At 70.6% G+C, this 55300-nt stretch carries 58 protein-coding genes; 40 read left to right on the top strand and 18 right to left on the bottom strand.

Annotation, left to right across the window (positions count from 1 at the left end):
- The first annotated feature begins 1124 nt into the window (after window positions 1–1124).
- From ACFVFR_RS27755 to ACFVFR_RS27740, 4 genes are all read left to right on the top strand, one after another.
- Window positions 1125–1340, top strand: coding sequence for a hypothetical protein (locus tag ACFVFR_RS27755; protein ID WP_383706560.1), 216 nt, complete (start codon window positions 1125–1127; stop codon window positions 1338–1340).
- A 40-nt stretch (window positions 1341–1380) separates the two neighbouring features.
- Window positions 1381–1923 (top strand): RNA polymerase sigma factor, encoded by a 543-nt coding sequence (locus ACFVFR_RS27750; RefSeq protein WP_383706558.1) that lies wholly within the window; start codon window positions 1381–1383, stop codon window positions 1921–1923.
- The gene (locus tag ACFVFR_RS27745; RefSeq protein ID WP_383706556.1) at window positions 1920–2528 is read left to right on the top strand and encodes a hypothetical protein; all 609 of its coding nucleotides are present in this window, start codon (window positions 1920–1922) and stop codon (window positions 2526–2528) included. The genes ACFVFR_RS27750 and ACFVFR_RS27745 overlap by 4 nt, the downstream gene beginning before the upstream one ends.
- A gap of 407 nt (window positions 2529–2935) precedes the next feature.
- Window positions 2936–3580, top strand: a complete 645-nt coding sequence (locus tag ACFVFR_RS27740) for an HNH endonuclease family protein (RefSeq protein WP_383706554.1) — start codon at window positions 2936–2938, stop codon at window positions 3578–3580.
- 141 nt (window positions 3581–3721) lie between these two features.
- Here the strand turns inward: ACFVFR_RS27740 and ACFVFR_RS27735 are convergent, their stop codons facing one another.
- Window positions 3722–4081 carry a hypothetical protein gene (locus tag ACFVFR_RS27735; protein WP_383706552.1) on the bottom strand — a complete coding sequence of 120 codons (360 nt, stop codon included), beginning with the start codon at window positions 4079–4081 and terminating at the stop codon, window positions 3722–3724.
- Between the two features lie 299 nt (window positions 4082–4380).
- On the opposite strand from ACFVFR_RS27735, the gene ACFVFR_RS27730 reads away from it, so the two are divergent.
- The 3 genes from ACFVFR_RS27730 (at window position 4381) to ACFVFR_RS27720 (ending at window position 5286) form a co-directional block, all read left to right on the top strand.
- Window positions 4381–4773 carry a hypothetical protein gene (locus tag ACFVFR_RS27730; protein ID WP_383706550.1) on the top strand — a complete coding sequence of 131 codons (393 nt, stop codon included), beginning with the start codon at window positions 4381–4383 and terminating at the stop codon, window positions 4771–4773.
- Between the two features lie 79 nt (window positions 4774–4852).
- Window positions 4853–5062 carry a hypothetical protein gene (locus ACFVFR_RS27725; protein WP_383706548.1) on the top strand — a complete coding sequence of 70 codons (210 nt, stop codon included), beginning with the start codon at window positions 4853–4855 and terminating at the stop codon, window positions 5060–5062.
- Window positions 5059–5286 carry a hypothetical protein gene (locus ACFVFR_RS27720; RefSeq protein ID WP_383706546.1) on the top strand — a complete coding sequence of 76 codons (228 nt, stop codon included), beginning with the start codon at window positions 5059–5061 and terminating at the stop codon, window positions 5284–5286. Before ACFVFR_RS27725 ends, ACFVFR_RS27720 begins: the two co-directional genes overlap by 4 nt.
- A gap of 47 nt (window positions 5287–5333) precedes the next feature.
- On the opposite strand, the gene ACFVFR_RS27715 is transcribed toward ACFVFR_RS27720, so the two are convergent.
- Complete coding sequence (locus tag ACFVFR_RS27715) at window positions 5334–5789, bottom strand: hypothetical protein (protein WP_383706544.1); 456 nt, start codon at window positions 5787–5789, stop codon at window positions 5334–5336.
- Between the two features lie 1330 nt (window positions 5790–7119).
- Between ACFVFR_RS27715 and ACFVFR_RS27710 the strand changes: the two genes are divergently transcribed.
- Window positions 7120–8211 (top strand): hypothetical protein, encoded by a 1092-nt coding sequence (locus ACFVFR_RS27710; RefSeq protein WP_383706542.1) that lies wholly within the window; start codon window positions 7120–7122, stop codon window positions 8209–8211.
- Between the two features lie 230 nt (window positions 8212–8441).
- On the opposite strand, the gene ACFVFR_RS27705 is transcribed toward ACFVFR_RS27710, so the two are convergent.
- From ACFVFR_RS27705 to ACFVFR_RS27680, 6 genes are all read right to left on the bottom strand, one after another.
- Window positions 8442–8684 (bottom strand): hypothetical protein, encoded by a 243-nt coding sequence (locus ACFVFR_RS27705; protein ID WP_383706540.1) that lies wholly within the window; start codon window positions 8682–8684, stop codon window positions 8442–8444.
- On the bottom strand, window positions 8681–9064 hold the full coding sequence (locus ACFVFR_RS27700; protein WP_383706538.1) for a hypothetical protein: 384 nt from the start codon (window positions 9062–9064) through the stop codon (window positions 8681–8683). Before ACFVFR_RS27700 ends, ACFVFR_RS27705 begins: the two co-directional genes overlap by 4 nt.
- A 189-nt stretch (window positions 9065–9253) precedes the next feature.
- Window positions 9254–9514 (bottom strand): hypothetical protein, encoded by a 261-nt coding sequence (locus tag ACFVFR_RS27695; RefSeq protein WP_383706536.1) that lies wholly within the window; start codon window positions 9512–9514, stop codon window positions 9254–9256.
- 273 nt (window positions 9515–9787) lie between these two features.
- The gene (dnaB, locus tag ACFVFR_RS27690) at window positions 9788–11182 is read right to left on the bottom strand and encodes a replicative DNA helicase (protein WP_383706534.1); all 1395 of its coding nucleotides are present in this window, start codon (window positions 11180–11182) and stop codon (window positions 9788–9790) included.
- Between the two features lie 5 nt (window positions 11183–11187).
- Window positions 11188–12300, bottom strand: coding sequence for a helix-turn-helix domain-containing protein (locus tag ACFVFR_RS27685; protein ID WP_383706532.1), 1113 nt, complete (start codon window positions 12298–12300; stop codon window positions 11188–11190).
- A 497-nt stretch (window positions 12301–12797) separates the two neighbouring features.
- On the bottom strand, window positions 12798–13541 hold the full coding sequence (locus ACFVFR_RS27680; protein ID WP_383706530.1) for a GntR family transcriptional regulator: 744 nt from the start codon (window positions 13539–13541) through the stop codon (window positions 12798–12800).
- A gap of 622 nt (window positions 13542–14163) precedes the next feature.
- Between ACFVFR_RS27680 and ACFVFR_RS27675 the strand changes: the two genes are divergently transcribed.
- From ACFVFR_RS27675 to ACFVFR_RS27575, 21 genes are all read left to right on the top strand, one after another.
- Entirely contained in the window at window positions 14164–14790 is a 627-nt protein-coding gene (locus tag ACFVFR_RS27675; RefSeq protein ID WP_383706528.1) for a hypothetical protein, read from the top strand.
- 29 nt (window positions 14791–14819) lie between these two features.
- Entirely contained in the window at window positions 14820–15149 is a 330-nt protein-coding gene (locus ACFVFR_RS27670; RefSeq protein ID WP_383706526.1) for a hypothetical protein, read from the top strand.
- A 161-nt stretch (window positions 15150–15310) separates the two neighbouring features.
- On the top strand, window positions 15311–15829 hold the full coding sequence (locus ACFVFR_RS27665; RefSeq protein WP_383706524.1) for a hypothetical protein: 519 nt from the start codon (window positions 15311–15313) through the stop codon (window positions 15827–15829).
- A 468-nt stretch (window positions 15830–16297) separates the two neighbouring features.
- Window positions 16298–16513, top strand: coding sequence for a hypothetical protein (locus tag ACFVFR_RS27660; RefSeq protein ID WP_383706522.1), 216 nt, complete (start codon window positions 16298–16300; stop codon window positions 16511–16513).
- 114 nt (window positions 16514–16627) lie between these two features.
- On the top strand, window positions 16628–16825 hold the full coding sequence (locus ACFVFR_RS27655) for a hypothetical protein (protein ID WP_383706520.1): 198 nt from the start codon (window positions 16628–16630) through the stop codon (window positions 16823–16825).
- Window positions 16826–16911: 86 nt separating this feature from the next.
- Window positions 16912–17118, top strand: a complete 207-nt coding sequence (locus tag ACFVFR_RS27650; RefSeq protein WP_383706518.1) for a hypothetical protein — start codon at window positions 16912–16914, stop codon at window positions 17116–17118.
- 109 nt (window positions 17119–17227) lie between these two features.
- Entirely contained in the window at window positions 17228–19132 is a 1905-nt protein-coding gene (locus ACFVFR_RS27645) for a hypothetical protein (RefSeq protein WP_383706516.1), read from the top strand.
- A 263-nt stretch (window positions 19133–19395) separates the two neighbouring features.
- Window positions 19396–19731: a hypothetical protein gene (locus tag ACFVFR_RS27640; RefSeq protein ID WP_383706514.1), complete on the top strand. Its 336-nt coding sequence runs from the start codon at window positions 19396–19398 to the stop codon at window positions 19729–19731.
- Between the two features lie 244 nt (window positions 19732–19975).
- Entirely contained in the window at window positions 19976–20434 is a 459-nt protein-coding gene (locus tag ACFVFR_RS27635) for a hypothetical protein (RefSeq protein WP_383706512.1), read from the top strand.
- A gap of 2 nt (window positions 20435–20436) precedes the next feature.
- Window positions 20437–21015: a hypothetical protein gene (locus ACFVFR_RS27630; protein WP_383706510.1), complete on the top strand. Its 579-nt coding sequence runs from the start codon at window positions 20437–20439 to the stop codon at window positions 21013–21015.
- 1247 nt (window positions 21016–22262) lie between these two features.
- Window positions 22263–22952 carry a hypothetical protein gene (locus tag ACFVFR_RS27625; protein WP_383706508.1) on the top strand — a complete coding sequence of 230 codons (690 nt, stop codon included), beginning with the start codon at window positions 22263–22265 and terminating at the stop codon, window positions 22950–22952.
- On the top strand, window positions 22945–23325 hold the full coding sequence (locus ACFVFR_RS27620) for a hypothetical protein (protein ID WP_383706506.1): 381 nt from the start codon (window positions 22945–22947) through the stop codon (window positions 23323–23325). The genes ACFVFR_RS27625 and ACFVFR_RS27620 overlap by 8 nt, the downstream gene beginning before the upstream one ends.
- Window positions 23326–23423: 98 nt before the next feature.
- Window positions 23424–25733 carry a type IV secretory system conjugative DNA transfer family protein gene (locus tag ACFVFR_RS27615; protein ID WP_383706504.1) on the top strand — a complete coding sequence of 770 codons (2310 nt, stop codon included), beginning with the start codon at window positions 23424–23426 and terminating at the stop codon, window positions 25731–25733.
- Between the two features lie 597 nt (window positions 25734–26330).
- On the top strand, window positions 26331–26816 hold the full coding sequence (locus ACFVFR_RS27610; protein ID WP_383706502.1) for an RRQRL motif-containing zinc-binding protein: 486 nt from the start codon (window positions 26331–26333) through the stop codon (window positions 26814–26816).
- Window positions 26803–26925 (top strand): hypothetical protein, encoded by a 123-nt coding sequence (locus tag ACFVFR_RS27605; RefSeq protein WP_383706500.1) that lies wholly within the window; start codon window positions 26803–26805, stop codon window positions 26923–26925. Before ACFVFR_RS27610 ends, ACFVFR_RS27605 begins: the two co-directional genes overlap by 14 nt.
- Before the next feature lie 110 nt (window positions 26926–27035).
- Window positions 27036–27542 (top strand): hypothetical protein, encoded by a 507-nt coding sequence (locus tag ACFVFR_RS27600; protein ID WP_383706498.1) that lies wholly within the window; start codon window positions 27036–27038, stop codon window positions 27540–27542.
- A complete protein-coding gene (locus tag ACFVFR_RS27595; protein WP_383706496.1) occupies window positions 27539–27889 on the top strand; it encodes a hypothetical protein in 351 nt (116 codons plus the stop codon). Before ACFVFR_RS27600 ends, ACFVFR_RS27595 begins: the two co-directional genes overlap by 4 nt.
- A complete protein-coding gene (locus ACFVFR_RS27590; RefSeq protein WP_383706494.1) occupies window positions 27886–28869 on the top strand; it encodes an AAA family ATPase in 984 nt (327 codons plus the stop codon). Before ACFVFR_RS27595 ends, ACFVFR_RS27590 begins: the two co-directional genes overlap by 4 nt.
- Window positions 28866–29075, top strand: a complete 210-nt coding sequence (locus tag ACFVFR_RS27585; RefSeq protein ID WP_383706492.1) for a hypothetical protein — start codon at window positions 28866–28868, stop codon at window positions 29073–29075. The genes ACFVFR_RS27590 and ACFVFR_RS27585 overlap by 4 nt, the downstream gene beginning before the upstream one ends.
- A gap of 30 nt (window positions 29076–29105) precedes the next feature.
- Complete coding sequence (locus ACFVFR_RS27580) at window positions 29106–29483, top strand: hypothetical protein (RefSeq protein WP_383706490.1); 378 nt, start codon at window positions 29106–29108, stop codon at window positions 29481–29483.
- A gap of 15 nt (window positions 29484–29498) precedes the next feature.
- On the top strand, window positions 29499–30041 hold the full coding sequence (locus ACFVFR_RS27575) for a hypothetical protein (RefSeq protein ID WP_383706488.1): 543 nt from the start codon (window positions 29499–29501) through the stop codon (window positions 30039–30041).
- 288 nt (window positions 30042–30329) lie between these two features.
- Here ACFVFR_RS27575 and ACFVFR_RS27570 read toward each other — a convergent pair whose 3' ends face one another.
- Both ACFVFR_RS27570 and ACFVFR_RS27565 read right to left on the bottom strand, forming a co-directional pair.
- Window positions 30330–31301, bottom strand: a complete 972-nt coding sequence (locus ACFVFR_RS27570) for a ParB/RepB/Spo0J family partition protein (protein WP_383706486.1) — start codon at window positions 31299–31301, stop codon at window positions 30330–30332.
- Window positions 31298–32347: a ParA family protein gene (locus ACFVFR_RS27565; RefSeq protein WP_383706484.1), complete on the bottom strand. Its 1050-nt coding sequence runs from the start codon at window positions 32345–32347 to the stop codon at window positions 31298–31300. The genes ACFVFR_RS27570 and ACFVFR_RS27565 overlap by 4 nt, the downstream gene beginning before the upstream one ends.
- A gap of 979 nt (window positions 32348–33326) precedes the next feature.
- Here ACFVFR_RS27565 and ACFVFR_RS27560 point away from each other — a divergent pair.
- The 5 genes from ACFVFR_RS27560 to ACFVFR_RS27540 all read left to right on the top strand — a co-directional run bounded on the left by ACFVFR_RS27560 (window position 33327) and on the right by ACFVFR_RS27540 (window position 37360).
- Window positions 33327–33557 (top strand): hypothetical protein, encoded by a 231-nt coding sequence (locus tag ACFVFR_RS27560; RefSeq protein ID WP_383706482.1) that lies wholly within the window; start codon window positions 33327–33329, stop codon window positions 33555–33557.
- The gene (locus ACFVFR_RS27555; protein ID WP_383706480.1) at window positions 33554–34471 is read left to right on the top strand and encodes a sigma-70 family RNA polymerase sigma factor; all 918 of its coding nucleotides are present in this window, start codon (window positions 33554–33556) and stop codon (window positions 34469–34471) included. Before ACFVFR_RS27560 ends, ACFVFR_RS27555 begins: the two co-directional genes overlap by 4 nt.
- The gene (locus ACFVFR_RS27550; RefSeq protein ID WP_383706478.1) at window positions 34458–35243 is read left to right on the top strand and encodes a hypothetical protein; all 786 of its coding nucleotides are present in this window, start codon (window positions 34458–34460) and stop codon (window positions 35241–35243) included. Before ACFVFR_RS27555 ends, ACFVFR_RS27550 begins: the two co-directional genes overlap by 14 nt.
- A gap of 659 nt (window positions 35244–35902) precedes the next feature.
- Window positions 35903–36616, top strand: coding sequence for a NucA/NucB deoxyribonuclease domain-containing protein (locus ACFVFR_RS27545; protein ID WP_383706476.1), 714 nt, complete (start codon window positions 35903–35905; stop codon window positions 36614–36616).
- A gap of 87 nt (window positions 36617–36703) precedes the next feature.
- A complete protein-coding gene (locus ACFVFR_RS27540) occupies window positions 36704–37360 on the top strand; it encodes a hypothetical protein (RefSeq protein ID WP_383706474.1) in 657 nt (218 codons plus the stop codon).
- A 45-nt stretch (window positions 37361–37405) separates the two neighbouring features.
- Here the strand turns inward: ACFVFR_RS27540 and ACFVFR_RS27535 are convergent, their stop codons facing one another.
- Window positions 37406–38077 (bottom strand): HNH endonuclease family protein, encoded by a 672-nt coding sequence (locus ACFVFR_RS27535; RefSeq protein ID WP_383706472.1) that lies wholly within the window; start codon window positions 38075–38077, stop codon window positions 37406–37408.
- Window positions 38078–38372: 295 nt separating this feature from the next.
- On the opposite strand from ACFVFR_RS27535, the gene ACFVFR_RS27530 reads away from it, so the two are divergent.
- The 5 genes from ACFVFR_RS27530 (at window position 38373) to ACFVFR_RS27510 (ending at window position 44031) form a co-directional block, all read left to right on the top strand.
- Entirely contained in the window at window positions 38373–39482 is a 1110-nt protein-coding gene (locus ACFVFR_RS27530) for an ATP-dependent DNA ligase (protein ID WP_383706470.1), read from the top strand.
- A 434-nt stretch (window positions 39483–39916) separates the two neighbouring features.
- Entirely contained in the window at window positions 39917–41629 is a 1713-nt protein-coding gene (gene mobF / locus ACFVFR_RS27525) for a MobF family relaxase (protein WP_383706468.1), read from the top strand.
- Window positions 41626–41874, top strand: a complete 249-nt coding sequence (locus ACFVFR_RS27520) for a hypothetical protein (RefSeq protein ID WP_383706466.1) — start codon at window positions 41626–41628, stop codon at window positions 41872–41874. The genes mobF and ACFVFR_RS27520 overlap by 4 nt, the downstream gene beginning before the upstream one ends.
- A gap of 281 nt (window positions 41875–42155) precedes the next feature.
- Window positions 42156–43181, top strand: a complete 1026-nt coding sequence (locus ACFVFR_RS27515) for a hypothetical protein (RefSeq protein ID WP_383706464.1) — start codon at window positions 42156–42158, stop codon at window positions 43179–43181.
- Window positions 43182–43218: 37 nt separating this feature from the next.
- Entirely contained in the window at window positions 43219–44031 is an 813-nt protein-coding gene (locus ACFVFR_RS27510; protein WP_383706462.1) for a hypothetical protein, read from the top strand.
- A 330-nt stretch (window positions 44032–44361) separates the two neighbouring features.
- Here ACFVFR_RS27510 and ACFVFR_RS27505 read toward each other — a convergent pair whose 3' ends face one another.
- The 3 genes from ACFVFR_RS27505 to ACFVFR_RS27495 are packed head-to-tail and all read right to left on the bottom strand — an operon-like array spanning window position 44362 to window position 49176.
- Window positions 44362–46434: a hypothetical protein gene (locus tag ACFVFR_RS27505; protein WP_383706460.1), complete on the bottom strand. Its 2073-nt coding sequence runs from the start codon at window positions 46432–46434 to the stop codon at window positions 44362–44364.
- Between the two features lie 40 nt (window positions 46435–46474).
- A complete protein-coding gene (locus ACFVFR_RS27500) occupies window positions 46475–48481 on the bottom strand; it encodes a hypothetical protein (RefSeq protein WP_383706458.1) in 2007 nt (668 codons plus the stop codon).
- On the bottom strand, window positions 48478–49176 hold the full coding sequence (locus ACFVFR_RS27495) for a hypothetical protein (RefSeq protein ID WP_383706456.1): 699 nt from the start codon (window positions 49174–49176) through the stop codon (window positions 48478–48480). Before ACFVFR_RS27495 ends, ACFVFR_RS27500 begins: the two co-directional genes overlap by 4 nt.
- A 341-nt stretch (window positions 49177–49517) precedes the next feature.
- On the opposite strand from ACFVFR_RS27495, the gene ACFVFR_RS27490 reads away from it, so the two are divergent.
- On the top strand, window positions 49518–49736 hold the full coding sequence (locus ACFVFR_RS27490) for a hypothetical protein (protein ID WP_383706454.1): 219 nt from the start codon (window positions 49518–49520) through the stop codon (window positions 49734–49736).
- A 62-nt stretch (window positions 49737–49798) separates the two neighbouring features.
- Here ACFVFR_RS27490 and ACFVFR_RS27485 read toward each other — a convergent pair whose 3' ends face one another.
- The 4 genes from ACFVFR_RS27485 to ACFVFR_RS27470 all read right to left on the bottom strand — a co-directional run bounded on the left by ACFVFR_RS27485 (window position 49799) and on the right by ACFVFR_RS27470 (window position 54950).
- Window positions 49799–50446: a hypothetical protein gene (locus ACFVFR_RS27485; protein WP_383706452.1), complete on the bottom strand. Its 648-nt coding sequence runs from the start codon at window positions 50444–50446 to the stop codon at window positions 49799–49801.
- A gap of 17 nt (window positions 50447–50463) precedes the next feature.
- Window positions 50464–50949 carry a GNAT family N-acetyltransferase gene (locus tag ACFVFR_RS27480; RefSeq protein ID WP_383706450.1) on the bottom strand — a complete coding sequence of 162 codons (486 nt, stop codon included), beginning with the start codon at window positions 50947–50949 and terminating at the stop codon, window positions 50464–50466.
- Between the two features lie 1194 nt (window positions 50950–52143).
- Entirely contained in the window at window positions 52144–52542 is a 399-nt protein-coding gene (locus ACFVFR_RS27475; RefSeq protein ID WP_383706448.1) for a hypothetical protein, read from the bottom strand.
- The gene (locus ACFVFR_RS27470) at window positions 52542–54950 is read right to left on the bottom strand and encodes a Helicase associated domain protein (protein ID WP_383706446.1); all 2409 of its coding nucleotides are present in this window, start codon (window positions 54948–54950) and stop codon (window positions 52542–52544) included. The genes ACFVFR_RS27475 and ACFVFR_RS27470 overlap by 1 nt, the downstream gene beginning before the upstream one ends.
- Between the last annotated feature and the right edge of the window lie 350 nt (window positions 54951–55300).

The following is a 55300-nucleotide window of genomic DNA, read 5'->3' as shown; positions in this document are numbered from 1 at the left end:
CAACTCTAGCATTCTTTATCCTTCTTCTTAACCTTTCTATTAACCCACTCCTTTAGCCTGCCGTGATGGATGTCAATCCCTGGCGGAACAGCGCGACTGATCCGGGCTCCGGTAGCGGAAGAGGCGTCCCGGGCCAGGCGGCCTACGGCGGGGGCACCAGCCGCAATCCGCAGGTCGATCGCGCTACTCCCCGCGCACGCGGGGATGGACCCTGCCCCGACCGCCTCGCCCTTCCGCCTCCGCGATGCCCGGGTCCACGCGGGGCGGCCGGGCCACCTTCTGGTGGGCGGCGCCGTACATGGCGGTCTTTCGGACGCGCACCGGCCCGGAAGGCGTGACCGCGGCGGTCGGCTCGACGCCTCAGCCTGCCCGTGGTCGACCTCATGCTGCTCGCGCTGCCCGAGTTCCTCGGAAGCCTCACTTCCGGCCTCGCGCTCCTGGCGGCCCCGCGCGCCGCCCGCCGCTTACGCGTGGCCCGCCGGCGCCGTCCCGACCCGGCCGCCGGCGCGGTCGGGCGGAGTTCGCCGCCGCGCTCGACGCGGCCGGGGCGCCGGAGGAGCTGCGGACGACGCGGCTGGTGTGGTGTGCGCTTCAGACCGTGCCCGGCGCGGTCGAGGAGGCCGACGCGGAGACCGCCCGGCTGCGGGCCGGCGACTACAGCGGCGTCGTCACCCTGAGGGAGACACACACCGCCGCGCTGGGCGAGGGAGTCGCGCCGGGGCCGCTCATGATGCCCCTGGTGCGCAGCGAGCTGGTTGGGCTGATCTGGGTCTGCCCGCTCAGGGGCGGCCAGGACGCGCTCGCCGGGATCGCGGGGCTCGCGAACATCGCCGCGGCGGCCGGCGCGGATCGAGGGGGACAGCCGGACGGCCAGGCGCTGCGGTGCGCCAACCCCCTCGGGCGCGCCACCAACTCCTGCGATGGGCGCGACACGGCGCCGCGCTCAGCCAGGACGACCCCGGTTCGCCGCCTCCCAGGGCCTGGCGGCTGCTGCGTTCACGACGCGGGCAGCGCGGCGGTCTACCCCCCGGCCACTCGTATGGGTGATCGGGCGTCACGATCAGCCGCCCCCACGCACTCTTCCTGCAGCGAGGAGTTCTCGTGGCGACTGAGAAGGGGCGTGGATGGTGCTGGAGAAGGCCACGGCTGCGGCGGGGGTAGCGGCGCTAGTGGTGGCGAGACTGGGCGCCCAGTGGCTACGGGCCCGAGCACGGGTACACCTTGCCCGGGTACATCAGCAAGGCGCGACCGACCAGCTCCGCGAACTGTCGCCCGGCAGCACCCTCACCCACCTGCAGCTGCTGCGCGTGGAGATCGGACGGCAACGCCGTGGTCGATGACGCTCAAGACGTTGGCGCCAGGGCCGAGCCGGCCTCCGCAGTGTCAGGTGACGACGCACCTGCCCTCACTCCTGGCCCGGCCCCGGGCGCTGATAGCCCTGGGGCCGACTTCGCGCAGTACTACGGGCAGCACATGGCCCGCCTGGTGCGACACCTGATGCGCCAGGGTGCCGCTGCCCCCGAGGCAGCCGACGCGGTCCAGGCCGCCTTCGAGGCGGCCCTGCCCCAGTGGCACCAGATCCAACATCCGGGCGCGTGGCTGCGCCTGGTCGCCACCCGCGCCCTTTTACGCCGCCCCGCCAGAGAGATCCTCACCGACCAGACCCCCGACCAGCCCGACCAGAACGGCAGCCCCCTGGGCGAGGTAGTGCTGGAGGAACAGGAACGACGCGTACTAGCCGCGCTGGACACCCTGCCGCCCCGACAACGCGTGGTCATGGCCTGGCACCGAGACGGCTTCTCTCACGCTGAGATCGCTGCCGCTCTTGATATGACACCCGAAACCGTACGCAAGAACGTCAGCCGCGCGCGAGCCCGCCTTAAGCCCCTACTGCTGGACACCGACGATGGAGGTGGACGATGACACCGACCCCACAACCCGACCCTCTCGACGCCCTACTCGAGCGCGCCGACACCGCGATCCTCACCGCTCTCGATACTGCCCTGGACCTCGACGCCGGCCGCGCACAGCTCTTTGCCTCCACCGTGCACTGCGACCCCATCAGCACGCCCCCCGGACCAGGACCAGGCCAGCCCTATGACCGAAGCACAGCCCCCGCCGGCATCCTGCACTGGGCCGAGCTCATCGACACCAGCACCCAAGTCACCGAACTCCTGGGCGCGCTGGCCACGATCATGGACCGCTTGGAGCGACTGCGAGAGTGGCTGGCAAGCCCCACTCTCCAACCGCTGGCCCCCGGTCGCACCGAAACCGCCGCCGTCTTCCTGGCCGCCCTCACCCTGGGCGTTAAAGAACGCGGCTTGCCACACCAGCGCGCGCACCAGCTCCTCCTGGCCGCCGCGACAGAAGTCGTGACCCTGCACGGCGAGCTCGGCACCGACCACACCACCCCAGGCTGGGCCTGGGCCGACAGCGAATGCCGTCACCTGCAGGACGCCCTGACGGACGCTCAACGGTTGACCCAGGCCCTCTTCGCTGGCGACCCCCCCCCTCTCGCCACCCGATAGTCCCCAGGCCCGACCCGATAGACGAGCAGGTCAAATGCTCTGCTCCCCGCGCACGCGGGGATGGACCCTCGGCGGCAGTTGAGTACGACGTCAGCGTCAACTGTTCCCCGCGCATGCGGGGGTGGCCCCCCGAGCCGGTGTTCACGGAACCCGACCTGGTGCTGTTCCCCGCACACGCGGGGAGGGACACGCCGGCACCGCGACTCAGGCAGTCACCGCGCCGGCCCGGTGCACGAGTACGCCGACCGACCTTGCCCTCCTGTCACGAACGACCGCCTCGAACTACGGGCCCGCGGCACGCGGTGGCCCGTCCTCGCACCAGCCGCCGGTACGACTTATGCACTCACACGAGTGAGCTACCGTCCGGCCCATCGCGCCATCCGGGCGGCGACCGGTAGGTAGGCCGCATGATCACCTTCGTGCGCGGCCTCCTGGCCGCCGCCCTCACCGCCCTTCCGCTCCTGACCGCCACACCCACCCACGCCGCCGAGGTCACCCTCCGCGACGCCATCGACGCCCTGCCCGTCGCCGACGAAAGCCGCACCGGGTACGAGCGGTCGGCCTTCCGCCACTGGGTCGACGCAGACGGCGACGGCTGCACGACCAGGTCTGAGGTGCTGCTCGCTGAGTCCGTCGGCCCCCTCACGACCACCGGTAGGTGCAAGATCACCGGCGGCCGGTGGGTCTCCTACTACGACCGCGTCGAAGTCACCGACCCGCGCAAGCTCGACATCGACCACCTAGTCCCCCTGGCCGAGGCATGGGACTCCGGCGCCTCACGCTGGAGCGCCGCGCGCCGCCAGGCCTACGCCAACGACCTCACCGCCGACCGCAGTCTCGTCGCCGTCACCGCCCGCACCAACAGGTCGAAGGCCGACCAGGACCCGACCACCTGGATGCCACCCGCCGCACAGGCCCGCTGCACCTACATCGAAGACTGGACAGCAACCAAGACCCGCTGGGACCTGAAGGTCGACGCCGACGAGAAGAACAAGCTGGTGAAGGAGGCTGCCACCTGCCCCGACTCGCCGCTCGACATCCCGCGGGCATAGGCCCTACGCGCTGCCTGGCCTCGACTACGCGAGGCCAGGCAGTTGTTGCACCAACCCGCCTGCCGACCGCTCGCGCCCTACCCGTGCGGCACGCGCCCGTCGCGCCGCACGACCGCGCCGGCTGGCACCCCAGACGCCCCTCTACAAGTAGGGCTCCCAGTCGCTGGTGACCGTGATGCGCAGCCGGACGGTGATCCCCTGCCCGGTGCCCGGCGCTTGTGTGGTGTGGGCGGTCTTGACGACCTCGGAGGTGGACATCGAGATCTGGTCGGCTTCACGGACCAGCCCCTCGCCGAGGAACGCGACCCAGTGCTCGAAGAGCCGCTCTAGGTCGGCGCGGCTCTGGGCGCCAGAGGCCTGGCCGATCAGGACGCCCTGAGGGCTAACGATCCAGGACAGCGGGCGCAGCCCCGCCTTGACGGCTCGTGAGAGGAGCCGGCCGAGGGCCAACTGCCCGGCACGCTGCCGCTCGTACTCGTAGGCGTACGGGCTCTCGGTCATGGCGGCAGCGTACTCAACGCCCTGGGGGCCACCTGAGGCCGGGGATACACCGTCATCGAACGGGTTCGTAGCGCCCATCGGACCGCGTGGAAGGCGACTGCCTGGAGGTGCGTGGCCAGCTTCGGTGAGAACGCGGCCCGCGATGTCGCAGCGCGACCCGGGCCGAGAGCGTCGTCCGACGATGGGGGATCCCCGCTTCTGCGGCGAAGCGGGTGCGCCCGCCGCCTCGGCGACCGAACAGAGCACGAATAGCACGTAACCCCTTGCAGTCAATACCTTAAGCCCCTTAAGGTTTTTCTATGGAGAACGCCATCGGTATCGAGGCCGCCCGTGCACGGCTCGGTGACATCGCCGACCACGCCCGGACCACCGGCCGTGTCACCGCACTTACTCGACACGGGCGCACCGTTGCGGTTATCGGCCCCGCCCATGCCGTACAGCCAGCCGGGGACATCAAGGTCACCCTGTGGCTCGGCGACGAGGATGAGGTGCACGTCCTTCCGGCTCTCCCGCGTATCGGCGAGACGTTCCTCGTTGAGACGGGTGACGGAAACGAGGATCGCTGGCTCGTCACGGAAGTCCAGTGGGACCTTCGCCCCGACGAGGAACCACGCGTCAACGTCCTATGCGATGCGGCGGACGAGTACAGCACATGGCTGGGCACCAACCGGCCGACACCCAACGACAGATAGGAGGGTGCTCCTACGTCGGGGCCCACGCCAGCATCCACAAGCACGAGAAGACGTCCCACACAGACAGGAAGAGCTGACCATGCCAGCAAAGCCCCGCGAGCCGTGGCGCGTGATCCTGACCCAGAGGGGTGTGCAACTGGCCGAAGTCGCACACCCCAGTGAGACGAAGGCGTTCGCGCACGTCCGAGCGGCGCTGAAGACTGGCGCGGACACCGCGAAGGTCATGCACTGGGAGGACGGCCAGTGGCGGCACCGCGAGACGCTGCACGCCCGCGACGTGCAGCCATGATCATGATCGAGATCAACGGCCGGGCCTTCCGTGGAGGCGACGTCGTCCACTTCGAGTACGCCACCCTGCCGGAGAACCGATGGCGCGACTATGAGGTCAGGGCGATTAGCCCTGGCGGACTCGAGGTCGCCGCAGACGGATTCAGCTACAGCCTCACTACTGCCGACGCCGACCGGCTCGGCATGACCCTCATCCGCAAGCACCACACGACCGAGGCGAGCTGACCGTCGATGGGGCCGGACGGGGCCGCCGGCCACCAGCGCCAGCCCAACTACGCGGCGCCCGGGCGCCGGTGAACTGGCGGCCCGCACACCGGGCACACCGCCACCGTTCCTCGCACACTATCCAGCAAGGCCGCGGCCTCCTGACGGCTCATCTGCGGCTCACGTGCGGAGACCCAGCACCCGACCGTGTGCAGCTCGCCCCGGCGCGGGCGACCAGGCGCAGCGCGAGCCCACACCACCCACCACCCCGGGCTCGGCGACTGTTCGACGCCCGACCCCTGAGCCGAGACCGAGGAGGGGGCGCCGAGCGCCGCCAGATGCTCGTGCACCACAACGAGCTGGAGCCCCAGCCACCACTCCAGGACCCGTAGCCGCTCCGCGTCCGATGGCAGCCGCACCCCGAGCACGTTGCCCCTCTTCTCTTCGTGCGGGAGGTCGCGCAGGCGCGTGCGCTCGGTCTCGGCGGCACGCCGCAAATCGATCAAACTTTCGGGGAGGTCCACGAGTGCGAGTCTATGCGGAACCGGTACCTGGTCCACCTGGCCCGCTCCCCGTGCGTGCGGGGATGGTCCCTGCATGGGGAGACACGGTGGGAGGCCCTCGCGGCCGTCATGGCCTTCGTGGGGCCAGCAGCCACCGCGCGAGGAAGCACCGGGCCCGCCGGCGGGCGGCCGAGCCGGCTGCGCCGAGCGCGCTTGCGTCACGGCCCGAGGCCAGGGCGAGCAGCTACGGCGCGGGACGGCCGGGGCGAGTGCGGCACGGCGGCGTGTGGGCGCAGGGCGCGGGCCGGCGGTAGGCGGCGGCGCTGAGTTCGGCGGCGGCGCGGGCGCGGGTACGACCCGGTGCGCGGGCGGGTGCCGTGCCCGAGCCGCGGGGGCTCGGCGGCGCTCAGGCCGCGAGAGACTGGACGGCCAAGCGACAGGTGGGCTTCGAAGGTGCACGGGGCGAGCGGCTGGACGGCGCGGGCTCTGGGGCAACACGGCGCCGGGGGTCCGCAGCGGCGCGCGGTGCGGACGCGGGCTGCCAGGCCGACGCGTACGACCGGGGCGCGGTGGGTGGGAGCAGCGGCGGCGGTGAACGGGCTGCCGGGCGGCCGGCGGACGAGGGGCGCAGGACGGCAAGCGTCGCTGCGCGGTCGCGCCCTCACCGCCCGCTCCGGGTGCCGGTCCTCGTGCTGGATTACCTCTGGTGCCGCTGCGCCGCCGCCGTGCTGTCCCGGCCGGGCTCGGCCGGCCGCCACAGGTATCGGTCGCCCTGTCCCTACCCCCTCGCGGCACCCTCAGCTCCTGATCCGCGCCCCCACCCGACTGGCCCACAGCCCGATGTCTGTCACGACCCACAGGGGCGCACAGCACCCGCAGGTGACCACCAGGCGCACCTCCCCAGCATCCGGTCGTCGCACCCAGCGCGCCGCACTGCTGACGCTGGGCCAGGCCCCGGGCCCGCACTGAGAGCTGACGATCCAGGACCGCGCGCGCAGCCCCGCCTTCGCGACTCGTGAGAGGAGCTGACCGAGGCCGGGGCCGGGAGTAGACCATCGCCGAGCGGGCGCGACCGGCGGCGAGCGGGTGGTAGCGCCTGTCGGACCGGGACGGCGACCGTCCAGCCACACTCGTGCGAGGGCGAGCTCACGGCGAGGGACCGGCCTCAGGGAGAGAGCGAGAGGGGCTCGCTGCCCGTACCTCGCACGGCTGCGGGCGACGCGCGCGCCCCATTCCGCTACGCGGGTACGCCCCCTGGTCTTCGGCTGGAAATCACCACGCTCGCCGCGCGTCTCCCCGGTCACGCGTGGGGAGGTACCAGCGATCACACACCGAGTAGCCAGGGGGTCACGTGCAGTGGAAACGAAAAGAGCCCGAAAGCACACCTAGCGCGCCCATCGGCGAGCCAGCGGCAGGGGCGCTTGAGGACCTGGACACGACAGTGGCGGCGCTACGCGACCAGCTCGACCACCCGACCGCGGGATTGACAGCGATCCGCCAGCGGCTCGATCACCCCACCGACGGGATGGCCGCCCTGTATGGGCAGGTGACACAGAGCCGCCTCAAGGTGCTGGAGGTCGTGCAGGCCGGGGTGTCTGGGCTGCGCGAGGAAAACCGCGAGCTCCGGCGGCGCCAAGACAAGATGATCGGCGATCTCGCCGAGACCCGAGCCGAGGCCCGGCAAGTCACCGCGGCACTCGGGCAGATCCTGGACAGGAACGACGGCCTGCGCCCCACCCGCGACGACGGCGATAGCGACGCGGCCGCGCCCCCCGAAGAGCTCGCGGAGGAGCACGACTTTTGGACGCCAGCACCAGCGAGAGAGCTCTCTACGGACGCTGCGCCGCATCACGAGCACGCCAATATCGACACCGCCGGACCTCAGGGGGAAACCTTGACTGACCCGCAGCCCACAGCCGCCCAGCCTGCCACCGCCTCCCGCGCCGATGATTCGGCCCTCAAAGAGGCGGTTGAGGCCGCCTACCGCGGCATGACGCTTCCCACCCAGGCCCCGCACACCACGCCGGCCGCCCCGGCCCGCCGCGACCCCGGTATCCAGCACGGCGTGCTCCTGCTGACCGCCGCAGGCGTGGCCTCCGCTGAGCTGGTCACCCACCGCGACACGTGGGAGTGGATCGCCGCTCTCGCCAGTGGGCACGCGCACTTCCGCGCGCCAGCCGCCATCGAGGAAGTCGACGATGGCCGCGAAGAGGGCCGCGAAGGACGCGTCAAGACCACCCTGTCGGGCCGATCGCTGATCGCGCTGCTGATCGAGCTGTGGAAGACCCGACACTCCAGTGCGCTCGCCGAAGCCGACTGGGCCCTGGCAGTGACCACCTACGACCGCATCGCGGCCAGACTGGCCGACGTCACCGAGCACAGCCAGCACGGCGCGCTCATCCGCATCGTCCTGGACGACGGCCTCCCCAAAGCCACCGACTAACGCCCCCACCGATCAGTCCGCCCCGGGCCGGCGCCCCGGGGCGGACTGATCACTCGTCCGGTGCGCGCGCACTGTCCAGTCAGCGGGGGGATGCGCCCCGCGTCAGACCTGGAGGAGCGCGCATAGTGCTGGAGTTGGAAACCGCGACCACGATCCACTGATGACGGCGAGGGCGAGGCCCCGCCACGCCCACCACCTGTCAGCAGGCCCAGACCTCACCTAACGGGCGCTCAGGGCTCAGGAATGAGGCGGACCACGGTGACGGTGAGGATGCCGGCCGAGATGACATAGCGCAGGATCACGCGCTCCACCACGGCCTCGCGCCGGTCGCGATCCCCACCGACCGACGCGGAGTCGTGGGCATAAGGGTCAGCGCCGATCGTGCGTGCGACCGCGGCACGGAAGCGATCGGGGTCAGGAAGCTTACCGAGCGCCTGCTCGGCCGCCGGGGCATAGGCGACACGAAACCTCACGCCGCCGCCCCTGAGTCAGCGGCGGCCTTACGCTCCGCGGCGATCAAAACGTCCACGTGATCCAGCGGATCACCATCGCCAGACAGCGTCTCCAGCGCCCACCGACGCAGGAGCGGTCCCACCGCGTGCGGCGGCGCGCCAGCCAGCTCCTGATCGAACTCGGCCACAGCCGGCTCGGGCAGGACCGCGCGGATATCGCGAGCCGTGAGCGGGACAGTGAAGCGCTCGCCGTGGACGGTGACCATCACCGGGCCCGCGAGGGGCGCCGCCGGGGCGCCGCGCTGATCGAGCAGGTCAGCGAGCGCGGCCTCTTGTGCCTTGAGGCGCCGCACCACAGCCTCTTCATCCGGGTCGTACGGCACTGCCGGGATGTCACTCACAGCGGCCACTCCTCGCACGCGGGCTTCTGCCTCAGGCCAGCGTAGAGGCCCCGGCGCGACGGCGGGGCCCATTCATCCAGACGGCCACGCCGCGAGATCCCCTTCGTCGTGGCCAGGGCCTCCTGCGCGGTGGCCGCGCCGCTTGGTGGCTGAGGCAGGCCCTCGCCGTGGACGTCGGCGAGGGGCGTGTCATCCCTCGCCGAGCTCCAGGAGGCCGGCGTCAGCGAGGCGTTGAAGACCGGCTCGAAGCTCGACCTCGCTGTTTTGCTCGCCGAACGCCCCGTAGCGCATGTGGGCGATGCAGTCGTGGACGCTGACGTCTTCAACCAGGAGCGGGAGCCACTGGCTCACTTTTACGTAGAGGCCCAGGTCGTGGAGGGAGAGGTGGGCGTCCAGCACCTCGGGCTCCACCACGACGGGCTGCGGGCGTGGGTTACGCAATGGCGACACGGGTCATCCTGTCGGGCACGACGGTTGTGGTGGCCCAACGGGGCTTTCGAGCAGAACGTCACGCCTGGGGCAGATAGGCGACAGACGGGGCGCTGTCGTGGGGCGCTCCTGATGCGAAGTCACCGCCGGTCGCCCCAAAGGCTCGTACGGGCGCCTAAGGGACGCCACGCGGCCCTGCCCCGGAAAGACGACTTGATCACCTTGAGGCCCGCAGCGGGCCACCTGAGGCCCTGCGCGAGGCCGCAGAGCCCCGGGGGGATGTTCCTGCGGCGGTCATTCTGGGCTCATGTCCACGAATCGCGAGTAGTGCCCCTGGAAGCCGACGGTGATCGTCGCTGTGGGCCCGTTGCGGTGCTTGCCCACGATCAGGTCCGCTTCACCAGCGCGGGCCGATTCCTTGTCGTAGGCGTCCTCGCGGTGCAGCAGGATCACCATGTCCGCGTCCTGTTCGATCGATCCCGACTCGCGTAGGTCCGAGACCTGGGGGCGCTTGTCGGTGCGCATCTCGGAGCCGCGGTTGAGCTGGGACAGCGCGACCACTGGCACGCCGAGCTCCTTGCCGAGCTTTTTCAGCCCTCGGGAGATCTGGCCGACCTCCACCACGCGGCTCTCGGCACGCTTGCCGGACTCCATGAGCTGTAGGTAGTCCACGATGACCATGCTCAGTCCGTGCTTTTGCTGCAAGCGCCGGCACTTCGAGCGGATCTGGAGCATCGTCAGGTCGGCGGAGTCGTCGAGAAAGAGCGGGGCTGCCTCGATAGCGGGGGTCTTGCGGCTGATGGCTCGCCAGTCGTCCTCGGTGAGGTTGCCCGAGCGCATCTTGTGCAGGCCCACGCGGGCTTCGGCCGAGAGCATGCGCATGTTGATCTCGGAGGCGCCCATCTCCAGCGAGAAGAAGACGCTGGGCTGGCCGTCACGGATCGAGCAGGCCCGGGCGAAGTCGAGCGCGAGGGTCGACTTCCCCACGGCCGGACGTGCGGCGATGACGACGAGCTGGCCGGGCTGCAGGCCCTGTGTCAAGGCGTCCAGGTCTCTGAAACCGGTGCTCACGCCGGTGAGCTTGCCACCGCGGTTCTGGATCGCCTGCAGTTCGTCGATCGTGGTGGCCATGCTTCCCTCGCCGGGGCGTTGGGGGTCGGAGGCCGTAGCGATCTCGGTGGCGGCGTGGATCTCGGCCTGGGCCGCGTCAGAGATCTCAGAGACCTCGCCCTCACCGGACCAGGCCATGGTCTGAATGCGAGTGCCGGCCTCGATCAGGCGCCGGCGTACGGCCAGGTCGTGGACGATCTGAGCGTAGTACTCAACGTTCGCGACGGTGGGGACCGCCTCGACCAGGGCGTGCAGATACGGCGCGCCCCCGACACGGGTGATGTCGCCGGACTTGGTCAGCTCGGCGGCGACCGTGATCGGATCGACGGGCTCACCGTCACCGTAGATCTTGGTGATCGCCTGCTGGATCGTCTCGTGCGCGGGCCGGTAGTAGTCCGCGGGCTTCATGGGCGAGCTGAGGAAGTCGGCGATGGCATCGCGGCTGAGGAGCTGGCCGCCCAGCACCGACTGCTCGGCGTCGAGATCTTGCGGAGGGACCGAGCGCAAGACCTCGCCGGATGCCTGGTCGTCGTGATGGCCGGTACGGGCGGTGATCACCGTGGGGTCTCCCGAGTTCATCGAGCTCAAACCGTCGCGGTCAGGGTCGTGGTCGTAACCAGTGCGGGGTTGCACTGCGGGCACCGGCGCGGGCTGCCCTCGCGAGGCGCGATCCAGCGGTATTCCGGGGAGTCGCACTGGCCACACCAGGCCACCGCCGCCCCCGACCCGGCGGTCTTTGGAGCCGGCGGGGGATTGTGGTCGGCGTGCCGGGTCAAGTCCACGTAGCCCCGCCCCGGCATCTGCGCGGCGAGCTTGACCACGTGGTCAAGCGGCCAGCCACGCGCCAACAGCTCACGCGCCTGGGTACGCAGTCGCTGGGTGGTCGCCTGAGTGGGATAGACGCCTCCAAGGGCTAGGACGTACGCCTCCACGACCTTGCCGACCCTTAGCTCCAGGTCCTCGCCCCCCTCGCCCTGCTGCCGCTGGCCCGGCATCGCAGCCTCCACGGCACAGGCCGCCGAAGGCACCTCCTGCGCGGAAGCACAGGGGGGGCCCGAAGGGTCTGCCTTGGGTGAACTCGCTTCTCTCTCTCGCTCGGGCGAGGGCCGGGGGGGCCGGGCGGTGAACGCGCCAGCGGGGATGAAGAGAGAGTTCAATTCCTTACAACTATTGGTGCTCGATTTGAACACCCGTGAGAGATCGATTTGAACACCCGTGGCGGGTGTTTCCTTCGACGGGTGCTCAGATCGACCACCCGCTGACCTGCGCTTTTTCTGCGAGTGTTCAGATCGAGCACCCGTGGCGCGGGCGGGCTTACGCGGGTGCTCGATCTGAACACCCGTGGCTTCGACGGCTTCGACGCGGCAGATGTCGCCCACGTTGTGCTTCCCCGGGCAGCCCGCCTCGTGCCCGCCCGCCAGGTCGTAGACCGGCGGGCGCCGGTCCGCTCGCAGATGGCTCACCAACTCTGGGTCGCCCGGCACCAGCACCCCGCCGGCCTTGAGACGACGCAGGTGCTTGAGCACGGTGGACTCGCCCATCAGGCACTCGCCAGCCAGCGTCTCGGCCGAGGCGTAGCAGCCGCGCATCTCACCGTTCGTGTGGTTCGCCACCCGGATCAGCACCAGCAGCTCACCACCGTTCTTGCAGTGCTTGATCCCGACCGCATCCACCCACGTCTGGGCCTGGTAGCTCATCGAGCCACCCCCGGCCCACCGGCACCGCGGCAGTAGCGCGGGCAGCAAGCGGGCCGGCTCCCCCCGGCGCCGTCCCGACCTGAACCACTGGAAGGTGGCCGAAGGGCGGGATGGCGCGGCGGCCGGAGCTCCTCATCACCCCCCGGCCGCCCGTACGACCGCGCGGAGCGCGCGGCGGTGAGAAGTGCGAGGACCGCGGCCGAGTGGCGGCGGTGGTGCTGGCGGGTCACGGGTGGTCCCTGGGGGTAGGGGAGCCGCGCGCAGGAGGGGTGACCACCAGATAGCGGACAAAGCGCTGGGAGCGCTACCGGCGCTCGGGCTGGGCCCGTATCCTGGGCAGAGGTGACCACGCGGACCCCTGAGGGCCGCGGCACCACCGCCCGCGAGGTCACCTCGCGTGCAGCACGACTCGGGATTGCGAGGTCCGGCGAGTCGAACCGAAGTAGCCGCTCCTGCGCCAACAGGGGCGGCTTTCGGCGTTAAGCAGCGCTACTGGTTCACTGCTCTGGCGGGCTTGTGTTGCTCAGGAGCGTGCTCCACCGCAGGATGGTCGCTCCTCCGGTGATCTTTACGGCCACTTCCACGATGCGATCGTCCGATAGAGTAACCGTGCGTACGACTTGGCTCACCACAATGTCACCGGCGGACAGGCCGAGGTGCTGCTTCTCGGAGTTCGTAGCCAGGCGTGAGGTCACTTCCTCCAGAACGCGATCTTGTGCCGCCCCCAGTCGGGCTGCGGCTAGCTCGCGCGATCCGCCAGTGGAGACCGGCTCGGTCAGCTCTGGCGTTGCAGCAATCACGTACGCCGGGTAGTAGGAGTTGCTGAGGTGCACTGGTATTCCGTGGCGACTAACGAGACGGCGACGCACGTGCACTGGAGTGCCTGGAGCAACGTCAAGGCGCGGTGCTACAAGCTCATCTGCACCGACGGTGCCCACCTCCAAGATGCGTGAGGTTTCCCCGCCGCTCAATGCCTTTTGCGTTTCCGCGTACATCTGAACGCGTGTGCTGATGTTGTCGCTGACTGGCCCGGCAACGATCGTTCCCACGCCAGGCTTTGCGATGGTCAGGCCTTCCATCTTGAGAGCTTGGTAGGCCCGGTTAGCGGTCGTCTGCGCCACGCCGTAGAGCTCACACACTTCTCGCAGTGACGGCATGGTGGCGCCAGGTGCCAGAAGGCCGTCCTGGATCTGCTTGCGATAGATCCCGGCGATCTCCGCGTAACCACCTGTGGCGGGCATCGGCTCCTCCCTCGAATTTACGCACCGCCCTCTCTGGTGCAGCGCTACGTGTAGAAGACTACGCCACGCAAACTTCTAGCGCTACCACTAGCGCATAGAGTCGCTAGTGGTCTACATTGAGTGCGCGGCGCAAGAAGCCCCCGAGGTCACGTGCTTCGAGGTCTCTCTCGCGCCACCGCACCACTCGCATCACCGCAGTAGTCGTTCGCCCTTCGGGGTGGCCGGAGTAGTCCTCAGCGAGCTGTAGGACGCGAGAGCACCATCGAACTCCTCCGGAGCCTGACGGCCGACGACTGCGTGCACGTCGCAGCGCTGTGCGCTGACCGTCCTCCGGGACGCCGACTTCGTGTCGTGCGGCCCGCAGGGCGGAGAGGGCATCGCGATCCGCACCCCGCCACTCCGTTCTTGAGGAGCCCAGATGTCTACTTCGCCTGATGAGCACACCGCTCGCCCTCGTAAGAGCCGGACCCGCTCCCGCACTGTCAACGCAGCCCCGCCACTGGCCCTTTCCTCCCTCCGGTCCCACCAGTACGACCTGCGTCCGGCCTGCGCGTCGGTGGTCTGCGCCGATTGCGGGACCTGGGTGCCGATCACCGGGCTCCAGACCAAAAAGCCCAAGCTCGTGCCGCATGACACTGGCCGTACGTGGAAGGACGCTGCCGTCCGCTGCCGCCTGGGCAGCAACCGCCGGCTCACCCTCGACGTCACGATCACGGAGTGGCAGAAACGTCTGGAGGAGGGCGGGGCGGAGACCGGCCACCGCCGCCCGACGACCGTGCTGCGTAAGCCGAGGGTTGAGGCGGCGCCGGCTCTCTCCCAAATGGTCACCGCGCCGCGCCGAACCTCGATGCTGCCGAAGATGCTGGAGGCGGCCCGCAGCGCCCTGGTGGCACACCGGAAGGTATGCAAGTCCTGCCCGAGTGCCCGGTGCAGCGAGGGCCGGGAGATGGAGGTCTGGCTCGCGGAGGCGAGGGCGACGGAACGCCTGATGCGGGAGACGACCGAGCGTTTGACACAGGAGCGGGAGCGTACGGCTGCCCGTCAGGCCTCTCGCGATCGCCGCGCGCAGTGGCGCCGGGCTGCCCGGCCTGTGCGCGACGCCGACCTGCTACGCGCGGATCGGCCGGCTGGAGACGCGCCGCTGGAGGGGCGCCCGGTCCCGCTGGCCCCGCAGGACATGGAGGCGCACACCCGCCGTCAGGTCGAACTCGGCCAGCAGTACACGCAGCGGCGACCGCTCCCGGCCTGAGCGCCGCGACACCGTTCCTGGAGGACGACATGACGCACGCCCCGCAGCACCTCGCGCAGCGCACCCGCACCGCCCTGGGCCTGCCCGCCGCCCCGCTTCCGCGTGTGGAGTTCGGCGAGAGCGCCACCTGCCTGATGACCTGGTCGGTCCGCGAGCTGGATCACCTGTACGGCCAGACCGGGGGGACCGTGACGGTCGTCGAGACGGAGATCGCCGGCACCCTCCACCTTGTGGTGGAGACCATGCTGAGCGAAGTCCCGGGGCCCGTCCGGCTCTTCATCGACTGGACGCCCGCCGAGGAGGTCTACGGCTTCGCGCTGCCAGTGGTGCGGGATGCCACCACCACCGCGGCCGCCTGACCCGCACCGCGACGAACAACCACGGCCCGGCCACCGCGCTCTCGCGGTGGCCGGGCCGTGGCTGCTCGTGCAACGAGGAGCCGAGAAGAAAAGGGGGACAGCCCCCGGGGTGCGACCCGGGGGCTGTCTGTGCAGGTCGTCCCAACAGGAAGGACACGACCATGGCCATGACGGTACAAGAGGCGCGCGCCGCGCGGCGCCCGAAGCTGGAGGCCGAGCTCGAAGCGGCGGTCTGCGCGCAGCAGACGAACCCGGCTCCGGGGGATTGGTTTCGCCGCGATGGTGAGGGCGGGGCTGAGTGGCGCAAGCGCCGCGCCCAACTGCTGGTGATCTGCCAGGGGTGCCCGGCGCGCATCGCCTGCCACGAGCTGGCGCTGCGTGAGGGAGATGGCGACCGCCGGCGGGATGACCGCGTGCGCGGCGGCGCCCACGGCACCCAGCTCTACCGCGCCCGGCTGGCCCAGGAGGACCGCCTGGAGCAGGCCCGCCGCGAGGACGAGGAGCTGACGCTTCGCCAGGACACGCGTGCGCGGGGCATGCGCCGGCTGCTGGAGGAGGCGTGCCGGGCGACGACGCGTCCTGCGGTGGTCAGCTCGCGAGTGGCGCACCAGGCCAGCGCGGAGCTAGCGGAGCGGGCTCGCGCGCGCCGTGTCGAGACCGGGTGGGGGGCGGTCGCATGAGTACCACTGCTCGCGTGGTTCGTCCGCCGTTGCCGGAGCGGCCGGTGTGGCCGCCTCGCCCGACCCGGCACGAGAAGGACGGGCGCCAACCTCAGCCGGCGCCGGCCCGGCCGCACCCGCGCGGCAGTGCGGAAGAACTCCACGCGCTCGTGCGGCACCTGGTGCGGCACGGCGACCAAGTGGCCGCTCGCAGTGGTCAGCGAGTCCGGCGCACGCTGGGCGAGATGGTGCCGGGCGCCGCGAGCGCACCGCTTCTCACGCTCACTTCGCCGGTGATCGGGGCGGAGGATGCGTGCGGGCTGTGCGGGTACTGGCGGTGCCGGTGCGGTCAGAGCTCCCGAGCGAGGGCGGCGGGAGGTGCGCGATGAGCGGCGGCCGCATGACCGATGCGGAGCGCGAGGACCTGCGGCGGAAGTTGGCCGAGGTCAACAAGAGGTCGGAGGGCCGGCCCCGGTGAGCGCGCGCAAGATGAGCTACACCGCAGCCGAGGCCGCCGCCCTAGCCGCTGACCTCGCCGACCAGGCGCACGCGCACCAGGCGCTGGGCGACCGCTTGTCGGCTCGGGGTGACAGCGGCGGCGCGGCACGGTGGCACGTCAGCGCGGCCGAGGCACGGCGGTACGCGGACGCCGCCACGCTCGGCGGTGCGCACTTCACTGCCGTGGTCCACGGCCGCGCTAGGTGAACAGCGGGCCCCGCGCCTTGCGGGTGCGGGGCCCGCCCACCACAAGGGCCCACAGACACCCCACGGTGCCTGTGGGCCCTTGTGGTCGGAGCGGCCGACCAGGGAGGGCTACCCATGATCGAGTACCACTACATCATCTCTGTGCGCACCAGCCAGGGCGCTGGTCACACGCTGGCCGGCACCGTCAGCGTCCGCGAGGGGTCCACGCGGCAGGAGGCTTTCCACGGGGTCCTCGCCATCACGCAGGAAGAGATCGACACGCGAGGGTCCTTCGAGGTGACCTTCTTCGCCTTCGAGCCCAACCGGCTGTGACCGGCGCGGGCCCACGGGCCCGCCCGACCACCAGGGCCCACGGACCGCTCGTCCGTGGACCCTGGTGGTCGGAGAGACCGGCCGCCGTGAGTCAGGAGCAGGAGATGGTCATGCCGATGACCCCGATCCAGCCCGGTACCGAAGCCCAAGCCGCCGCCGCCGCTTTCTCGATCTTCGGGAGTGACATCCCCCCGGTCGATCCTGCGACCCACCAGGGATGGCGCACCGCCCTGGGTGCTGTCGCGGAGGGGTGGGCCCGCGAAGGGGAAGCCGCTGCGCGCCCGAAGAACTGATGGTGCGGGCCCCGCCGGAGCGGGGCCCGCGTTCGCCTGGGGCCACGGACCGAGTCGGTCCGTGGCCCCAGGCGTTCGGAGACGCCGATCAGATAGTGAAAGGACCGTCATGATCTCTCTTGACACCCCGATCGGGTGGGTGACCGCCGATCCTGTACGCGCCGGCACGATCGCGGCCAGCGCGCTGCTGATGGTGACGGTGGTGCTGGTCACCGCCCGCAAGATGCCCCGCCCGCTCGCCGGCATCGGCCCCCAGGCCGTGGTCGCCCTCGGCGGTGTGGCGGTCAGCGTTCACGGTTTGTGGGCGTTCGCGGTCGAGGTCGCCGCCCTCCCCCGGCTCCTGGCCGTCGGGTTCATCAGCGTCTTCGACCTGGCGGAGATGACGCTGCTGGCCATGATGTACCGCCAGGCCGACCCGGCGACCGGCTGGACTCCCGAGTTGCGGCTGATGCACCGCACCGCCTGGCTCCTGGTGGCTTTCTCCTGCGCCATGAACGCGATCCACGCGCCGAGCTGGTGGGCGCGGCCGGTGCTCGGAGCGATCCCGGCCCTGGCCGCCTGGCTGATCGAGCTAAAGCTGCGGGCGAAGCTCCACGACCCGCAGGCCGAGGCAGACCAGGACGCGCGGCCGGGCCCGCTGCGCCTGGTGGTCTTGGGCTGGCAGCACCTGTGGGCCGGCATCTTCGCGGTGCTGGGGCTGGACGCCGCCGGTCGCGGGTCGAGCATCGCGCGGGCCGCGCTGGCCCAGCGTGCCGCGCACGCCTCCTACCGGCTGCGCCTGGCGCTGGAGACCCGCGCGGCACTCGGCCTGCTCAGTCCCCGCGCGAAGAAGCGCGCAGACGCGCAGGTGGAACGGCGGCGCCGAGCTGCTCAGCGCGCGCTCGATCGGGCCGACATCGCCACGGACTCCGCGCAGGCCCTGTCCATGGCCCGCCGCATGGCCGCCCTGACCGGAGTCGATGGCGTCGCGCAGCTCGCCTACGACGACGCCGAGCGCGTGATGAGCATGCTGGAAGGGCTGGCCGTGGTCCCCGCCGCGGAGCACATCACCGCATCAACGCGCGCCCTCGAAGCCGAGGACGCGCGGCAGCGCGCGGAGAGCGCTCGGCAGGAAGCCGAGACCGCGCGGCATCGCGCGGCAGAGGAGACCGAGGCCGCGCAGCAGCGGCTGGAGGAGATCACCAAGGCGGTCGCCGAGGCCGCCCAGGGGGCCGAGGACGCGCGCGAGGAAGCCGAGCGCGTGGAGGCTGCGCGGCAGCGCGCGGAAGCTGCGCGGCAGGAGGCCGAGGCCGCGCGGCAGCGCGCGATCGACGCGCGGGAGGAGGCTGAGCGGCGTACCGCGCTGCTGCGAACCGAGGCCCAGACGCTCCAGGAGCGCCTGGAGCGCCTGGACGGCGAGCGCGGCAGCGCGGAGCAGCGCGCGGATGGCGCGCGGCACGAGCGCGCCGAGATGCAGGAGGCACTCGGCCTCCTGCGCGGCGAGCTCGCTGACCTGTCGGCAGCCCGCGAGCGGGCCACCGAGGATCTCGCGCGGGCCACCGCGACCACCGAGCGGGCCCGTGAGCAGGCCGCCACGCTGGTCGCCCAATCTCGGGACCTGGCGCACCGCGCTGACCAGCACCGCAAGAGCGTGACCGAGGCCGAGGCCGCGCGGGGTGAGGCGCAGCGCGCGGCGCAGGCCGCCGCCCAGGAGGCCGAGCGGTGCCGTGCCGAGCTGGCCGCCGCGCAGACCGCGCTGGAGCGCGTACGCGGCGAGTTGGCCGCGCACACCACGCCCGGCCCCGTCCCGGACGGGAGCGGCCGAGTTTTCGAGTCCGATGCCAAGCAGCGTGGCTACGAGCACTACCGCGCGCTGTCGCGCGCCGGCCGCGCGGAGCCGCGCGCGGTCGACCTCGCCGCGCGCTTTGGCGTCTCCGAGGGCAACGCGAGGAACTGGGTGAGGGACTTCCGCGCCACCCACGCGCGCGAGTTGGTCACCGACTCGGTCCTCGCTTCGGATGCGGTATCGGCCTGACCCAGCGGCGCCGCGCGCTCGCCGCGCGGGATCGAGCACTCGCCGCGCGTTCGCCGCGCGCAGCCGCACGGCCGGGCCCGAGGCATTCGCAGTGCCCCGGGACCGGCCGCGCCCCGCAGGCTACCGGCCCTGGCATTCGCCGCCGTCCCCGACCGCCCCGCGCGCCGCGCCGGGGCGGGTGCGGGGGCGGCCACGGCCGCCAGGCCCCGGCCCCGGGCCCGCGCCCGGGGCGCCCCACCACCACGAAGGAGGCCCACAGGGCCATGCGTCCCCGCTTACGTCACCTAAGCCATCACCTCACCGCCCACGCCCTGCTCACCACCGCCCTCGCCGTCTCGGGCGCCGCCCATGTCGCCGTGCTCCTAGACCCGTACGGCCTGCCGCCCCTGCTGAACGCCCTGCTGGTGGTCGCGGTCTTCGCGAGTACGGCCTCAGGCATTGAAGCCATCCTCAGGACGGTCGCCACTCGGACCTACCGCTGCCCGGACTGCCTGGTCAGCGCGACGGTCGTCTACGGCACACCGGTCGATCACCAGGTCTACCAAGCGATGGTCGCCGACCACCCCCACCACCGCACTCACCACGCCGACCTGCACTGACCGAACCTCACCTCCTGGCGCTCGTCGTCGCTCCCGACCGCCCCGACCTCGCGTGATGCGACCGGGGCGGGTGCGGGGGCGGCCACGGCCACCAGGCCGACCACAGTTCGCCCGGAGCCCGCACGGGCCCCGGGCGGGCCCGCACAGAAAGGACCCCATGCCACCGCCACTGTCGATGCCGCCCGCGGCTTCCGCTCGCGGGGCCACCGTCCCCTCGCGGCCCCAGGTCCCGAGGCCGACACCGATGCCGACCACCGTGCCCACGCGCGAGCTGGTCGCGCGCGCACTGCGGGACGTGCAGGCACCGCCTGTCGTGCCGCCGTGGCGCCACAGGGTGCTGCCACCCTCGGCCCGCCAGGCGTTGGCGGCCCTGGGTTGGTGGCAGGACCCCACCCCCCAGCCCCCCTCCCGTCACCTCGCGCACGTCCTGGCGGTGCTTCGCCACTACGGCTGGACCCAGAGCCAGGACGTGACGCTGACCGGGCGGATGTGCGTACGTGGTGCGCAGGCCATGCTCCAGCGCGCCGGGCACGTCACCCCCACCGCCCGCGCCCGCGCGGTCGAGTACATGGAAAGCGTTCTGCGCGCGGCCGGAGTTCACATGGCTTTTTTCGCGTGGAACGACCTACCCGGCCAGGATTTCCCCACGGTGGAGAAGCTGCTCACCGCTGCCGCCTATCAAGCCCGAAAGGAAGGTGAATGAAAATGCGTGACGAAGAATTCGATCGGATCGTGCAGGGGTTGCGAGCCGACGCGCAGCCGATCGACCCGACCCCCTACGGCGGCCCGCAAAAGACCAAGCCCGGCCTTACCAAGCGCGGAAAAATCGCGCTGGGAGTCGGCGCCGCCGTTTTGGCCGGCGGGTCCCTGATCGGATGGCAAATGCACTCCGCGCAGGTCGCCGAAAGCGAAGCAAAAGCCGAGGAGATCGCGCTCAAGGTTGAGGCGCTGGAACTGGAGAAGCTGCGCGAGATGAATCGCGCGGCCGAGCAGAGCCGCAAAAGCGACCTCAGCCAGGCCCGGGTGCGCCAGGCCGCCATCGACGCCTGCATGAAGGGCTCGATCGGCCTGACCAAGGAGGAGGGCGGGCCCTCGCGACGCGATGTCGAGCGCGACTGCCAGGCGCGCTACCCCGAGCAGTCCGACACCAGCGACATGGAGGCGGTCAGCACCGTCAAGGACAACGGTGGGGGCGACGTCAACGGGGGCTTGTTGCTGGGAGGCGGCGCGCTTGCGCTGGTCTTGGTGGCCGCCGCGAAGAAGGCCAAGCGTCACGAAGCGTGACGGCCGGACTTACTTCCCACTTCCCACTTCCCGAGAGAAAGCGCCGATCGGACCCCCAAGCGACGCCGGTCGGCGCTCTTGGGATCGGGAAGTGGGAAGTAAGTAATACACAGAGTGAGGAGCAAGGGATGGTTGACGCGACGCCGGCGCCGATGCCGGCGCCGGTACCCGACCCCGCGGCCGTGCCTCCCGAGGCCACCGCGCGGCCCGAGATCACCGACCCCGCCCCCGCCCAGCCCCAAGGGCTGGCGGCCGGGCTGGCCGGACTGCTGGCCCCGATCGAGCCGGCCCGGCCCCTGCCCGCCACGGCAGACCAGAGCGCGGCCGCGGGTACCTCCAGCGCCGACTACCACGACAGCGAAAGCAACGACACAAAGCCCGGAAAAGGCAGTGTCGGAGCGGAGAATTCGCGGAGTATTTGGCGTGCCTGGCTCTTGGCGGGCGCTACGCGGTGGGCCAAGGGCGGAGGTGCGGAGAACAAGCGCCTCGACCTGGCGAAAGCGAAAGCACAAGCGATCCAGGAAAAGCGGCAGGTGACGGTCAATCGCACCAGCTCCGGCTCTGGCGGACCCTCAAGTGGGAAGTCCGAGGGAAAGGGCCCCGGAAAAGGTCTTGGAAAGGGCAGCGGGGGCGGGAGTGGAGGGAATGGCCCCGCACACGGTGGGAGCGGCGGACGGGGCTCTGATGCCGGCTCGCGCGGTGGCGGCAGTTTAGGAAACAGCTCGGGCAGTCGGGGGAATTCCAGTGGATCGCGTGGCCACGGGAATTCTGGCGGTGGCTCGGATTCCAGTGGTCGCGGACGCTCGGATGCTGGCGGCAGCGGTCGTGGCAGCCCGGGTGGCAGCTCCGGCGGTGGTGCTGGTCGCGATCGCGGAGCTGGCTCACAGGGGGCCGGCGGCAGCGGTTCGGGCGCTGGGCGCGGCAACTCCGGCGGCGGTTCGGGAAGTGGCTCGGGGGGCTCTGGTCGGCGTGGAGACGACAGCACACGCTCTGCGCGAGGGCCCGGCGCGAGTGACAGCGGCTCCGGCAACGCCGGCAAGGGCGGCGGCGGAAGCAAGGGTGGCGGTGGGAGCGGCAGCGGGACCCGCGGCGGCGGTTCCGCCAGCGGTCACCAGGCCAAGGGCGCCGGGGACTCGAAGGACTCGAAGGGGGCGAAGAACTCGGCGGACTCCAAGGGGGCGAAGGGCTCCGGGGACTCCAAGGGGCCCGGCGGCTCGAGGTCGGGCGGTGGTGGTGATGTCGCGCCGATGACCCGCGAGAGTCGTGAGGCGGGCTACCGCGACGGCGCTCGTGTGGCTGGTGTGGTCTCGCACGTCGCGGCCTGGGGCGCCGGTGCCAAGGACGGCTGGAAGGACACACGCACCACGGCACAGAAGGAGAAGGAAGCGCTGACCCGCGCGCACGCGCGGCGCAAGGCCGAGAAAGAGGCCGCGGCAGCGGCCGCCGAACGGAAGAAGGAGGGGCAGATGGCCGATCCCATCGGAGTCACGGGCGTGACAGCGGGGGATGTCCTGTTGGGCGAGGGTGCCGACCAGACAAGCGTGAGCCGGGGCGAGCTGCGCACGCTCAAGAGCTACGAGCGTGCTCTGGAGGTCAAGGCGAAGACCATGGGCCACCTGACTGAAGTGGGCCGCCACCTCAAGGGGCACGCTCAAATGCAGGACTTCCGGGCGCAGAAGCTGCTGGAGAGCGCGAAGGGCGTCAAGGGTGGAGAGAAAGTGGTCGCCGCCCTGACGCGCCTGAAGGAACGGACGGCGGATCAGATCGAGAAGGCGGAGGCGCTTCGCGCTCGCGCTCTGCGCGGCGAGGAGGGCTGCCGCGTGGTCCTCGCGAACGTCGATACGCGCTACGGCGCCATCTACCAGGCCGTGGTCGACTCCGACGAGACGGTCCCGGCCGAGCTATCCTTCTACAAGGAGGCGGCCACCAGTGGCTGAGATGACCTACGACCAGCTCCGCAAGTCGGTCGCCGCGCTGGAGCGCGAGGTAGCCCGGGCCGCAGAGGCCATCCGTACGCGGGCCCAGATGGTGGACGGCGAGGCGCGGGATACCGCGCGGATCGCCGACCAGATCGGCGCGATGAGTGTGGACCCCGAGACGGTGGCTGAGACGCGTGACCTGGCGCGGATCATGGCCGGGATCTCGCGGGCCGCGATCGCCTACGCGGCGGCCGGTGACACCACCGCCAAGGCCGCCAGCGCCGCCTACGCCCAGGCCCACAAGACCCACGGCGGCATCCACGAGACCGTCAACCGCAGCTCCGCGCAGCGCATCCACGACGTCAACCGCGAATGGCTGCGCCAGGACTAGACGGCGCGCGAGCACGTCAGCAGAGGGGAGAGCGGCCCGCCGCTCTCCCCTCTGGCGTACCACCACCTCCCGGCGCATCACCACGAAAGGGACTGACCGTGTCCGAGCTCGACCCCCAACACCCCGCCCCCGCCCCCGCCCCCGGTTCGGCTTCGGGTGTGGCGGCCGGCTCGGCCGCCACGGAGCGCGCGGTGGCCATCGCCACGAGCGCGGCCCCCCTCGCCACGGCCCTGGTCACGCCCTTCCTCGATGGGGGTGCGGCCTTCACCGCCACCCTGGCCTACGGCGCCACCGCCGGCGTCCTGGCCGCCAACTACATGCACCGCCTGCCCACCGCCCTGACCGCCGTGCTGCCCGGGTCCGACATCCTCTCCGCCCACCGCAGCACGCTCTTCACCTCGACCATCACCAGCGGCATGGCCCTGGGGATGGGCGCCCTGGCCGGGCCCGCCGGCGCCGACGCGCTGATGGCCGGCGTCCTGACCCTGCCCTCGGTGTCGGGTGTGATCAGCGCGGGCTGGTGGGGCGCGGTCGCGCTGGTACCCCTGCGGCTGCGCCGCATCCTGCAAGGACGCGGTCGACCCGCCGCCCCCGGCCCCGGCCCGGAGGGCGGTTCGGCACCGGCGCCGCCGCCCACCGCCGTCGAGCAGATCCTGGCCCGGTGGAGCCGGTACATCTCCCACCCCACCAGCGGGACCCACCGACGCCAGGAGCTCACGGTCACCTCCGTCACCGGCACGCGCTGGCAGGGCCTGATCACCGCCCCGGCCGGCGCCGCCGTCACCGTCAGCGCAGAGGCCGTCTCCTCCGTCTACCAAGTGCCCACCGCCTGGGTCACCATCGCCCGCGGCGACCACGCCGGCGCCCGCCGCCTGACCGTGAACCTCACCCCGCCGCCCGAACTCAACGCATCCACGCTGGCGGGGGCCTGGCTCAAGCACGTGGCCACCACCGTCATGAAGGGCTCCCACCTGGAGGCGGTACAGGAAGACCCGGTCACCGGCGGCGAAGTGGCCTGGGTGGTCGCCGACGACGACCAGCCCCGGCTGAGCCACCCCACGCAAGAAGACCTCGCCGGCGCGCTGCGCACCACCACGCTCCTGTGCTCCTACACCGCCACCCCCGGCGACCCGCGCCGCGGCCAGATCCGCCTGATGAAACACAACCCCCTGCAAAAGGGCGTTGAGTTCCCTGGCCGGCACGTCCTGGAGATCAGCGAGGGCGGCTACGTCCAGATCGGCACGCACGTCAGCGGCTGGCCCGCCCGCCTCCAAGTCACCGACCCCCACCTCGGCGCCCGGCACGTCTTCGTGGCCGGTGTCACCGGCTCCGGCAAGGGCGGCATCGTCCAACTCGTCGCCCTGGCCGACCACGTCAACGCAATCTCGATCATCTACGCCGACCCCAAGGGCTCCAGCAACCCCGACATCCCCTCGATGGCGGCCTTCTCCGGCCTGGGCGAAGCGGGGACCATCGGCGCGCTCCGCGTGATCTACGCGCTCCTGCAGTGGCGCATCGAAGAGTCCGCGCGGCTGGGCATGAAGAATTTCCAGGCCACTCCCGAGCGGCCGTGGGTGCGTTTCATCCTGGATGAAGCGCATGTACCGCTCTCGGAGAGCGAGCACAGCAAGGAGGCCGGCATCATCATGGAGGCCCTGGCCGCCAAAGCCCGCTCCCTGGGCATCATCCTGGCGCTCGCCAATCAAGCCGTCAACGCCGACAAACTCGGCGGCTCAACGACGTTGCGGACCAACGTCATCCAGGGCGGGTCCCTGGTCATGCTCCGAACCGACAGCGACCAAAAGCACCTCGCGTCCACGGGCTTCGAGGGCGTGGACCCCGGCCAGATCCCCGCCACCTGGGACACCGACCCACGCCCCCTGGTCTACGACCCCACCCAGCCACTCCCCGACCCGCGCAGCACCTTCGGGCTCGGCTACACCCTCGGCCCTGGCGGTTCCGCCGAGATGATGCGCGCGTTCATCCTGGAGAGCGCCGCCCCCTACATCGACCCGACCGCGGTGATCCACCCCGTCGACTGGCCCGACTGGGACCAGCGCGAGGAGATCGCCGCCACCAGCATCCTGCCCGACGCCGACGACCCCCTCGGCAGCGGTGGCGGCGGTTGGGGCACCCCCTCGCCCTCCAAGCCCAAGGCGAGCGCCGACGACAAGATCGTCAAGGCGATGGAAGACGCCAGCGACCCCCTCGGCCTGGAGGCGATCTACCTCGCCAAAGCCGACATCGCCAAGATCAGCGGCGTCACCGGCAGCACCCTCGACAACGCTCTCTCCCGCCTAGTCACCGAGGGCCGCATCCACCGACAGGTCCGCGACGGCAAAGAAGTCCGCGGCTTCTACGGCGCCGGCCCCACACCCGAGGACACCACCAACCTCGACACCAACTAACCCCACCGACGCCGACGACCTTTCGCGGCCCCCGGAGCGCTCTTCGGGGGCCGCAGCCGTACCCGCCCACCCTGAGAGAGCCACGACTGCGGCCGAGCATGCCCACTTGCCTCTCCGGAAGCGCCGCCACGCCTCCCGCCGCACCATGCGCACGGGCCCGCACCCGCGCCCGCCGCGCCCCAAGCGCCCGTCGCTCTCACGAGCACTCGCTCTACTGCTGCCTCGGCTGCGCTGACTGGCACCTGACCAGCTGCGGCGCCTGGCCTCTCCCTCATCCATCCCGCCTAGGAGACCTCGTGACCCGCGCCCGCCGCCACCTGCGCTCCCTCCTGCTCACCCTCACCGCCCTCCCCCTGACCTGGACCACCATCCACCCCCGCCACCCCGCGCACTGACCGGCCGCTCCGCCCGGCCCTCGCCTGTCCACCGGGCGCGCGAGAGCCGGACAGGCCGACCGGCCACCTCGCCCCGCCCCGCCGAAACCAACTTCGGCGGGGTGCGGCGCTGTCCAACCGCCGCCCGCCTCCTGGAGGTCTCCCCCGTGCCCCGCTCGCATAGCCGCCGGCATCACCGCTCGATCAGCACCCGGAGCTGGTGATGGCCCGGCCTAGGAAGATGCGCCGCGAGATCCGCAGGGTTCCCCGTACCGCCGCGACGCTGCCCGAGTACGACCGACACGTCTGCCCCCAGAGCCTGGTGACCCGGCGCCAGCTCCGCGAGCGCGGACTGAGCCCCGGCGGGCACGGCCCGGTCGCAGTCCTGCGCTGCAAGAGCTGCTCCTACCGGCCCGACCAAGCGTGCATCCACCCCACCCGCGCCTGGCTCTACGACGCGAGCCTCGCCCGGCCCAAGCGGGTACCCACCCTCGCCCAAGAGGAAGCGCTGGATCGCGCGATGGCCGCCCGGTCCACCTGCCCGCAGTGCCGGCGCCGCTACTACTTCTGCCTCCCACTGCGCACCCACGGCTGCTGCGACCCCTGCGCCCGGGGCTACGAGCCCAGCCCCGACACCTACACCCTCTCTCGCGCCGAGACCACCCACCGGCTCGTCGCCTGGCAAGGAGGCCTGGATGACAGCCCATGAGGCCCGGAAGGCCGTCCCGCCCGCCTACTCGGAGTGGATCGGCCAGCAGTGGCTCACCTACAACGTGCCGGCGGTGGCCGCGTGGCTCCTGCCCGTCCGGGACCTCTGAACGACCCGACCCCGGCCACGCCGGCCGGGGTCGGCACCGCCGGGTGGCCGCTCGGCAAAGGGCCGGCCACCCCGCTCCCTCACCCATGTAGAGATCAGGAGACCTCCAGCATGCATCGTCCCGCCGTCTTCGCCGCCCTGCTCGGACTGGGCCGCGCCGCCAGCGCCATCGGCGACTTCTGGGTGCAGTCCGACTTCTGCGCCCGCGTGAAGGGCGCCTCCGACGACCACCCGGTCACCTACGTCGACCCGGCCACCGACGAGAAGACCACCCACGGCACGGTCGATGGCCGTAAGGCGTGCCTGAAGCATTGCCTGACCTACACGGCCACGCAGGCCATCGTCGCCGGGGCCGGCGCCCGCGCGCTCGGCATCAAGGTCCACCCGGCCGCCGCCGCAGCCGCGCTCGCCATCTCCTTCACGACCCACTACGCCGCGGACCGCCGCGTCCCGGGCAAGGGCCTGCTGGAGAGGATCGCCACCAAGACCGGCAAGGGCGGCTTCTACAAGCTCGCCGACTTCGGCATGAACGGCGCCTTCCACCTCGACTCCGCCTGGCACCACGGCTGGGAGACCGCCGCGGCCGTGGTCGCCACCACCAAGGTCACCACCCGGTGACCGACCGCACCCGCACCCGCCTGGACCGGGTGCGTGCCTCCGTCGGCATTGCCCAGCTCGCTCTCCAGCAGATCGAGGACGACCTGAGCGCCGACGACGTCGACCAAGAGGAGCTCGCCGCGATCCTGCGCGAGCTCCAGGAGGACGTCGACGTCCCCGTCGGTCTCTTCCCCGCCCTCGCGCAGCTGGTCACCGCCGCCGCCCGGCGGGCGGAGCAGATCGAGCCCGACCGCGACGGTGACGCCTCCTGCCCCCTGCACGAGGCCGCCGCCCTGATCACCGACAACGCCGGGCCCCGCCTGAACTGGGCTGCCCGCTCCCTCGACCCGCAAGGAGACCCCGAATGACCTCGGCGCTGTCCCCGGACCTGCCCGAGAACGGGCTGATCGTGTTGATCGGTGCCTCCGGGGCGGGCAAATCGACCCTCGCCCACACCTGGCCGGCTTCCCAGGTCCTCTCCCTTGACGCCCTGCGCGGCACGGTCAGCGACGACCCCGGCGACCAGAGCGCGACCAGCGACGCCGCCGACGTCCTCAAGCTGATCCTGGAGCGCCGGATGGCCCGCAAGCTCAACACGGTCATCGACGCCACCAACGTCGAACAGCCGGTGCGGGTAGAGCTGGTGACGGCCGCCAAGCGGCACGGCATGCCGACCGTCGCGGTCGCCGTCGCCACACCGCTGGACCTGTGCCTGGAGCGCCAGGGCCCGAGGGCGGCCAACCGGCGCGTGCCCGAGGACGTCGTCCGCGCCCAGCACCAGGCCACGGTCCACTCCCACCAGAGCCTCGCCGCCGAAGGCTTCAACACCATAGTGTTCGCCGACGCCCTGTACCGCCTGGAGCCGTTCCTCGAGCGGCTCTCGCAGGTGAGGGAGGCCGACCTCGGGCGCGACGGCAGCGACGGCCTGGGCGACCTGTGGCTGGCCCGCCGCTTCTTCGGCCCGGAGATCCTGCCGCTGTGGCGGTGGCGGCCGGGCTCGGACCTGGTGACCGGCCGGGACCGTGTCGCGGAGATCCGCCTCGGACAGCAGTCCCTCACCCTCGCGCTGCGCGAGGACGTCGACGGCGAGGGCGACTTCGGCTTCGACGTGGCGGTGCCGTGTCCCCTCGACCCGGAGTGCGCCGGGCAGGCGTGGGCGCCGGCCTACTCGGTCACCGACCTGCACAAGGCGCTGACCGGCGCCATGGGCAGCGACCCGGACATCGTCTGCACCGTCCACGGCGACGGCGCCGACCAGGAGGCCGAAGACCACCACCAGGGCTGGGGCGACCTCCCTGAGGGCCGCGCCGACCTGGAAGCGCAGTACGCGGAAGCGGTACGCGCGTGAACCGCGCCGCCGACGGCCCGCGCCCCCACCCGCTCACCCCGGCCGACCTGCCGGCCGGGGACGAGTGGTGGAACGACTGCAACCAGTGCAACACCACGGTCCAGGGCGGCGCGGCCGGCCTCGCCGCGCACCGCCGCACCGTCCACAACCTCCGCCGCGACTACGGCGACCGCCGCACCCCCACCACGATCCGGCTCGACTTCTGACCCGCCCGGCACGCCGAAGGAGACCCGCTCATGCCCATGTCCGAGACCACCCGCGCCTACTACGCCGCCCACACCGAGGCCCTGCGCGACCACGGCGCGATGAACGCCGCCCGCCTCTGGCCGCGCCAGGCCCTGCAGTACACCACCGTCAACGGCGCCCGCTTCCTGCCGTTCCCCTCCCGGCTCCCCACCCGGTCCGTGGCCCCGGCCGTCCGCTCCGCCCTCAAGAAGCACCTAGTCCACGAGTACGACATCGCCGCCCGCGACGGCGCCCCGCTGCACATCGTCTACATCCGCCACGCCCCCGGCACCTGGTCCGGCGGCGAGGACGTCATCGACGTGTACGAAGTCCACGCTGACGACGCCCTTTCCCCCAAGCCACAGGTGAACAGCCAGAACGCCTCCTAGCGAAGGGATCTGACCATGACCACCACACCCGCCCCCGCGACCAAGCCGCTCACCGGCACAGACGAGGGCTTCGCCACCTTCTACGGCATCGCCCTCGCACCCGTCGGCGAGGACGGCGAGCGGCTCCTGGCGCTGGGCCACCCCACTACCCGACGGCTCCTGGCCGCGCTCACCGCCTACCACCGCGACTACGGCCACTGCCTCCTCCCCGGCGACGAGCTCACCCACCTCCTCTCGCACGGGATCCGCCAGACCTGGGCCATCGCCACCGACACCACGAGCCCCCGCTACGCCTGGGTCATCCAAGACGCCACCCCGGAGCATCCTGGTGCCCAGCCGGTGACCTGGATCGACCACGAGGCCCTGGACTATCGGACCATCGCCATCCCAGAGCAGTGCCCGCAGTGCGGGCGAACAAGCCGCTCCACCACCTACCACTGGGCCACTGACCATCGTGGTGGGCCGCACCACACCTGCCGGGTGTGCGAGTGCTGCTGGCCGGCCACCCCCACCCACCAGCACCTGCTGGCCAGCCCCGAGGCCCCAGGCATCTCCTGATCTGACAGCGTCGCCCGGCTGACCGGCTGCCACCAGGACCCGGGCGGCTCCCCCATCCCACCCGCTGCCGACCGGATCGAGGATGTCCGCGACCGACTCCGTGACCCGGCCGCCGCGCGTCCTCAAGGCCACCGGCACCGCAGCGAGAGCATGACGACCACGCTCCTGAGTGCGGGTGAGCCCGCTACCTGGGCGGCCTGACACCTGATAGCCGAACGCCCGGCTCCCCTGTGGGGGAGCCGGGCCTTCTTGCGTTCCTGACCCTTAACCGGGTTAAGACCTGGGGGGTCAACTGTCGGCCATGAGGAGTAGCACGAGTTCCTCGCGACGCTCGGCCGACATGTGCGCGCGAAGTTGGTCGTTGAACCACTTCGGGTCGTTCCACGGGAGGTGAGGTGCGCTGCCGTTCGCCTGTTCCCTCTTAACCGGGTTAAGACCTTCGGCACCCGTCCCCTCAGCGGCGTCCTCAACAGCTGTCTGCGATGGGGTCGAAGTAGCTGGCGACTCCGTGCTCGGGGCGCTCGTCTCCTTAGACCGGGGTTTCCGGGGCGTCTTAACCCGGTTAAGGGCTGCGGTGGCCTCGGTCTGTTGCCGGCTAGCAGGGAGCCGGCCGATGCGGCGCCCGTCCTTGACCGTCAGCTCGCCGGACTCCACCTTCTCCTGCAGGTCCTCGGTCAGCCCGAGCAGCGCCAGGCGCTGCGACACCCAGGCTCCAGACTTTCCGAGCCTCTTTGCCACCTTCTCCTGGCTGCCGTGCTTGCTGAGCAGTTCCTGGATGGCCTTCGCCTGGTCCAGCGGTGGGACGTCGACCCGATGGACGTTGGCGATCAGTGCGCTCTCGAGCATGTCTTCCGCACTGGTGGCAAGGTCGTCATTGACGTCGATCCGCAGTTCTGCCAACCCTGCAACGGACGCGGCCGCCAGGCGCCTGTTGCCATCGACGACGACGTACTCAGCCGTCCCGATCTGCTCTTCCCGGCCAGGATGGGCGGTCAAGAAGGCCGCTCGCCGGACGACCGCGACGGGCTGAAGCTGTCCCTTCTCCTTCAGAGAAGCTGCGGTCTCTTCGATCTCGGTCAGCTCATCGCGGGGGTTGAGGGGGTTGTGCGCCAGCACGGACAGCGGCACAGCCGCCGGCGGGCGCTTGCCCTCCCCGTTCATGATCTGCTGCCGAGTCCGGATGCGACGGGGCGCAGGCTTCGAGTCCAGGTCCTCATCGATGCTGAAACCACGAGTGACCCGCTGCGCTGGGGGCGTCATACAGCCAGCTCCTTTGCCAGATCGCGCATCACCTGCGCGTGCTCACTATCGGGTGCGTACTCCAGCAGCGGGATCTCACCATCTGCTGCCTCACGCCCCTCTTTGAGGTCACCGATCACGGCGAGGACCGAGGGAGAACTGCTCTTCTCCCACTGGTCCTTGTTCTCCTTCACGAGCTTGCCGCGACGACTGTCGTAGGCGTTGATGATCAGACCCAGGTAGTCGACCTGGATACGCCCCTTTCGGCAGAGGTCGTCCATCTGGGACTTCAGGAGCCGGAACGCTCGGTGCGACGCCTTGTTCGCCCAGACGGGCGTGATGACACCGGAGCGGTCGGCGAGTTCTCCGTCGCGACGCCGCACGTAGTACAAGGCGGTGTCCATGTTCAACCCGAGGCTGGGCGGCCCGTCGATGATGATGACGTCGTAGTCCGCCTCCAGCGGCTCCAGGGCCCGCTCCAGGGCGGCCTCGCTGAAACTCACCTTGGACAGAGCCACATCACGCAGGAACGCGTCGTCAGAGGCCGGTAGCAGGTGAAGCCGTTCCCCGAACCGCCCACCGTCCAAAGCCACCAACAAGTCACGGATGTCGCCCCTGGCGCTGCCGTCCATGTGCATCATGAGGGTTTCGACATCGTCCTCGTACATGAGGTCCTCGAAGCCCAGCTCCGCCGTCAGATGCCCCTGAGGGTCGTAGTCGACCAGCAGAACACGATGGCCAGCCTCCGCGAGGGCCTGCGCGATGCCGGAAGACAGGAAGGTCTTGCCGACGCCGCCCTTCTGGTTCGCAACTATCACCCGCACCACTGGCTGGGCGACCAACGGAGCTGTAGGGGAGGGGTGGTTGTCGAGCCACAGGGTGAGGGCTTGCGCCAGCCCTTGGACGTAGGTGACACCGCGCTCAGAGCAGGCCGCCTTGAACTTGTCCGGCCCACCGGCCGAGAGGAACGTGCCCCAGGTCTTCGCCCCATCGGTCTTGACCTCGGACAAGCCCTCCGCCGAATACCAGGCGTTGATCGCGTGCTCGGTCGCGTCCTGGATGTCCATTCCATGCTCAAAGGCGCGGATTTTCAGATGCCTACGTAGCTGGGGAGTGAGGGCTGTAATTAGCTTCTCTCGCTCCCCTCGCGGGTTGGGGATGCTCATGTGGCCGAACATTACTAGGTTGACCGCCAATCGTTCTGCTACCGCGCGGAATCTCCTGCAGCTAGCACCGGGTGAGCGGCCGGAGGCCACTCAGTCGGGGGAACCTCACGCACACCCACGGCAGTGCGGCTAACGCCGGGCAACGAATGCGGGGGTGGCTGTCATGGAGAGCCTGTACCGGGGCGGTGGGTATGTGCGTGAACCTCGCCGCCACCGCTGCGAGGTGCCCCTGCGGGTTGTTCGGCGCGGTTGGAGGGTCTTCGTCGCCGCGCGGGTGGTGCCCTCGTCCGCGGCGGTGGTGGTGGTCAAGACCAAGAGGTCATGCCCGTGGATGTGCTGCGCGTCGAGGCCCGAGTCCGGCGTGGCATCGATGTGCTGCTTCGGTTCGTTCGCGGTCAGGAAGGCCGCTCGCGCGAGTGAGCTCGGGAGTGTCAGTGGTCTGGGTTACGGTCGTGGCGCCCTGTAAGGGACGCGTCGTCCCCGCCCGGCCTCCAACTTAGGCCGGGCGGGGGCGCGTAGCGTGTCCCCTTTTTCTTCGGCACGGGGGCACGCTCTTCTTCCGGATGGAAGGACCGACACCAGGGTGTCGGTCTCCATATGACGGGGTGTCGGTTGGGATTGCAAGGGAAATCTGGGAACTTCATTCGCCGTGCGCCCGTGGTGTGCTCTACGTGCGTCGGAATGGTCATCTCCGGCTGTGTGGTTGATCGTCCCTGACTCCTAATGTTCCGTGATTCCATGATCACCTAGCGTGATCATGGTGCGTCGGTTCATGCTGATGATCCCCAACAGCGGCTCGGCACCCGCTTGTTGGCGGACTCTCTTTGGCGTGGCTCCTTCCGGATGGCTTCGCCTGACCGACGCGATACCAGGAACGGTAATGACCAAAAAGCAGATAGCGGCAGCAGGGGCGCTGTCGCTCGTGATGGTGACGGTGTTCGGCTGGAGCATGGCGATGGCGGCGATGGGCCACGCCGCCCTCATCGCCGGGCTGGCTCCCATCCTGGGCCTGACCGTGACGCAGGTCCTGCGCGGGTACCGCTCGCGAACCACACCGGCCTCCGGACACCGCGTCACGCCGGTGCCCGACAAGGAGGACGGAGCCCCGTGACCACCTACCCCTCCCCAGAACCAGCGACCCCGGAACCAACCCCCATCCGCCCCGGCCGCAAGCTAGGCCCCATCTCGACCACGGTCGGTAGCTCACACCGTGCCTGGCTGGAGCCCACCCGCGAGCGCTACCTCGCCAGCGGCCACACCCTGGGCGACCTGAGCCGGCGAGTACCACTGGCCAAGTCGAAACTCTCCGAGTTGCTGCGCGGTGTCGGCCACTACCCCCGGTGGGAAGTCATCTACCGCCTCGGTGACGAACTCGACCTCCCCGGCTGGCCGCTGTACCGGCTGTGGAAACAGGCCGCACTGGACGCCGGCAAGAGCCGCGACTGGGTCGAGCGCTCCACCGACGGCACCACCGCCGTCACGATCGCCCGCTCCGGCCAACCCATCGAACACGCCGCCCTGTGCCTGACCGTCGAGGCCGGCTACCGCGCCTACGCCGGAGCCTTCCTCACCCACCAAGCACGCGTTGCGGCAGTCCGCTCCACCTTCGACATCCTCTGGCTCAGCTTCAACGAAGCCCTCGCCAGCCCCGACATCCGCCGCTACGCCTGGAACATTCTTCGCGCCACCGTGAAGGCCCAGGCCACCTACCGTGACCAGCGACCTGTACTAGGCGAAGCCGCCTTCGACACCGTCGCCCTGCGCGAACAGACCACCCTTGAGGCCCAAGCCGCGCAACTAGCGGAGAGCTTGGAACTGTTCGCGGCGATCAGCCGGCTGCCCGACGCCCAGCTCGATGTGATGGTCCTCCGACGCCTGTGCGGCTTCTCCCCGGAGACGACCTCCAACCTCCTCGGCGTCTCACTGGCCACCGTACGGTCCGACGAACGTCACGCCATCCGCTTCCTGGACGACACCATCGAGCTGCCGCCCCACCCGGAGGAGCCCACCCATGACCACGCTTGAAGACGTCCTGTCCAGGGCGTTGCTCGTACCCGATCGAGCCCTACCAAGCGACACCGTCTCCAACGACCCTGTTCCTGACGACCACCCCGTGCCCGCTGCCACAGGCGCGACCCCACGCACAACCGCAGCCGAAGACCTACGAGCGCTGTGCGAGACCCTGGTCCGTCACACGCCTAGCACCACGGTGGCTACCTTCGTCACCGACCAAGTCCCCGACCCACAAAGCGCGCTCGTTCTTGCCTGCGTGCTCCAGATGGCCGACACCGACGACGGTGCCCGTTTCTGGTGGCAATACGCCGCCGGAGCTGGTCAACCCGCCGCCGCGTACTGCCTCTACCTGCACCACCTAGCCCTTGGAGAGATCCACGTCGCGCGCTGGTGGCACACCCAGATCGACACCTTCGACAGCGACATTGCCCCCCCAGACGGCGCCCCAGCCGCGACCCACCTTCAGCACGGTGACCACACCTCCACGTCCACGCTCCTACGCCTCCTTCGCCGCCTGGCCCGGCACGTCGCCAGGCCGCGAACCGCCGTGGTCACCGAATTGATGAGCTACATGCCCCTCGCGGTGGCCGTCGGCTACATCCGCCAGCCGGACAGCGAACTGCCTCTGCCCGGACCTGACTTCGCAGGCAGGGTTCGCACCCTGCTAGCCGAAGCCGCAGAACGGCCCGACAGCCTCAACGAACCGCTTCCCGCGCGCTCGCACGAAACCACCCCAGCCGAACTCCACGTTCACCACCACATCGACGAGGCCGCGAACCACTGAACCAGCAGTCCCACTCGGCCCCGCTGAGCTATGGCTCGGTGGGGCCGAGTGCTGCGATATTCACGCACGCTGCCCACCATGGCGAACACCACGGCACCTGCCACGCTCCCGACGTCGCCCGCGAGGAAGCGACTGACTCCAGGCCGCCGCGCCGCCGAAGCCCGAGGACGGAGAGCCTTCTGAGGCGGCAGTTGCGGCGGTAGAGGCCACGTCGGCGGAATTGGACATTCACGGCAAAGTTCCAGACATTCGACGGATTGATCACTCAAAGTATCTGTGCCCGCTCCTAGTGTTACGCCGCTGTCGCTACCGCCAGCGCACACGGCGCTGACGAGTGAACGCGACAGCAGGGGGAAATCCACATGAGATGGCGCTCTGCCATACGCCCTGCCGCAGCGATCGCTCTAACGCTCGCGGTGGGCGCGACCACCATGGGCGCGGCACAACCGGAAAGCGCGCCGCAGCATCTGGATCTGCGGGTGAGCCAGGCTCCTGTCACCATGCGGGCGGACTCCGCGACGGTAAAGGACGCGAGCGGCGCCAAGGCGAAGTGCAACGTCTACAACCGGTACTACCTGTGCCAGCAGATGGACATCACGGTGCACGTGTTGAAGAACGGGAAGGAAGTGGGAAGCGTTTCCTTTGGCATCACGCACAAGATGAACTTGAAGCAGACCTCGCCGAAGTGGTCGGAGTCGGTGAAGGTCAGTAAAGCGAAGATCGTGGGCAACGCGCGCGGCGTGCTGATGACGCCTCGCGTATCCTGCGGCAACCCGTGCAAGGCCACACCCAAGATTCCGAAGAGGACGCTCGGAGCCGCCTTCTCAGGGTCGGTCGACTACGCGGACGCGATCCGCAAGGGCAAGTCGCACGGCACCGCCTCGAAGTACGAGTACACCTTCACCAAGGCCGGATACACCCCCGGAAACGTCTCCTACGACTCGCTGAACTACCGGTGCGACGACACTTTCTCCAGCCAGCAGCGGCCAGGGTGCGTCTTCCCCAAGTACACGCCGACGCTCACCGCGATGAAGGACCTGCCCACCATCGCCAAGCACATCCGGTCCGTGCAAAACAGGGGAGGGCACTACGGCCGGTACGGATCGGGGCACCCCCTGCACCGGCTGACGGACAAGAAGAAGGCAGAGGCCAATCGGCGGGCGGTGTGCGGCAAGATGAAGCCCGGCAAGGGGAAGTCCTGCGACGAGTACCCCTTCGCTCGCACGCACGAGGGCGGCACGAAGCTCCCCAAGGCGAGCCGTGGGGTTGCAGCCGTGCCCAGGGGTGAGCAGAACCAACAGGGAGGCATGCTCACCGCGTTCAACCTCAAGCAGCGCGTCATGGAGCGCGAGGCCTTCTGGGTCTCCGTCTAACCCGCCCACCGCCCGAATCACGCCGCGGTCCTTGCCCCCAGTCACCGGGAGCAGGGACCGCGGTGCCTCGCCCAAGGAAACGAAACGATGGCCGACCAGAAGGACACGAGGGATATGCGGATCAGCATGTCGCACTCGCAGTACGTCCTGTACGCAGCGAACGCCGAGCCCCTCGAACTGACCGCGGACGACCTCGCAGGCGGCAACGGCCTGGTCTCGGTCACCCCTGCCAGTACCTACGCCAGCATCATGACCGGTACATCCTGGGGCAACGTCGACCTCACCATCGAGGTGACGAAAGAGGAACCAGCGCTCCACGTGGACGACTGGGACGAGATTGTCGATATCAGCCTGCACGCCCCTTCCAACGCACTCAACATCGGTGACGTGAGCGCCGACTCCACCGAAGAGATCTCCCTACCCACCGGCAACGAGCCCCGATGGTGGCGAGTGCGCGTCCATGCCCGAGGCCGTGACGCCGCAGCGGAAGCAGGAGACATCTGGGCAGAAGAGGGAGACGAAGTCCTGGAACAACACCTTCTGCACCTGTGGCCGGCGCCACCAGCCCCGGAACTCCGCCACAAACTCACCGACGAAGTCGGCGCCGACGTACGCGACCCCCAAACCGACCCTCACGCCTCGGGCAAAGCAGAAAAAGCACAAACTGCGCCTCCCGAGCACGAGCAGCCTCACTCACTGCCGCACCACACACGCACCACCAACCTGCACACGCGCGACTCCTGAAGAGAATCGAAGGCCGGCGCGGTAAGCGCCGGGGAGGAGGAGCGCTTAGCGGGCGCGTTCGACGGTCAGTGGTTCGTCGACGCACTCGGAGGCCAGACCCTCGAGGGCGTCGATCTCTGCGGTGTCGGCGCTCAGGCCCCAGCGAGTCTTTACCGCGACCCATTCGGCGAGGTAGCGGCAGTCCGCTTCATCGTCGGAGGGCTCCCACTGTGAGGGGTCCTTGTCGCCCTTGGCTCGGTTCTCGGCTGCTGTCACCGCGACCAAGGCACGCGCATCGCCCAGGTCATTCGCGTAGTCCTGCCGTTGCTTGGGTGTCCACTGAGAGGCTCCGCTGTCCCAGGCCTCGGCCAGCGGGACCATGTGATCGATGTCCAGCGCGCCGGCTTGGTCGTGGTCTTTCTTGTCGTAGTACGAGTGCCAGGTGCCGCCGGTGAGGGTGCACCGGCCCTCGACGCGAGGTGGTGTGGTGGCCTCCTCGATCAGGACTTCGGCGCGCGTGTTGCACCCATCGCGGTCGGCGTCGACCCAGTGCCGGAACGCCGCGCGCGTGTAGCCGTTACGGTCCTCGGCCGCGCGCGGCAGGTCGGCGATCGCTTGCCACACTGTGGTCTCAACCGTCTCCCCCGGCGCCGCCGCGCCTGCCACCGGTGCGCTGAGGCTGCTGGTGGCCGCCACAGCGACGGCCGCGATGATCGCGGCCCTGATCCGCATACCCATGCCCTGCCCTGCCCTTCCCTGAGCTGACGAGACTGGACCAGTAGAGCCACGCGCGTCGGGCGCCGGTAGGCCGGTGGCCTGAGACCACCCAGCCGAGGGACTGCGCGCACACACACCCGACCCGGCTCACACCGCCCCCGCTTGGCGAACGGGCCCGGTGACGGGGCCGTGAGTTCGGAGACTGCCGGCGCACGGCAACGGTCCGCAGACCCGCAGCCTGGTGACGCGCCAGGTCGCGGGAGGCTCGGGCAGCCCGTAGACCAGAGACATGGTGCTTCGACCGCCAGTGACCCCGATGCTGGCGCAGGCCCGCGAGACGGTGCCCGCGCCGGGCGCGCTGCCCGGCGAACAGCGCTTTCAGCCCAAGTGGGACGGATACCGGGCACTGGTCTTCACTCCATGGTCGCCAAGCCCCGGCCCGCTGCTGCTGCAGTCCCGCCGCGGCAGCCTCCTGCACAGCCGCTTCCCGGACCTCGTGACCGCGGCCGCGCACCTTCCCGACGGCCTGGTCCTCGACGGCGAGCTCATCGTCTGGGCCCAGGGACAGATGTCGTTCGAGGCGCTCCAGCGGCGCGCCGCCTCCAGCGGCCGCACCGCCGCCCGCCTCGCCGTGGAGGCGCCGGCGCACTTCATCGCCTTCGACCTCCTCCAGCTCGACGGCCAAGAACTCCTGCACGTCCCGTACGGCGAGCGGCGCGCCACGCTGGAGCACCTGTTTGTCGACCGCGAGCTGAGAGCCCCGTGGACGCTGTGCCCCGAGACCACGGATGTGGCGGTGGCGCAGGAGTGGCTGGCGTCCTGGACGCAGGTGCCCGGCGTCGAAGGCCTGGTGATCCGCGGAAGTGACCAGCGCTATCGGCCGGGAGCCCGCGCGCTGTACAAGGTGCGCCGCCGGGAGACGACCGAGGCCGTGATCGGCGCGGTCACCGGCACCGTGCGCCGGCCGCGGACGCTCGTGCTGGGCCGCCTCGACGCGGCCGGGGCACTGCGCCCGGTCGCCCGTAGTACGCCGCTGCGCCCGGAGGTGGCGCGCGACCTGGCCGAGCGGCTGATGCCGGCCCAGCCCGACCACCACCCGTGGGAAGGCGTGCGGTTCACGGCCTCCTGGGGCTCGAGCGCGGGTCGTGGCGGCACCCGGTGCGTTTCGCCCGGCTCCGGCTGGACATCACTGTCGCGGACGTCCCGCCCTTTGGTGCGGGCGCCGGCCCCGCCATCGGCTGACCTCCTTCCCTGCCGTAGTACGGCGTTAGGGGGCGATGAGGATGTGATGGGTGCCTATGCGGCGCCAGATGATGTGCGGTTCGCCGCCTATCCGCTCGGTTCCGTACGCCCAGGTCGCGCGGCCGTTGCCCGCCCAGGTGAGCTCGTAGATGCCGGGAGCGCAGCGCACGCCCTTGATTCGTAACCCGGGGCGGAACTGGCGGCCGGTGCGCAGGTCGGGGACGAAGGCGTCCAGGACGACGTGGCGGAAGCGTCGGCGTTGGGCGGGGGTGAGGTGCTGGAGGTCGGCGGTGAAGCGGGGGCAGGTCTCGAAGGTGGGCACGGTGGTCTCCTGCGGGCAGCGCGAAGCAGCCCCCGGCGGGTGCCGGGGGCTGCTGTAGGCGGTGCTTCCTTGGCGGTGCTCGTCTCTTGGCGCGTGGTGATGCTCAGTGGTGCTTGTTGGTGTCGTTCGGGTCGTGGTGTGCGTGCTGCCGGAGAGCGATGACATTCGCGTCCGGCCTGGCGCCGCTTCCCGCCCGGCGGGCACCTGAGAAGAAAGTTCGGCCGCTGCTCCCGCCTGGCGGGACGTGCCACTGATCGGCCTTTTCTTGCAGGTCAGGGCCGTGTGGCGTGGTCTGCATGACAGTCGACATCAGGGTCATCCGGGCCGGTCAGATGTATCGCTACTACCTGCGCGAGACCGTCGTTGGCGACGGCCGCCGCCCGGCCCGCACGCCGCTGCGCGCCGCCCAGGAGCAGGCCGGTGTCCCGGCCGGGCGCTGGATGGGCCGTGGCCTTGCCGTGCTCGGACTTGCGCCGGGTGAGGAGGTCACCGAGGCGCAGCTTCGGAACCTGTTCGGTGAGCGCGGCCGCCACCCGTACGCGGACCGGATCGAGGCCGACCGGCTGGCCGCGGGCGACTCCCCGAAGAAGGCGTATCGGGCCGGCGCCCTCGGACGCCAGGTGACGGTGACCGGGGTCGACTTTGTGTTCCGGCCGCAGCCGACGATCTACCTCCTGTGGGCGTTCGGGGATGAGGAGACGCGGCGGGTGATCGAGGCCGCGCACGAGCGGGTGCTGGAGTGGATCGAGGACGAGGTCGCGGTGATCCGGTACGGCAAGGACGGCATCTACCGGGTGCGGCCGCCCGGCGGTCTGGTCGCCGCCCGCTTCCGCCACTACCAGGCGCGCTCCGGGCGGCCCTTGCTGCATGACCATCTGATGGTGTCGGTGAAGGGGCAGCGCCTGGACGGGAAGTGGGGCTCGATCCACACCACGGCCCTGCACGAGAACACGGTCGCGGCGTCCGCGCTCTACAACGAGCTGGTCACCTCCGAGGTCTGCGAGGTGCTGGGGCTGGCGACCGAGCCGCGCACCGTCACCCCGGGACGCCGCCCCGTGATGGAGATCGCCGGGGTGCCGCACGAGCTGATCCGCTGGACCTCCCGGCGCAGCGACCAGATCGCCGCCTGCCTGGCCGAGCTGGAGCACGAATACGTCACCGCCGTCGACGACGACGGCGAGCCGCGGTTCCTGCCAGTGGTCTCCGAGCAGGCCCGCGCCAAGCTGAACGCCATCGCCGCCCGCAAGACCCGCCCGCCCAAACAGTCGGCCCGGCCGCTCGCGCAGCTGCGCGAGCGGTGGAAGGCGAGCGCGATCCTCACCTCCGGCGTCGCCGCCGACGTCATCACCTCCCTCCTCGAGCACGCCCGCGCCGCAGCCGCAGCGATCCGGGCCCGGGTCGCCGCCGTGGTCGACATAGCGCTGGCGGCCGTCGACGTCGCCGCGACCGTGTTCGTGATGAACGACGGCGGGCGCTTCCACCGCCGGCACCTGCTCGCCGAAGCCCGCCGCCACCTCGCCCTAGTCCTGCGAGGCCGCCGCCGCGACCGCGGCCTGGACGACCAAGTGGTGGCCGCCGCCATCGCCACCCACTGCCTAGACATCACCGAGCCCAAGACCATGCGCGGCCTGGAGGCCGGCTACCGCCTCTACACCGCCCGGTGGCCCCTATCCGACCTCCCCGCCCACCACCACCCACCCACCCCCGCGTCCGATCCGGACCGGCAGCCCCCGGCCGACCCCGGCGAGCCGGCCGTACTCCGCCCCCCCCAGGCCAGGACACGAGGGAGTGGGAGATCCCCCGCATCCCGTTGCAGTACGAGCGCGCCGTCCTCGCCGGCCCGGCGGTGCGGGAGAACCTGCGCACCACCACCGTGCGGGGCCGGGCGTACGACGTCGCCGCCCACCAGCAGGCGGCGATGCCCGAGCACCTACTCGCGCCCGAGCCGGCCGACCCCGAGCACGACGACTAAGAGCAGCAGACCGGGCCCCGGGAAGCGATCGACATGACCGCGCTGCGGGCCCTGCGCGAGTCCCGTACGGACGCGAAGGCCCTCGACCTCACGGCCGACCGGTTGCGCCACCTCGGTGCTGCCTTCACCGCGGCAGCCGACGGAGCCCGCGCCACCATGCACCGCTACGCCGGACAGGACGATGCCGGCGCAGTGCACCCGATGCGCCAGGACGACCGACGTACGGACGACCTCCAGCAGCCGGACCCACGCCATAGGCCACAGGCCGGCCCTGGCCGCTGACCCACCCACGAACGCACACAGGTGCTCGGCACCGTCACCCGGATGAATGAACGAGCCGCCGCAGCGGCAAGCCAGCTGTGGCGGCGCGCCGTTTCGGCGGCACACTGATGAGCGGCCCCATCGGTGGGCCAGCATCCGCAGGGCGCTTCCGGCCAGACGCCCGATGTCCTACGGCGGATGCGAAGGAGCCAGGCCCCGACCCGACCCCACCCCGCAGCACGCAACCTGTTCGCACCTACCTGTGCGTACCGGGGCCGGACGGACCACAGTCAGGAACGCCGATGAGTCACGGAGACCTCCTCACGCAGAAGGCCCGCTACCGCGCCCGATGCACTGGCATCGGGCACCAGCCCGGCCTCCAGCATCTCCAAGCCTTCCAAGGGCAAGACCCAGTACCGGCCGCCAGCCATGACCAGGCCCGCCTGGAGACCGCCGTGTTCGAGCGGTTGGGCGGGACGATCGACTACTGCGCCCACCCCGCCGGCATCGCGCGCGTTCATCCCAGCGCCGACCACCTGGTCGTGGAGGTGGATCCGAAGCTCGGTCCGGAGCACTCACTGCCACAGCACTGCCTTCAGGCGCTCCTGCCGACCCAGTACACCGGGCCTGACGAGAACGAAGGAGGGGAGCCAGGAGGCATTGCCGGGGTCAGGCTTCTTGGGGTCGACGCAGTCGGCCTCCACCTCGGATTGGCAGGCACCGACGCTCGCGTCACCCTCACCGGGCCGTACCCCAAGCAGTGGCGAACCATCGTCACCGAACACCGGGCCTCCTGCTACGACGACAACCTCGTCCCCCTGTGGGGCACACCCGCGTTGACTCCCTTCGAGTCCGCCTACCTGGCAGCAGATCCCACCTGGTGGAAGGAGCAAGCAGACCATGCGTGGGTCGCCAGCGGCCTGCTGCGCCGCATCGCCCTCTTCCACACGGTGACCAAGCCGTACTCCATCAAGTACTGGCCGCACGGACTGGGCTGGAGGTTCGAGCTGCGCTATGAACACGACGTCCCGATGAACCACGAGGCGCTCGTGGCACATCTGACCCACCCAGTGTGGGGAATGCCGCTTCGAGCCACTCGCGAGCACTGCGTGTGCAAGCCGTGCGACTGCGACAAGGGAGCAGAGCGCACCTGCTGGTACACCTTCGACACGGCAGGCGGCCGGCGGGGCGAGATCGGGATCCACTTCCGGCGGGCTCGTGCTGGTCGTGATACCGAGCATGAGTACGAGCGACTGGTTGCGGCAGGTGCTGACCCCAAGTGGCTCGCACAGGCCCTCCCGTCCCACCACCAGCGCTCAGCCGCCTAGAACGAGTCCCCGGCACCCGACTACCCGCACCGACCTGATGCGGGTGGTCGGTGCGCACCGGCGATGCCCCGGCTCCACTCCACCGCCGCACCGCGAAGGACACCGGGGGGAGCTGCAGCCAGGCGGCCACCACCTCTACGACCGGAAGATCCCGATCATCACGGTCGGGCTGAACCAGCTGCGCCAGCATGGCCCGGCCGGCCCGGTGTTCGCCCGCTTCGGACGCAGCGGCCCGCAGACCCTGCTGGAGGCGATCGGCAATCCGCGCCGCGAGGCCGCCGACGCCCGCGAGGCAGAGGAGGCCAAGGCCCGCGCGGCGGAGTACCAGGCACAGGTACGGCGCGCGGCGCAGGAACACGACGCGAAGAAGGCCGCCGAACGCGAGGCCCGCCGTCCCGTCTGCACCGGCTGCGGAGCGAAGTTCACCGACGCCCGCTGGCAGGCGGTACAGCGGACGGACTGGGGAGCCACGAAGGATTCCCACCCGCAACTGTGCGGCGCCTGCAAGCAGAGGGCCGTCGTCAGCTCAGCGGCTGACCCGCAGGAGCGCCAGGAGCCTGTACGCGGTGAGGCAGGGCCGGACGACTTCTGGCCCGCCCCCCAGCGCCCCGTTTGCACCGACTGCGGTGCCGCGTTCACCGACGAACGGTGGAAGGTGACCGCGCGCGTCGGCTGGAGCCCTTCCGCGGTGAAGCGTCCGTCTCTGTGCGGGGAGTGCGACCGGCGGTTCGAGGCCGACTTGGACCTGGCCTGGGGTGTGGGTCACCGGCAGGAGGAGCGAGACCAGGAGCAGGAGCAGGCCGTGCCTGAGCAGAAGGCCACCGGCTGGTTCTCCCGCCTACGCGGCTGAGCAGGGCAAGCCGCCGGCACAGGGCGGTGGGCAAGCACAAGGGGACCCTGGGCTCTCCCAGCGCCCGCTCTGGAAGCGGGGACGCTCGGGCTCTACCTGGGCCGAGACGTCCTTACCGGCTCCGACGGCCAGCTGGTGCCACTGCCGCCGGCGCCGGCGGGTTCACCTCGAAGGACAAGAAGGCCATGCAGGGCAGGTTCGAGCGGAGCGCGGCACCGCGCTGGCCAGTCCTCCCAGACATCGCCACCGTGCTCCACGACTTCAACCTGCCTAGACCTGACCCGTCCCGGCCCCCCGAGGCGTCAACAGGGTGACCGGCCCGAGGAAGGGTTAGGTGGTGACGCGGGGCATACGTAGTGCGGAGGGGGTCGGGCGCCCGATCGGCAGGATGCCGACCACGATGAGCCGGGGTACCTCGGTGGCGCTGCGCGCGTGGTGGATGATCCAGACGCTGTCCTCGATGCTCCGGTAGCCGCTGGTGTGGCCGCTGTCGTCCCCGACCAGGAGCACGCCGAAGGGAGGGCCGGTGGCGGTGTAGTTGGCGGCCTGCGCGAGGTAGCTCTTCTTGATGCGTTCGCGGGTCCATTTGGTGTCGCGGCGTTTGACCTCGGCGACGAAGCGGCTGCCGGGTTCGGGGGTGTAGGTGACGTCGGTGCGCCCGCTGGCGACGTCGATGAGTTCGCGCTGCACGGTGCCGGGGGTGAGTGTGCCGGCGAGATGCTGGTGGAGGTCGTCCTGGACGTGCTTCTCGTGCCAGTGGTCGGGTGTGCCGTCGGGCTTCTTGTCGGGGCAGGGGCCGAGGTAGGCGGTGCGGGCGCCGTAGTAGTCGGCCTGGGCGTCGAACCGGTCGTAGAGGAAGCGCAGGAACTGCTCTAGCAGGGTGGTGAAGTAGGAGCTGTCACGCTGCGTCCAGGCGGGGCTGGTGGCCAGCTCCCCGAGCAGAGATTCCAGGTGGGCGTCGAGGCGGGCGTTGCCGCTGGGGGTGTAGCCCTTGGACTGCTGCTGTAGGAGCTGCTCGATCCGATCTAGGAGCAGCGGGTCGAGGTCGTCACGCAGGCCCGAGGTGTCAGCCTGGAAGAGCCCGGCGAGCGTGGGGCGGCCCTCCAAGGCTTTTCCCGGCATCACCTGCCCGGTCGACGGGGCTGCCCGCCGCTGGGCCTGGACGACCTCGTACAGCGCCCGTGCGTCGGGGGAGCCGGTGAACTGCGGGTCGGTGGTGAGGGCCTGTTCGAGGTGGTGCAGCAGGCCGTCGTTGCGTACGAACGCGGCCTCCACCGGTGGGCTCACCAGCGCCGTCAGGCCGCCGGATCCGTCGGCCCGGGTGGTGTGGATGCTGCGGCTGGCGACGTAGATGTCCAGCAGGTCGCCGAGGGTGCCGGCCGGGTCGTACCAGCTGGGTTGGCCCAGGTGGGTGCGGGCGGTCTGGAGAGAGGTGACGAGCCGGGACCAGGCGCTCTGCGCAAGTCCGCGGGCGCTGAGCCAGTCCAGCCGGTGCATACCGCGGGTCCACTCGGTCAGCAGCGTGGCCGTGGTGTCCAGTTGGGCGGCGGCCTGGGCCAGGCGCTGCTCGGCGGGTGCGGCTGTCGTGGGCTGCTTGCCGATTTCACCGAAAGCGAGGACCGCATCGACGGCGGCGGCGTGGGCGCGGGCGTCGAGTCGGGCCTCGTGGGTGCGGTCGAGGTCCTTGAACCGCATCAGGGCCCGGCGCAGATAGTCTTCGACGGCCGAGCGGTCGGATGCCTCCAGCGCGCTGCGCATGTCCGCGACGGCCAGTTCGAAGGTGGCGTCGGCCCGGGTGCCCGCTGGCAGATCGGTCTGGTTCTCCAGTGCGCTCAGGACATCGAGCAGGGCGTCGTCGCCGAAGTGGTCGTGGGCGACGCCGACCAGGATCGGCAGGCGCTCCAGGGCCTCGGACGGCTCGTCCCCGGTGATCTCGGCGAGTAACGCCATGAGGCGGTGCGGGGTGGCCGTCTGCGCGACGGCCAGGCGCAGTAGCCCGGCGACGGCCGGCTGGGCGAGAGCGGCATCGGCGTCGCCGGCGAGCGCGGCCTCCACGTGTGCGGCAAGATCCCGGACGGTGCGGGTGCCGAGGCGGGTGGCGAGCGCCGGATGGGCGCACACCACGTCGATCGCGTCGGCCAGGACCCAGGCGGCCTGGGGGTTCCGCAGCCCCCGGGCCGCGGCGTCAAGCAACCGCCGGGCCTGGTCACCGTCCACGGCGTCGAGGTCGCGGCCGAGTGCCGTGAGCAGATAGGGCAGGAGTGGACCGGCAGCGAGCTGGTCGGCCTCCGCGATCACCGCCTCGGCACCGCCGAGGTCCGCGATCGAGGGCCCGGCGTCCAGCTCGTTGTCGGTCGCGTTGCTGGCCCAGGCCTGGAGCGTCTGGTCCACGCTTGGGGCCACGGTCCTCTCCTTGTCGCCGACTGGTTCGCGAACGAGCAGCTTAGAACAGGTGTTCACCGTCGCTGGTGATGAGGTGGTCCTTCGGCAGGGCGTCGACGAGCTCGGGCTGCGCCGTGGTGAGAACGACCTGCAGCTCGGGACGTTCTGCGGCGATGGCCTGCAGCTCGGCGATCAGGGTGCGGGCTGGCACCTCGGTGACCTCTTCGGCGGCTACCGAGTCGATCAGAAGGAGGCCGGGGTGCGTGGCCACGCCACGGTCAGCACTCACACGCAGAAGCGCGATGACGGTCGCGATCCGCATGCGGAGCCGGTCGCCGCGGCTGAGCTTCTTGAACGGGGTCTTCACCCCGGCCTTGACGGCGTTGACCTTGCCGGCGCGGTCGAGTTTGACGCTGTCGAGGTTTTGGACGCCGAACCGTGTGGCGAGCTCGACGATCGCCTCGTTCATCGCCGGGAACAGCTGCTTCGCCGCAGCCTCGACGGCCGCGCGGACAGCTTCCTCGGTGGCGGCCAGGACCTGGGCGGACACAGGGACCGGCGGAGCCGGAGGCGTCGATCCGGTCGCCTCGAGCCGTCCGTGGAGCTCGGCCGCCCGGATCTCCAGGTCACGCAGCCGGTCGTGGGCCTGCGAGGTGGCAAGTCCCTGCTCCAGGCCGGCCGCCGCCTCGCGATGGTCGGCCAGAGCACTCTGCACCGCCTCCGCCGCCCTCAGCCGCCGGTCGGTTGCCTCCCTCTCGGCATCCTGGGCTCGCTCCAGGGTCTGCTCCAACTCCGCCAGCAGCGCTTCAGCGGTCTCCGGGTCGACCTCGGGCAGCGGCCGCGTGCACACCGCACAGTTCGCCTGCTCACGCTCCTCGCTGCGCCGCCCACTGCCCAGCGGCTCCTCACAGCGCGGACAGCACATCGGGTCCAGCCGTCCCAGGACCCGCCGGGCCTGCCACGTCTCCCGGGCATCCAGTAGCCCCTGCTCCGCGCGCATCCGGGCGGCGGACACCTCCGTGAGCGCCTGCTCGGCCTCCTCCAACAGCACCCGCACGCCGCGCAGCTCCGTCGCAGCCTGGTCGGCGGCCCGCAGGAGCGGGGAGATGTCTTGGGCAGCCGCCCGGCGCCACACTTTGATCTGCCCAGTCACGTCGGCGAGTTCGGTCTGCCACGCCTCGCGCTCGGTCCGGCGGGCTTCCGCGTCCCCTTCCGCCCGGCGCTGCCCCTGGGTGATCGCCTTCTTCTCCCGCTTCCCGGCGACGGACAGCTGGGTGAGGGCCGTGCTGTACGGGATGTCGACGAACAGCTCCATGAGCCGTCCGGGCAGGCCACCAGCGACATCGCCGAGCAGGATCTCGTCCCCACCGGGATTGAGGTAACAGGCGCCGAAGTACGACGCCCACCCGTGGACCTGCGGGGCCCCCTCGCCGTCGGCGCCGCCGGTCACCCGCCACAGGTTGGTGTGCTCCATACGCAGCGCGTCCAGGAAGAACTCACCGATACACCGGCTCACCTCCTGGTTACCGGACGCTGTCGCCAGCAGACGAAGCGCTCCGTCGTCCGCGGCAAGCAGCTGGTCGACAGACTCCCCGGCGAGGATCCGGCCCCGCAACTGCGGGTGCGGCTGGTCATCGACGTCCAAGACAATGCGGATCGCCCGGCCAGCCACAGCGATGTCCACGCTCAGATGCCGCAGCCACGATCGGACATCGGGCGGCAGATCGCGCGGCCCGCCGCGCAACGGGAAGACGAGGAACTCCAGCAGGCTGGTCTTCCCGGCGCTGTTGTCCGGGTGGACGATCGCCCACACCCCGGGAGTGAAGGGCTGCTCCACGGTGAAGTCGTCGCCCGAGTGCTTCGTGCCGCTGGCACGCAGCCGGATGATGTGCAGCCGCCGGTCGGCGGCAGTCGGACTCTTCAGGGTGATGTTCGCCTCGGCCAGAGTCCGCTCGACCTGCACCGGCGTTAGCCCCAGCTTCTCCGCGACCTCCTTCAGGATGTCGCCGGCGCCCGGGGCGACGGTCAGGTCCTTCGCGTCGGAGCGGGCCGGGCCGGGCGCGGTCATGAAGCCTCCTGGTCAGTGTCGCCCGTGGCTCCCGGGCCTGGTGCCGCTTGAAGTTCGCGCAGCCGCTCGCGGGCCTGCTCGGTGATGGGGCCGATGTGCTGGCCCCAGGGGGTGTCGGCGTAGTCCCGCAGCAGGTACTGCCGGTCCTTTAGCTGCGTGCCGCCGAGACCGTCGACCAGGTCCACGACCAGGCGGGTGCGCTCGACGTACCAGGCCAGCGCGGGCGCATCGGTGACCATCGACTGTGCCACCTGCCGGCCCCGCTCCAGTAGGAAGTAGACGTGCTCCACCACGCGCTCACGCCCGAGGACTTGTGTCTTGCGTAGCAGCCCCCGTTCCACCAGCGGGGCCAGAGCGTCATCAAGCTCCTCGAAGGCGCCGTACTTGTAACGCAGCATCGGGAAGCGCCGCAGATCCGGTTCCTCCGACCCCAGAATCTCCGCAGCAAGCTCCAGCAGCCGAGGAACGTCCGGAGCGGCCACGTACTCGTTCATCAGCTCGTAGGCCAGGTAGTCCGGATTGCGGACCCAGAAGTCGAGCTTCTGCAGCCGCACCTGGGTGTGGACCACCCCGACGGTCGCCGGCGGCACCGACTCGCCTTCGGCCGCCGGCTTTGCGGCGGCGTCGATCAGCAACAGCAGCCGCACCGAATCCTGCCAGCGAGTGGCCCGACGTACTCCTGTGGATCCGACCATCACGCTCCTCTGGATCGGTACACACCCTCGGCCCTGAACGACATCCTGACAGCGTGTTGAGGTGAGTGGGGAGAAGTCGGCGTGAATCGGCGTACCAAAGTCGCGCCGGTCGCCAGAGCCTGACCAGCGGGCTAACTGGTCCAGGTCTTGATTGAGCAGACTGCGGACGTCTTGGAACTGCTGGCCGCCAACGACAAGGTCGGTGGAGCCGGGCCGCGCCCCGCAGGACGAGGTGTCCACGACCGCCGCAGAGCTTCGGGCCACCGCGGCCGACAGCGAGCAGCTTGGCAGGAGCCTCGCCAACCCGGCGTCGGCCCTGTTCCTCACGGGCGGCCGCGACCATGCTCGACCTGCCCTCGCTCGAAGAGGTCGAAGCCGCCCGCACGCCCGCCGGCGGCTGGAAGCGAGACCAGCTCGCCGCCTGGGGCGTTCCGTGGCCCCCGCCGAAGGGCTGGAAGGACGAGCTGGCCGAACGCTGGAAGGCTGCCCGCCCGGCCGGACCGCCGGCGCCCCCGCCCACCCCGGCCGACTTCGCCCAGGACACGCTCGACTTCGGCTGAACCGACGACAGTGGGGCCGGACAGGATCACCCTGCCCGGCCCCACTGCTCGTTCCCGGCTGCTTACCAGCTGAGGCGGATACGCGGCCCCCACGCGAACTCGAGGTCGTCCAGGAAGACGGGCTCCAGCTCCTCCTCCCACCGGCCGCGCAGCAGGAACGGGTTGGTCTCCATCCGCTCCAGGATGACCAGGGTCTCGGGCTGACCGACCAGCGCGTACCGGCCGTGCGAGGCGGGCCTGCTCCCCGGCCCGTACGCGCGCAGCAGCTGCTCCAGGCGGTCGCGGTGCTCCTCCACGAACGCCTCCAGGCGCTCGATGTACCCCGCGCGTTCCTCGTTTCCCACCGCGCTCAGCGCGACGTCCAGGAAGTCGGGCCCGTCCGGGCAGTGGCGCGTCCCCGGTGCGGCCACGGCCCACGGGAAGCGTTCGGCCGCCGCCAGGACGTCCGTCGCCTCCAGCGGCGGTACCGAGGCCGGGGCTGGTTCGTCCGCCATCGTCTTCTCCGGGGCGGGGGAGCGCGGCTGCTGGAGGTGGACGAGCAGCATGGCGCTGGAGGCCGCGCGCCCGCGCCCGGCGGTGGCGGTGGTGTCGGCGATGCGCAGCAGGTAGCTGGTGACGTCGCGGATCCCGGCGAACCAGCCGTCCTCGTACCGCGGCTCGGACCCGTGCGGGGGACTGCTCTCGGAGATCCAGGTGTGGGCGCCGGCCACCGCACGGTGCGGGCGGGCTACTCACCTGCGGCGTCGGCCGTGTCCTTCACCGCGAGGATCTCCGAGACCGGGCAGCCCCAGGCCGCGCCCGGTCTGGCGGGGCCATAGAGCGTGAGCCCGCACGCCCGGAAGAACGCCTGCCGGCCAGCCCCCTCGGCGCCGTCCTGCGGTACCAGGGCCAGGAACGTGTCGCCGGCTTCCTGGGCCCGGCGGGCGATCTCGGCGAGAAGCGCCCGACCGACCCCGCCGCGACGATCGGTAGGGGCGACGGCCATCGTGTAGATGAACGTCTGCTCGCCGGGGTGCGCCTCGCGGCCTTCGTCGTGCCCGAAGTCGCGGTGGAGCCCGAACTCGGCGACCCCGACGAGACGTCCCTGGAGCTCGGCCACGACGACGTCCAGGTCCCCGGGGTCGTAGAACCCGCCGATTCCCAGATCGGTCAAGTACAGCAGCTCCTCCACCACCGGGTAGTCGGCTGGGGCGATGTCACGGATGAGCGGCATGCCCCGAGTGTTCCAGGACCGCGGCGCGCAGGCACCGCCCACGGCCACCACGGCTCTGCCGGGCCGGGTGATCTCTTCCCGGTTCCGCGCCGGCCGCGCCGGTTTCGCCTCTACGATCCGCCGTGTGAAGACCCCTAACCCTCGGTCAGAACGCGGTGGTTCACCAGGGAGCCGCAGCGACTCATGTGTCATCTGCCGACTGCCGATCGGCAGCGTTCCTCGGAAGTTGAGCAAGTCGGGCAAGCCCTGCCACGCGTCGTGTCTGGAACAGGCCACGACGGCGGGGCAGCGCTCGGCGACACCGCCCACTCCTGTCGGCCGGCAGCCGCGGCAGGGTCGCAAGCCCCGGGAGGCCCGCAAGCCGAGGGAGCCGAGGCAGCCGCAGGAGGGCCGGAAGCCCCGGGAGACTCGGGAACCGCGACAGGCCCCGCAGAAACCTCCGCAGCAGCCCCCACGGCAGGATGGGCTCGGTACGCCCGCCCGCTTCGCGGGAACCTGCCCCATGTGCGAGACGCGGTACCTGGCGAAGACGCTGGTGACGAAGGTCTTCGCCGGGTGGGCCCACAGCGACTGCGTCTTCCCTCCCGAGACCCGCTCGGCCCCTGGGGCTGCTGGCGAGTTCGAGCGCAACCGGCAAGCCGTGCTGTCGGGGGAGACGTTCCGCAGCCAGGCACCTTCTACCTGGCGCCTCGGTTCCTCTCCGTCCTCGAGCAGAGGCCAGCGCTGAACCGAGGCTCTGCATCGTTCGACTCGTGGCCGCCCGCTCGCCGGGCGGTGCCGGAGACCACCGACGCCCGGTAGTCCGGAAGACTGGCTCACGGCCGGTGACGTCGACTGGGGCCTGTACGTCCCGGCGACCGGCACCGTCCTGGCTGAGGTCAAGGCCATCGCCCCGGGCCGCCGGTAGCGGCCCACCGGCGTCGTGACGTGCGCGACCCCGGGCCCTGAGCGGGCCCGGGGTCGCGTGAGAGCTGGGGACGATCAGTAGTCGTCGCGTTCGGAGTTCGGTCCGTACCGCTCGATGAGGTCGCAGGTGCAGGTCCCGCCTTCGTAGTGCGTCTCGTGGATCACCGGGGGAGCGGTCTGGAGTTCCCAGGGCTTACACGCACTCCAGTGCGATGCCGCAGTCAGAACCCCCGGGCATCGCACCCAGCGCGTGTAGGACCTGGGAGCGGCACCGCTGGCCGCCGCCGCTCACCAGTCGTCAGGCGCGCTGCCCACCCACGCGATCGGCTGGCCCTCGCTGGGGCGGCCCCAGTGCGGTTCCTCCACCGAGGTCTCGTGTCCGCCGGGCAGCACACAGATCCGCCCCCAGCGGCCGTGCTTGCCCCCGCAGAGCCCGGCGAGCCCGTTTGCGTCGCCTTCCACCACGGCCTGGTCATAGCGGTCCTGGAACGGCTGGAGACGGGCGCACAGCTCTAGCCCGAGCTCCGTCTCCGCCGCCTCCACCCGCTCCCGCGCCTCCCGCACCCCCGGATCGGACAGCACAGTCGAGATGACGTCCTCCGCCTGCGCGAAGGCCCTGGTGCGGGCATGCTGTCGCACGGCGCCCTGCACCCGCTGCTCCGCGGCCTCCTGGTCGCTCGCGCTCATCACGCCGCCCCTTCTGCGGCCGCCCACTCCAGCCCGAGGCCGGCGAGCATGGCGAGCCTGTCGCCCGTCAGCTTGGTCCGGCGGCTCTTGCTGTTGGACAGGAAAACCCCGAGCTTCACCTCCACCCCGCCCGGCAGAGCCTCTACGTGGGCCCTGGGGACCGTCACAGAGCCCGTGCGGGCCTTGTACTGCGCCAGGGCCGCAACGCCCCTCTCGAAGGCGCTCACGGGCGTCGTGGACGGCTCCGCGGACACGCCCGTCTCCGCCGGCGCCGGGGCGAGCGGGGTGACGCCGATGGCCTCCAGGCGCTCGCGCTGCCCATCGGCCAGGGTCGCCCACACCTCGGGCTTCCGCTGCCGGGCCAGCCACTTGCCGACGTCCATGCCGTGCACGGTGACGCCGGGCAGGACCTCCGCCGTGCCTGCCTCGTCGCGCACCAGCTCGCGCAGCGCGGCGTAGTGCCGCTGCCACTCGGTGGGCCACGAGGGGTTCCAGTCCTCGTCGATCGCCTTCAACGCCGCTTCCCACTCCGGGTGTTCGGCCAGCGCGCCGGGACGGCGCAGGTTGCTCACCCACTGCCCCACGGGCTTGTCCAGCACGGCCGCCGACCGGGGAGCGCACAGCGTCCAGTGCTCCTGGTAGTACACGCGGGCCGCCGCCAGGTTCTCCTGGAACCGCGCGTCGGCCGCCGACCACGCCATGCCCAGCTTCTCCAGCCGCGCCGCGCGCCGGCCGTTCATCTGCCCGGCCCCATACGCTCGTCGCTGCTCCGCAATCCACTGCCCGAGCGGGAACGCGCCCTCCTTGTGCTCGTACGGCACCCGGGCGTGGCCCTCACGCTCGACGTACTCCTTGAGCTTCGCCCAGCCCCTCGCCCAGTCCTGCCGTTCCGTGTCGATCACGTTGAAGGACACCCAGTTCGCGACCATCACTGGATCACGCGGAGCCGCGAAACGGAGCAGCAGTCTGGTTTCTTCCTCGTTTTCATCGGGTGCGGCACCGATGTATTCGGAGGGCTGTGCGACGTCTTTCTGAGGCTCTTGCGGGATCGCCAGCAATTCCACGGCCTCTTCGTCGTGAGCTCGCAGGCCTTCCAACACCTTCACCAAGGGCCGGTACGAACCCGAGGTGAACATGTCCTCCGGGCTTTCGTCAGGCTGGAGGAATACCGGCACGATCAAAGAGGCGAGCTTGCCCTCTCCGGGCTTCTGGCGCAGCGCGCGCCCGATCGCCTGCACGATGTCGTGCGGGGCGCCCTTGGGGTCCAGGAGCGCCACGGAGTCCACGGCCCGGATGTCCACGCCTTCGCCCAGGACGCGGCAGTTGGAGAGCACGGCCCGCCGGGCGGTGGAGCCGAACTTGCCCAGGACGTCGCGCCGGCGCTCGGGGCCGTGCTCGCCGCACAGCCAGTCGGCCCAGATCTCGGAGGGGTACTTCTCGGGCCGGTCGGCGTGCAGCCGCTTGGCCACGCGCTCCAGGCCCTCCGCATACGCCGCGGCCTCTATGGTCCGGTGGTGGAAGGTGATGCAGGTCTGGAGGTTGTGCTGCTCCATCGTGTGCAGCAGCGCGGCCTGGAGCGCCCCGAGGCGCTGCCCGCGGACCTCCTCGGTGTGCCGCTCCTCGCCCATCAGCCGCTCGGGCGTCACGACCGGGTCCTGGAGCTCCAGGACGATGATCTGATACCGCGCCAGCAGCTTCCGCGACACCGCCGACGCTAACGAGAGCTTGTAGAGGACCGGCCCGAAGACCTTCTCGTCATCCATAGAGGCCGCCATCTCGCGCGGCAGCGGGTCACGCACCCCCTCGGCGACCTCGCGGTTCAGCCGCTCCTCCCAGATCCGCGGCGTCGCCGTCAGGTACAGCCGGCGGTGCGCCGGGATCTTCGTCTGGTCGTGGATGTCCGCCCACGCCTTCCCCATCGAGCCCGACGTCCTGTGCGCCTCATCGACCACCGCCAGGTCCACCGGCGCGAGCTTCTGCCCGTAGGCGCCCTCGAACGCCTCCACCAGCACGCCCAGCGAGGCGTACGTGGCGTAGATGGTCACCGGCCCGGCGCTGTGCCACAGGGCCAGCTGCACGGGGTTCGTGGTGGACCGCACCCCGAGGTGGAACAGCTCCGGGTCATCCAGGGGCGAGCACACCATGACGGCCGGCCCCTTGTGCCCGGCGCTGCTCCACGCCTTCACGGTCTGCGCCAGGAGATCGAGGGTCGGCACCACCACGAGAATGCGGTCCTTGGGCACAATCCGCTTTGCGGAGGCCGCCGCGATGATGGTCTTTCCCGTCCCGCACGCGGCGTGCACCTGCCCGCGCAGACCATTCCAGGGAATGCCGCCCGGCGGGATATCGAGGCCGCGCACGATGGCGGCTACGGCCTCAATCTGGTGTTCACGCAGTTTCACGGCCATTCCCGTGTTCTCCTTTTCGCGGAATGCGACGCGTAATAGGAATGAGATTCCGGCGCGGTGACTAGCGGGCCGGGGTGGTGGTGTCTGACTCCAGACTCTACACACCCGGCACCCGTGATGCATCACCCACGCGACAGCTTCCCCCCTTTAGACTGGTACTTGACCGAGTATCGCCCCGTATGCACGGTTCATAGGGTATGCTGGCGAGGTATTCGTGAACGTGAGCGGCCGGCTTCAGAGGTGAGGGAGTGGTCAGGGTGGAGCGCAGCGGAACCCGTCACTGCGGTGGGGCCGGCACTCGATCGGGCCGACAGTCCGTCACTCTCGTTGCGGGGGTGGTGGGCGGGAGT

The sequence above is a fragment of the Streptomyces sp. NPDC057702 genome (assembly GCF_042799315.1).
GTDB lineage: Bacteria > Actinomycetota > Actinomycetes > Streptomycetales > Streptomycetaceae > Streptomyces.
This window is presented reverse-complemented; position numbering and strand designations above follow the sequence as displayed.

Bases quoted from the DNA above. Each gene is read 5' to 3' on its own strand.
- ACFVFR_RS27470 (WP_383706446.1), bottom strand. From the start codon at position 54,950: ATGGCCGTGAAACTGCGTGAACACCAGATTGAGGCCGTAGCCGCCATC.
- ACFVFR_RS27495 (WP_383706456.1), bottom strand. From the start codon at position 49,176: ATGGTCGGATCCACAGGAGTACGTCGGGCCACTCGCTGGCAGGATTCG.
- ACFVFR_RS27625 (WP_383706508.1), top strand. From the start codon at position 22,263: ATGACCCGCGAGAGTCGTGAGGCGGGCTACCGCGACGGCGCTCGTGTG.
- mobF (WP_383706468.1), top strand. From the start codon at position 39,917: ATGACAGTCGACATCAGGGTCATCCGGGCCGGTCAGATGTATCGCTAC.
- ACFVFR_RS27655 (WP_383706520.1), top strand. From the start codon at position 16,628: ATGATCGAGTACCACTACATCATCTCTGTGCGCACCAGCCAGGGCGCT.
- ACFVFR_RS27635 (WP_383706512.1), top strand. From the start codon at position 19,976: ATGCCGACCACCGTGCCCACGCGCGAGCTGGTCGCGCGCGCACTGCGG.
- ACFVFR_RS27520 (WP_383706466.1), top strand. From the start codon at position 41,626: ATGACCGCGCTGCGGGCCCTGCGCGAGTCCCGTACGGACGCGAAGGCC.
- ACFVFR_RS27490 (WP_383706454.1), top strand. From the start codon at position 49,518: ATGCTCGACCTGCCCTCGCTCGAAGAGGTCGAAGCCGCCCGCACGCCC.
- ACFVFR_RS27570 (WP_383706486.1), bottom strand. From the start codon at position 31,301: ATGACGCCCCCAGCGCAGCGGGTCACTCGTGGTTTCAGCATCGATGAG.
- ACFVFR_RS27475 (WP_383706448.1), bottom strand. From the start codon at position 52,542: ATGAGCGCGAGCGACCAGGAGGCCGCGGAGCAGCGGGTGCAGGGCGCC.
- ACFVFR_RS27580 (WP_383706490.1), top strand. From the start codon at position 29,106: ATGCCCATGTCCGAGACCACCCGCGCCTACTACGCCGCCCACACCGAG.
- ACFVFR_RS27640 (WP_383706514.1), top strand. From the start codon at position 19,396: ATGCGTCCCCGCTTACGTCACCTAAGCCATCACCTCACCGCCCACGCC.
- ACFVFR_RS27665 (WP_383706524.1), top strand. From the start codon at position 15,311: ATGGCCATGACGGTACAAGAGGCGCGCGCCGCGCGGCGCCCGAAGCTG.
- ACFVFR_RS27480 (WP_383706450.1), bottom strand. From the start codon at position 50,949: ATGCCGCTCATCCGTGACATCGCCCCAGCCGACTACCCGGTGGTGGAG.
- ACFVFR_RS27745 (WP_383706556.1), top strand. From the start codon at position 1,920: ATGACACCGACCCCACAACCCGACCCTCTCGACGCCCTACTCGAGCGC.
- ACFVFR_RS27735 (WP_383706552.1), bottom strand. From the start codon at position 4,081: ATGACCGAGAGCCCGTACGCCTACGAGTACGAGCGGCAGCGTGCCGGG.
- ACFVFR_RS27500 (WP_383706458.1), bottom strand. From the start codon at position 48,481: ATGACCGCGCCCGGCCCGGCCCGCTCCGACGCGAAGGACCTGACCGTC.
- ACFVFR_RS27720 (WP_383706546.1), top strand. From the start codon at position 5,059: ATGATCATGATCGAGATCAACGGCCGGGCCTTCCGTGGAGGCGACGTC.
- ACFVFR_RS27680 (WP_383706530.1), bottom strand. From the start codon at position 13,541: ATGCCCGCCACAGGTGGTTACGCGGAGATCGCCGGGATCTATCGCAAG.
- ACFVFR_RS27645 (WP_383706516.1), top strand. From the start codon at position 17,228: ATGATCTCTCTTGACACCCCGATCGGGTGGGTGACCGCCGATCCTGTA.
- ACFVFR_RS27575 (WP_383706488.1), top strand. From the start codon at position 29,499: ATGACCACCACACCCGCCCCCGCGACCAAGCCGCTCACCGGCACAGAC.
- ACFVFR_RS27730 (WP_383706550.1), top strand. From the start codon at position 4,381: ATGGAGAACGCCATCGGTATCGAGGCCGCCCGTGCACGGCTCGGTGAC.
- ACFVFR_RS27670 (WP_383706526.1), top strand. From the start codon at position 14,820: ATGACGCACGCCCCGCAGCACCTCGCGCAGCGCACCCGCACCGCCCTG.
- ACFVFR_RS27560 (WP_383706482.1), top strand. From the start codon at position 33,327: ATGACCAAAAAGCAGATAGCGGCAGCAGGGGCGCTGTCGCTCGTGATG.
- ACFVFR_RS27530 (WP_383706470.1), top strand. From the start codon at position 38,373: ATGCTGGCGCAGGCCCGCGAGACGGTGCCCGCGCCGGGCGCGCTGCCC.
- ACFVFR_RS27605 (WP_383706500.1), top strand. From the start codon at position 26,803: ATGACAGCCCATGAGGCCCGGAAGGCCGTCCCGCCCGCCTACTCGGAG.
- ACFVFR_RS27565 (WP_383706484.1), bottom strand. From the start codon at position 32,347: ATGGACATCCAGGACGCGACCGAGCACGCGATCAACGCCTGGTATTCG.
- ACFVFR_RS27545 (WP_383706476.1), top strand. From the start codon at position 35,903: ATGAACTTGAAGCAGACCTCGCCGAAGTGGTCGGAGTCGGTGAAGGTC.
- ACFVFR_RS27755 (WP_383706560.1), top strand. From the start codon at position 1,125: ATGGTGCTGGAGAAGGCCACGGCTGCGGCGGGGGTAGCGGCGCTAGTG.
- ACFVFR_RS27725 (WP_383706548.1), top strand. From the start codon at position 4,853: ATGCCAGCAAAGCCCCGCGAGCCGTGGCGCGTGATCCTGACCCAGAGG.
- ACFVFR_RS27510 (WP_383706462.1), top strand. From the start codon at position 43,219: ATGCGGGTGGTCGGTGCGCACCGGCGATGCCCCGGCTCCACTCCACCG.
- dnaB (WP_383706534.1), bottom strand. From the start codon at position 11,182: ATGAACTCGGGAGACCCCACGGTGATCACCGCCCGTACCGGCCATCAC.
- ACFVFR_RS27610 (WP_383706502.1), top strand. From the start codon at position 26,331: ATGGCCCGGCCTAGGAAGATGCGCCGCGAGATCCGCAGGGTTCCCCGT.
- ACFVFR_RS27540 (WP_383706474.1), top strand. From the start codon at position 36,704: ATGGCCGACCAGAAGGACACGAGGGATATGCGGATCAGCATGTCGCAC.
- ACFVFR_RS27600 (WP_383706498.1), top strand. From the start codon at position 27,036: ATGCATCGTCCCGCCGTCTTCGCCGCCCTGCTCGGACTGGGCCGCGCC.
- ACFVFR_RS27630 (WP_383706510.1), top strand. From the start codon at position 20,437: ATGCGTGACGAAGAATTCGATCGGATCGTGCAGGGGTTGCGAGCCGAC.
- ACFVFR_RS27740 (WP_383706554.1), top strand. From the start codon at position 2,936: ATGATCACCTTCGTGCGCGGCCTCCTGGCCGCCGCCCTCACCGCCCTT.
- ACFVFR_RS27685 (WP_383706532.1), bottom strand. From the start codon at position 12,300: ATGAGCTACCAGGCCCAGACGTGGGTGGATGCGGTCGGGATCAAGCAC.
- ACFVFR_RS27550 (WP_383706478.1), top strand. From the start codon at position 34,458: ATGACCACGCTTGAAGACGTCCTGTCCAGGGCGTTGCTCGTACCCGAT.
- ACFVFR_RS27660 (WP_383706522.1), top strand. From the start codon at position 16,298: ATGAGCTACACCGCAGCCGAGGCCGCCGCCCTAGCCGCTGACCTCGCC.
- ACFVFR_RS27590 (WP_383706494.1), top strand. From the start codon at position 27,886: ATGACCTCGGCGCTGTCCCCGGACCTGCCCGAGAACGGGCTGATCGTG.
- ACFVFR_RS27535 (WP_383706472.1), bottom strand. From the start codon at position 38,077: ATGGGTATGCGGATCAGGGCCGCGATCATCGCGGCCGTCGCTGTGGCG.
- ACFVFR_RS27515 (WP_383706464.1), top strand. From the start codon at position 42,156: ATGAGTCACGGAGACCTCCTCACGCAGAAGGCCCGCTACCGCGCCCGA.